We start from the raw sequence: 57,025 nt of genomic DNA, 5'->3' as shown, positions 1-57,025 counted from the left end.
GCCTGGTACTGGCCGCGGCCGCCCACGAGGCCCGTACCGCGGGTCCCGAGGAGCGCGAGCACGCCGAGAGCGACCTGTCGCGCGCCCTGCGCGCCGTCGTCGACCAGGAGCGCTTCCGCGACCGGCTGGCCGACACCCCCGCGGGGGCCGACCTGCTGGAGGAGCTGGACGCGGCCGTGGCCAAGGTCCTCTACTCCCGCAGGTTCTACAACAACGCGGTGGGCGTCACCCGGACGGCGCAGCGCCGCTGGCTGGCCCGCACGCTGCGGCTGGCCGGGCACACCGAGTATCCGGCCTTCTTCGAGATCGACGACGCGCCCCCGAAGGCACTGGCCGCTGAATAACGATGATTAAGGCGTGTATGAACCGGAGTATCTGACAAGTCGGACACCGGTAAGCTCTTGGCGATTCATGACTGGGTGGCCACGCGACCGAGTGGCCGACTTGAGGAGATGAGCCGTGCGGGTGTCCCGGATGATCGCCGTCACGCTGGCGGGAGTCGCGGTCCTGGCGCCCGCCGCCGCCTGCTCCTCCGACGATCCGGCCCCGGGCAGCCCCGCGGGCGCGGCCGGCGAGCCCAGCACGGCCCCGACGCCCACGCCCGAGCCGACGCACCCCTTCACCGGCCTGCCCGGCGCGGCCCGCAGGGCGGTGCTCGCGGTGAAGATCGAGAACACCTCGGCGGGCAAGCCGCAGCTCGGCCTGAAGAGCGCCGACGTCGTCTACGTCGAGCAGGTCGAGGCGGGCCTGACCCGCCTGATGGCGATCTTCTCCTCGAAGATCCCGGCCAAGGTCGGCCCGGTCCGCAGTGCCCGCATCTCCGACCTGCACATCGTCCCGCAGTTCGGCAGGCCCGCCTTCGCCTACTCGGGCGCGCAGACCAAGATGCTCCCCTTCATCGCCGAGGCGCCGCTCTTCGACGTCTCCGACAGCAGGCAGCCGGGCGCGTACTTCCGCCAGCCGGGACGCTTCGCCCCCTACAACCTGTTCGCCAACACCAAGCGGCTGCTGGCCGGGGCGCCCAAGGCGAGCAGGGCCAAGGACATCGGGTTCACCTTCGGCGACGCGCCCGAGGGCGGCGTGCCGCGCAAGACGTACAGCGTCAAGTACCCGGCGGCGAGCTTCACCTTCCGCTGGTCGGAGGCCGCGGGCAAGTGGCTGATCTGGCAGGACGGCAAGAAGGACATGGCGGCCGAGGGCGGCCAGCTCGGCGCGCCCACGATCGTCGTGCAGTACACCAAGACGGAGCGCTCGCAGTTCCACGACAAGAACCAGAGCTACACCCCGCTGGTGCACAGCACCGGCAAGGGCAGGGCGATCGTGCTCCGCGACGGCCAGGCGTTCAAGGCCCGCTGGTCGCGGCCCAAGGAGAAGGACGGCACCGTCTTCACCACGGAGGCGGGCCAGGCGATGAACTTCGCCCCGGGACAGGTCTGGGTGGTGCTCGCCTCCGCCAAACCCGTCATTCCCTGACGCGCGAGCCCTACATCCTGTCCAAGAAGATCCCCCGACAGCGACAAGACGTCATGTAAGGGGGCGGGCCGCCAGCGCCTACGATGGAAGCGTAGTGGCCGCCCCCGCGGGCGGCCCGTGATCCGCAGCCAGCCGTCGTGAGGTAGAGACCGTGTCCAGCAGCACGCCCGAAGTCAGCGAGACCACCGTCACCGGAACCGCCCGGGTCAAGCGCGGCATGGCAGAGATGCTCAAGGGCGGCGTCATCATGGACGTCGTCAACGCCGAGCAGGCCAAGATCGCCGAAGACGCCGGCGCCGTCGCCGTCATGGCGCTCGAGCGGGTGCCCGCCGACATCCGCGCCCAGGGCGGCGTCTCCCGGATGAGCGACCCCGACATGATCGACGGCATCATCGCCGCCGTCTCGATCCCGGTCATGGCCAAGGCCCGCATCGGCCACTTCGTCGAGGCCCAGGTGCTCCAGTCGCTCGGCGTCGACTACATCGACGAGTCCGAGGTGCTCACCCCGGCCGACTACGCCAACCACATCGACAAGTGGCAGTTCACGGTGCCCTTCGTCTGCGGCGCGACCAACCTGGGCGAGGCGCTGCGCCGCCTCACCGAGGGCGCGGCGATGATCCGCTCCAAGGGCGAGGCCGGCACCGGCGACGTCTCCAACGCCACCACCCACATGCGCAAGATCAGGGGCGAGATCAAGCGCCTGGGCTCGCTGCCCGAGGACGAGCTCTACGTCGCGGCCAAGGAGCTCCAGGCGCCGTACGAGCTGGTCGCCGAGGTCGCCAGGACCGGCAAGCTGCCGGTCGTGCTGTTCACCGCCGGCGGTATCGCCACCCCGGCCGACGCGGCGATGATGATGCAGCTCGGCGCCGAGGGCGTGTTCGTCGGCTCGGGCATCTTCAAGTCCGGCAACCCCGCCGAGCGCGCCTCCGCGATCGTCAAGGCCACCACCTTCTACGATGACCCCGACGTCATCGCGAAGGTCTCCCGCGGTCTGGGCGAGGCCATGGTCGGCATCAACGTCGACGACATCCCGGCCCCGCACCGGCTCGCCGAGCGCGGCTGGTAGAGCGGACGGGGACGCCAGGGGACCCCTGGGAACTCCGGAGAACCGGGAAAAGGCGATCTCCGTCATGGAGATCGTCTTTTTCCTGACAGAGGGAGTTAACTCCTCAGTCATGGTGCTCCGCGAGGCTGACGGGCGTTCGAGCCCGATCACCCGGGAGGTTTCCCTTGTCGAAGTTCACCCGCCGGTCCTTTCTCGTCACCGGTATCGCGGCCGGCGCGGCGGCGGGCATCCCCGCCGCCGCGCACGCCGATCCCGGACCCGCCCAGGAGGGCGCTGACTCTCTGGCGTCCCTGGCCTCCCGCGGCCTGCGCTCGGACCCGTTCACGCTCGGCGTCGCCTGCGGGGACCCCGACTCCGGCGGCTTCGTGATCTGGACCCGCCTGGCGCCCCAGCCGCTCGCCGAGGACGGCCTGGGCGGCATGCCCGCCCGGCCCTTCGCCGTCGAGTGGCACGTCTACGGCGACGAGAGGGCCCGCCGCCCGCTGCGCCGGGGCGTGACCACGGCCGCTCCCGAGTGGGGCCACAGCGTGCACGTCGAGCTGAACGGGCTGCCCTCCGACAGGGACTACTGGTACCGCTTCAAGGTCGGCCCGTACGTCTCGCCGATCGGCAGGGCCAGGACGGCCCCGCACGCCCTCTCCCACGGCTCGGCCCTGGCGATGGCCTTCGTCTCCTGCGCCCAGTACGAGCACGGCTACTTCACCGCCTACCGGCGCCTGGCGGAGGAGCGGCCCGACCTGATCCTGCACCTGGGCGACTACCAGTACGAGTACCGGCGCGACACCTACACCATCCCCGGCGGCAACATCCGCCACCACGAGGGGCCGGAGACCGAGAGCCTGGCGAACTACCGCCAGCGGCACGCCCAGTACAAGACCGACCCCGACCTGCAGGCCGCGCACGCCGCCGCCCCCTGGCTGGTCGTCTGGGACGACCACGAGCTGGACAACAACTGGGCCGACGAGGTGCCCGAGAAGCCCGAGGTGCCCCAGCCGAACTTCCTCGCCCGGCGCGAGGCGGCCTTCAGGGCGTACTACGAGAACATGCCGCTGCGGCGCGCCTCCATCCCCCGGGGCGTCGACATGCAGCTCTACCGGCGCGTCCGGTGGGGGAGGATGGCCACCTTCCACATGCTCGACACCCGCCAGTACCGCAGCGACCAGGGCTGCGGCGACGGCTACAAGGACTGCCCGGCGGCGGTCGACCCCGCCCGCTCGATCACCGGCGAGGAGCAGGAGCGCTGGCTGCTGGACGGCATGCGGCGCTCGGAGGCGCGCTGGGACGTCATCGGCCAGCAGGTCTTCTTCGCCCAGCGCGACAACAACGCCGGACCCGCCAAGATCACCAGCCAGGACGCCTGGGACGGCTACGTCGCCTCGCGGCAGCGCATCACCCAGGGCTGGGTGGACGCCGAGGTGCGCAACCCGGTGGTGCTCACCGGCGACGTGCACGCCCACTGGGCGAGCGACCTCAAGCTCGACTACGACGACCCCACCACCCGCACGGTCGGCTCCGAGCTGGTCGCCTCGTCCATCACCACGGGCGGCGACGGCCTCGACTCCGACCCGGCGACCCACCCGTACCTGACGATCAACCCGCACCTGAAGTTCTACAACAACCAGCGCGGCTACGTGATGACCCGGATCGAGCGCGACCGGCTCACCGCCGACTTCAAGGTGCTGCCGCAGGTGACGCAGCCGGGCTCGGCGGCGCACACCAAGGCGACCTTCGTGATCGAGGACCGGGTCCCCGGCGTGCAGCGGACCTACCTGCGCCCGGTCGACCCCTCGGCCGCCAGGACCCCCGGGATCGACTGGATCCAGGAGACCGTGGACCTGGAGACCAAGCGTCCCTGACCTCGTCGCGATCGCCGGAGATCACCTGACACCCATGGTCACGGGTGCCCCGCCGCACGTTCGGCGGGGCACCCGTGACGCGTTCCGGCCGGGGAACCGCGGCTTCCCCGGCCGGAGGAGGGGGGCGCGGCGGCCCCGGACTCCCGTGCCGGGCCGGAGCGCAAACCGGTTTGGGCCGGTACGAGGGGTGGCCATACGCTGAAGGGGCATCTCACCCGGACGGGAAGGACCACCGGTGACCATCGTCCCCACGATCGGCGTCTTCGCGCTGCAAGGAGACGTGCGCGAGCACGTGCGCTCCCTGGAGGCGGTGGGCGCCAGAGCGGTCACCGTACGGCGTCCCCGTGAGCTGGAGGCGGTCGACGGTCTCGTCATCCCCGGCGGCGAGTCCACCACGATGTGGAAGCTCGCCGAGACCTTCGACCTGCTCGAACCGCTCCGGATGCGGATCAAGGCGGGCATGCCCGCCTACGGCTCCTGCGCCGGAATGATCATGCTGGCCGACCGGATCGAGGGCGGGATCGAAGGTCAGCAGACGATCGGCGGCATCGACATGGTCGTCCGCCGCAACGCCTTCGGCCGCCAGGTCGACTCCTTCGAGGCCGACGTCGACTTCGCCGGCCGCGGCGGCATGCGGGCCGTCTTCATCCGCGCGCCCTGGGTGGAATCCGTGGGTTCGGGGGTCGAAGTGCTGGCGCTGGCCGAACCTGGGGATAGGATCGTCGCGGTCCGCCAAGGACCGCTGCTCGCCACGTCCTTCCACCCGGAACTTACCGGGGATGTCGGTGTGCATTCATATTTCGCTGAGATGGTGAGGGAGCTCTAGGCGATGTCCGGCCACTCCAAATGGGCGACGACGAAGCACAAGAAGGCCGCGCTCGACTCCAAGCGCGGCAAGCTGTTCGCCAAGCTCATCAAGAACATCGAGGTCGCGGCCCGGACCGGCGGACCCGATCCGGACGGCAACCCGACGCTGTACGACGCCATCACCAAGGCGCGCAAGAGCTCGGTCCCGATCGACAACATCGAGCGTGCCCGTAAGCGCGGCGGCGGCCTGGAGGCCGGCGGCGCCGACTGGCAGACCATCATGTACGAGGGTTACGCCCCCGGCGGCGTGGCGGTGCTGATCGAGTGCCTCACCGACAACCGCAACCGCGCCGCCTCCGAGGTCCGCGTCGCGCTGACCCGCAACGGCGGCTCGCTGGCCGACCCCGGCTCGGTGTCCTACATGTTCAACCGCAAGGGCGTCGTGCTCGTCCCCAAGGGTGAGCTGGCCGAGGACGACGTGCTGGTCGCGGTCCTCGACGCGGGCGCCGAGGAGGTCAACGACCTGGGCGACCAGTTCGAGGTCGTCTCCGAGGCCACCGACCTCGTGCCGGTCCGCAAGGCCCTGCAGGAGGCCGGGATCGACTACGACTCGGCCGAGTCCGGTTTCATGCCGACGATGAACGTCCCGCTGGACGAGGACGGCGCCCGCAAGGTCTTCAGGCTGATCGACGCCCTCGAGGACAGCGACGACGTGCAGAACGTCTGGGCCAACTTCGACGTCTCCGACGAGGTCATGGAGAAGCTCGACGCGTAACCCGGGCCATTCGGTGTGATCTCGTGTTGTCTGCGAGGTTTGTCCGCGTGGTCAAGGGCATATCACGCGGACAATGGGCAATCCTGACCTGATCTTTGCCGTGGCGGGCGTCGCCGCGCTGCTCGCGGCCACGCTGCCGCGGCTCCTCAACCGCCGTCCCTTCTCGCTCCCGCTCGCCTGCCTGCTGGGCGGCCTCCTCCTCTACCTGCTGCCCCTGGAGCTGCCCGATCCCGATCCGGTGGCTCACCGGGCGCTGGTCGAGCACGCCACCGAGATCTGCGTGCTGATCTCGCTCATGGGCGCGGGGCTGGCCATCAACCGGCCCTTCGGGCGGCGCGACTGGTCCTCGACCTGGCGCCTGCTGGGGTGGACGCTCCCGCTGACCGTCCTCGCCGTGGCCGCCGCGGCGTACGGCCTGCTCGGCTGGCCCCTCGCCGCGGCGCTGCTGCTGGGCGCGGTGCTCGCGCCGACCGACCCGGTGCTCGCCTCCGACGTGCAGGTCGGCGAGCCCGTCGACTCGGAGAAGGCCGACGACGAGGTCCGCTTCACCCTCACCTCCGAGGCGGGCCTCAACGACGGCCTGGCCTTCCCCCTGGTGTACGCCGCGATCGCGCTGGCCGTCAGCGGGGGTGTCGGCTGGGTCGCCGAGTGGACGCTGGTGGACCTGCTCTACCGGTGCGCCGCGGGCGTGGTGTGCGGCCTGCTGATCGGCAAGGGGCTGGGACGGCTCTTCTTCCGCGCCCAGAAGTCCGACCTGCGGCTGGCCGAGCACCGCGACGGCTTCGTGGCGCTGGCCGCGACGTTCCTGGCCTACGGCCTCACCGAGCTGGTGCACGGCTACGGCTTCATCGCGGTGTTCGTGACCGCCTGCACCATCAGGGCGGCCGAGCGCAGCCACGGCTACAACGGGGTGCTGCACGGCTTCATCGAGCAGCTCGAGCGGCTGTTCACCGCCTGGCTGATCATGCTGCTCGGCGGTTTCGTCGCGATGGGCGGCCTGTCCGCGCTCACCTGGCGGGGCGCCGCGGTCGGACTCCTGCTGCTGCTGGTCATCCGGCCGCTGACCGGCTGGCTCGCCGAGCTGGGCGGCAGGGCGGGACCGCGCGAGCGCGTCGCGACGGCGTTCTTCGGCATCCGCGGCATCGGCTCGCTGTTCTACCTCGCCTACGCCCTCGGCCAGGCCGACTTCGGCGTGCCCGCCGAGGAGCTCTGGGCCGTTGTCGCCTTCACCGTGCTGGCCTCCCTGGCCATCCACGGGATCTCGGCCTCGCCGGTGATGAACCGCCTGGACCGGCTGCGCGACAAGAAGAGCGACGAGGACGAGGAAGCAGAACCCGCCGCCCAGCACCTGTGAGCCCGGGACCCGCTCGCGGCCCCTCCGGCGGGCCGGGGAAGAGCCGTGCGCGGGCCGCTCCCACGCGGTAGAGTCTGCCACCGAACAGGTGTTCGGCGAGCGGAGGCGTGTCGGTGCGGTTGCCCGAGTTGCGGGTGATGGGGGTCGATCCCGGGCTTACCCGATGCGGGCTCGGCGCCGTCGAGGGGCGGCCCGGCGCGCCGCTGAGCCTGGTCAAGGTCGGGGTCGTCCGCACCCCCGCCGACGACGAGATCGGCGCCCGGCTGGTGGCGATCGAGGCGGGCATCGAGCGGTGGCTCGACGAGGTCCGGCCCGACGCGGTGGCCGTGGAGCGGGTCTTCGCCCAGCACAACCTCAGGACCGTGATGGGCACCGCGCAGGCCTCCGCCGTGGCGATCCTGTGCGCGTCCCGCAGGGGCCTGCCGGTCGCGCTGCACACGCCGTCCGAGGTCAAGGCCGCCATCACCGGCAGCGGCACGGCCGACAAGCAGCAGGTCGGCACGATGGTGACCCGCCTGCTGCGGCTGGACGCCATGCCCAAGCCCGCCGACGCCGCCGACGCGCTCGCCCTCGCGATCTGCCACGTGTGGCGGGGCGGGGCCCAGAGCAGGCTGGCCGAGGCCGCCGCGAAGGCGGCGAGCGCCACCACCACCCCCGCCGCCTACTTCCGAGGCCGTGGCAGGGCCGGACACCCGAGAGGAACCGCTAAGTGATCGCCTCGGTGCGAGGACAGGTGACCGCGATCGCCGCCGACGGGGCGGTCGTCGAGGTCGGCGGGGTGGGGGTCCTCGTGCACTGCACGCCGGGCACGCTGGCGACGCTCAGGACGGGCGAGGAGGCCAGGCTCGCCACCTCGCTGGTGGTCCGCGAGGAGTCGCTCACCCTGTTCGGCTTCGTCACCGACGACGAGCGCGCCATCTTCGAGATGCTGCAGACGGCGAGCGGGGTCGGCCCCAAGGTCGCCCTGGCGATGCTGGCCGTGCACACTCCCAACGCGCTCCGGGTGGCGGTGGCCTCCGCCGACGTCAAGGCGCTGACCAGGGTCCCCGGGGTGGGCCCGAAGGGCGCCCAGCGGATCATCGTCGACCTCAAGAACAAGCTCGGCACGCCGGAGGAGGCCGTCAGCGCCGCGCTCGACGGCCGTGCCGCCGCGCCCGCCTGGCGCGCCCAGGTCCACTCCGGGCTGGTCGGCCTGGGCTACTCGGGGCGAGACGCCGACGAGGCGGTCGCCACCGTCGAGCCGCAGGCCGACGCCGAGCTGGCCGAGGGCCGCACCCCGCAGGTGGCGGCCCTGCTCAAGGCCGCGCTCCGCGCGCTGAGCGTGCGATGAGGGACGGGCGCGCCGTACGAGACGTGTGCCGGGAGACGGTGGGCGGGGCCGCCGCGCGGTGCCATGAGGGGCTCCGGCGGTTCCGCCGCGCGGCGAGCAGGGGAGGGGCGGCGTGAGTTCCGACCGTGATCTGGTGTCGCCGGACGCCGAGGGCGACGAGAGATACATCGAGGCGGCGCTGCGGCCCAAGCGGCTGGAGGAGTTCATCGGCCAGCCGCGGGTGCGCGAGCAGCTGTCGCTGGTGCTGCAGAGCGCGCTGCGGCGCAACCGGCCGCCGGACCACGTGCTGATGAGCGGCGGACCCGGGCTGGGCAAGACGACTCTCTCCATGATCATCGCGACCGAGCTCTCCGTGCCCCTCCGGATCACCTCGGGGCCCGCGCTGGAGCGGGCCGGCGACCTCGCGGCGATCCTGTCGACCCTCTCCGAGGGCGAGGTCCTGTTCATCGACGAGATCCACCGGATGTCCAGGCCCGCCGAGGAGATGCTCTATCTCGCGATGGAGGACTTCCGCGTCGACATCGTGGTGGGCAAGGGTCCTGGGGCGACCGCGATCCCGCTGGAGATCGCCCCGTTCACCCTGGTCGGCGCCACCACCCGGGCCGGCATGCTTCCCGCGCCGCTGCGCGACCGCTTCGGTTTCGTCGCGCACATGGACTTCTACGGGGTCGCCGAGCTGGAGGAGGTGCTGCACCGCTCCTCGCGCCTGCTGGGCGTCACGCTCCCCGGCGACGCCGCCCGCGAGATCGCCGGCCGCTCCCGGGGCACCCCCCGCATCGCCAACCGGCTGCTGCGCCGGGTCCGCGACTTCGCCGAGGTGCGCGCCGAGGGCGTCGTCACCAGGGATGTCGCCTCCGCCGCGCTCAACCTCTACGAGGTCGACGCCGAGGGGCTCGACCGGCTCGACCGGGCGGTGCTCGGGGCGCTGCTGCGCAAGTTCGGCGGCGGGCCGGTGGGGCTGTCGACACTGGCGGTCGCGGTGGGGGAGGAGCCGGAGACGGTTGAGGTGGTCGCCGAGCCGTTCCTGGTGCGGCAGGGACTGCTGGCCCGCACCCCCCGTGGCCGGGTGGCGACCGCGGCGGCCTGGACCCATCTGGGATTGGTGCCCCCGCCGGACGCCTTCGGCGCCTCGTTTCTCATCGATCTTGAGGATGATCCCGGGGCCGTCTAACGTTGGGAGTCGGTAGGGAAGTCGTACAGGATTGATCACAGATCGATGACAACTGTATCGAAATGGGAACTTCCCTGCGCGCCAAAACGTGACTTCGTTGCCGCGCTCTTAACAGCTCGCCTAAACTCCGAGCCTTGGCTGGCTGTGTAGGCTGACGTGCTGAGCGGCGTGGCCGTATGTGACGTCCGGCTTCCGCCGGTCAATCTCAAGAGAGGGAGCGGCCCTGTGGGCGGCAACTATTCGAGCCTGATCATGATCGCTCTCATGGTCGTGGTGTTCTACTTCCTGCTCATCCGGCCGCAGCGCAAGCGGCAGCAGGAGCAGGTCAAGATGCAGAACAGTCTCACGCCGGGCACCGGTGTCATGACCACGACGGGTCTTTTCGCGACCGTGGTGGCCATCGACGCCGACGACGTGATCCTGGAGATCGCCCCCGGCGTGGAGACCCGCTGGGTCAAGGCGGCCATCGGCCGTGTCCTGGTTCCCGTTGACGACGCGGAGGAGGAGAATGTCAAGGCTGTCGACCACGGTGTCGTGGAGACGGCGGAACAGCAGGGTGCAGACCACGACACGACGAGCAAGAAGCCGTGAGTAGCCTCACCTCCAACCCCCTATAACCGAAAGAACTGACGACCAGTGGCCCGACCGACCAGCGGCCAGAGCAGACCGGGGCGCATGCTCCTGGTGCTTCTGGCGATCATTCTCGCCATGGGCGGGGCGATGCTCCTCAACAAGGCGTACACGCCGGAGTATGGCCTCGACCTCGCCGGCGGCACGACCGTGACGCTGCAGCCCGTCACGCCGAACGGGAGCGCTCCCTCGCAGGAGAGCCTCGACCTCGCCGTGAACATCATCCGCGAGCGGGTGAACGGCAGCGGCATCTCCGACGCCGAGGTCGCCAAATCCGGTGACAACATCGTCATCTCCGTTCCCGGAGCCGGCCAGGAGGAAGTCGTCAAGCTGGTCGGCACCACCGCGGAGCTGAGGTTCCGCCAAGTGCTGGCGATCGGGGCCGGGTCGCCTCCGCCCCCGGGCCAGCTCTCCACCCAGGCGCCGACGCCGACTCCCTCGCCCACCGCCTCCGGGCGCAAGGGCGACAAGGAGTCCAAGCCCGCCGAGTCGGGGACTCCGAAGCCCGGCGCGACCGCCGCGCCCGACACGGGAGCCTCCCCGGCCGGCCGCGCCCTGTCGTCGGCGCTGACCAACCCGAGCCCCGGCGCCACCCCCGCGCCCTCCGCCGAGCCGAGCGGCGACAAGGGTGACAAGTCGGCCAAGCCGGACAAGAGCGCGGCCCCGGACGCCAGCGCACCGCCGACGACCCCGCCGACGTCGCCCGACGACCCCATGGCGGGCGTCGACACCACCGGTATCGACCCCGCGGCGCTCAAGCGGTTCGAGACGCTCGACTGCGCCAAGGACGCGGGGGTGGGCGCCCAGGACGCGCCGGACAAGCAGTACGTCGGCTGCAGCCAGGACGGCAGCACCAAGTTCGTGCTGGACAAGGCGGCGGTGACCGGCACCTCGATCGACAGCGCGTCCTCCGGCGTCGACCAGACCACCGGTGAGTGGCTCGTCCAGCTCGCCTTCAAGGGCCAGGGCCCCGACCAGTGGTCGAAGGTCACCACCACCGCCTTCAACTCGCAGGCTCCCCGCAACCAGGTCGCCATGGTCCTCGACGGCGTGGTCATCTCCGCACCCGTCATCCAGGAACCCATCAACGGCGGCCGGGCGCAGATCTCCGGCAGCTTCACCCAGGTGACGGCCGACGAGCTGGCCAACCAGCTCAAGTACGGCGCGCTGCCGCTGAAGTTCGAGAAGAGCTCCATCGAGGAGGTCTCCTCCACGCTGGGCGCCGACCAGCTGCGCGGCGGTCTCATCGCCGGCGCGATCGGCCTCCTGCTGGTCGTGGTCTACTCGATGCTCTACTACCGGGGTCTGGGCATCGTGTCGGTGCTGAGCCTCCTGGTGGCCACGGTCGTGACCTACCAGTCCGTCGTGCTGCTCGGCACGTTCGCGGGCTTCCGCCTCTCGCTGCCGCACATCATCGGACTGATCGTCTCGATCGGTATCACCGCGGACTCGTTCATCGTCTACTTCGAACGGATCCGCGACGAGATGAAGGAGGGCCGGCGCTCGCTGCGCACGGCCATCGAGGTCGCCTGGGTCCGCGCCCGGCGGACGATCCTCATCGCCGACGCCGTCATGTTCATCGCCGCCGTGGTGCTCTACTTCCTGGCGGTCGGCGGTGTGGCCGGGTTCGCCTTCGCCATGGGCCTGACCACGCTCATCGACATCGCCGTGGTGTTCATGTTCACCAAGCCGTTCGTCGCGATGCTGGCCAAGCTGAAGTTCTTCGCCAAGGGGCACAAGCTCTCCGGGCTCGACGCCGAGCGCATGAGTGAGGCTCCCGTCGCTCCCAAGACCGTTCCGCAGGAGGCCTGATGTCCGGCATCGCGCGCCGGCTGTACCGGGGCGAGGTCGACGTCGACTTCGTCGGCCGCAAGAAGCTCTGGTACACCCTTTCCGCAATCCTGCTGGTGATCTCCATCGCCGGTCTGGTCTTCAACGGGCTCAACCTGGGCGTGGAGTTCAAGGGCGGGTCGGTCTTCTCCTTCAAGGCGCCGACCGCCAACATCGAGCAGGTGCGCGCCACGTTCACCGACGCCGGCGCGCACCAGGTCATCGCGCAGACGACCCAGAACGGCTGGCGGGTCACCACGGAGAGCCTCCCGGCCGACCAGGTCACCAAGATGCAGAAGGCCGTCTCCACCGCGTTCAAGCTGCCGGTGGACCAGGTGAACCTGCAGGTGATCGGTGCCTCGTGGGGTGGCCAGGTGGCCAACAAGGCCGTCATCGGACTGATCGTCTTCATGCTGGCGATCATCCTGTACCTGACGATGGCCTTCGAGTGGAAGATGGCGCTGGCCGCCGTCGTGGCGCTGCTGCACGACCTGGTCATCACCGCCGGCGTCTACGCCTGGTCCGGCTTCGAGGTCACCCCGGCGACCCTGCTGGGCTTCCTGACGATCCTCGGATACTCGCTGTACGACGCCGTCGTCGTCTTCGACATGATCAAGGAGGTCACCGCCAAGATCGGCAGGACCTCCAAGATCACCTACACCGAGGCCGCCAACAACGCGCTGAACCACACGCTGATCCGGTCGCTGAACACCACCCTGGTGGCGATCCTGCCGGTCGCGGCGATCCTCTTCATCGGCACCACGCTGTTCGGCGCGGGAACGCTGAAGGACCTGTCGCTGTCGCTGTTCGTCGGCATGATCGTCGGCACCTACTCCTCGCTGTGCGTCGCGACGCCGCTGCTGGTCACGCTGAAGGAGCGCGAGACGCTCTACACCGAGATCGCCAAGAGGCTCGCCGCGCACGGAGGCGGTTCCGGGGTCAAGACGGTGCGCCAGCCGGTCACCGCCGGAGCCTCCAACGGGGCCGGGGCCTCCAACGGTGCCGCCACGGTCGCCGGCCGGACCTCTCCGGCCGGTGACAAGCGGAGGAAGAAGTAAGCACGAGCACGTCCGCGCCTCCGCTCCCCGCACCGGGAGCGGAGGCGTTTTCCTTACCTGTCGCAGCCTTCCCCGCGCCACCGTTTCCCGGTGTCTCCCGTACCTTCCCGCCCTCTCCGGCGCCACCGGTTCCCCGGTTCCCCGGTTTCCCCGCGCTTTTCCCGTACCTCCCCGCCTTCTCCACCGCCCCCGGCACCACCGGCCCCCCGGTGTTTCCCCACCCCGAGATCTCCACAGGAGCGCCGACCATGACCGAGCTGAGCAGCCTGATCCTCGACCGCATCCGCGACGTGCCCGACTACCCGCAGCCCGGAGTGCTGTTCAAGGACATCACCCCCCTGCTCGCCGACCCGGTGGTGTTCACCGCGGTGACCGAGGAACTGGCCGGGCTGTACGAGGTGGACAAGATCGTCGGAATCGAGGCGCGGGGGTTCATCCTGGCCGCCCCGGTCGCCATCCGGGCGGGCGCGGGCTTCGTCCCGGTACGGAAGAAAGGCAAACTGCCCTCTGAGACGCTTGAGGCGTCCTACGATCTGGAGTACGGCTCCGCCACCATCGAGGTTCACCGGGACGCCTTCACCCCCGGGGAGCGCGTCCTCATCGTCGATGACGTGCTCGCCACCGGAGGCACGGCGCGCGCGGCGGTGGAGCTGGTCCGCAGGGCGGGCGCCGACGTCGTCGCGATCGCCGTGCTCATGGAGCTGGCCTTCCTCAAGGGCCGCGAGCGCCTGACCGACGTGGAGTTGCACCCCCTCGTCGTCGTCTGATCGACCCCGCGGACAAATGCACACAACCCCGTCTGGATACACTGAGGGATCTGGACTCGAACGTAAGGAGTCTGAGTGCCCCGTGATGTGGTCGTCCCCGACGCGACCGCCGGCGGTGGCGGTCCCGAGACGGCCGTCCCAGCAGGCGATGCCGGTTCCGCCATGTCCGGAGCCGCCGAGGAGAAGCCGGCGGTAAGGCGAAGGCTCGCACGTTTTGGGGGGCAGTGGGGTGGCGGCATGAATCCGGTCCTGGAGCCGCTGTTCCGGACGGTCCGCGCGACCCACCCGAAGGCGGACCTGCGGCTCATCGAGCGCTCCTACGACGTGGCCGCCTACCACCACCGCGACCAGAAGCGTAAGAGCGGCGACCCGTACATCACCCACCCGCTGGCGGTGGCCACGATCCTGGCCGAGCTCGGCACCGACGACGAGACGCTGTGCGCGGCGCTGCTGCACGACACCGTCGAGGACACCGCCTACGGTCTCGACGAGCTGCGCTCGGACTTCGGCGACAACATCGCGCTGCTGGTCGACGGCGTCACCAAGCTCGACAAGGTCAAGTTCGGCGCCGCGGCCGAGGCCGAGACCGTGCGCAAGATGGTCGTCGCGATGTCCCGCGACATCCGGGTGCTGGTGATCAAGCTCGCCGACCGGCTGCACAACATGCGCACCATGCGCTACCTGCCCGAGCACAAGCGGCACCAGAAGTCGCGGGAGACGCTGGAGATCTTCGCGCCGCTCGCCCACCGGCTGGGCATGAACACCATCAAGTGGGAGCTGGAGGACCTCGCGTTCGCCATGCTCTATCCCAAGCGGTACGACGAGATCGCCCGGATGGTGTCGGAGCGGGCCCCGCGCAGGGACCTGTTCCTGCAGGAGGTCATCGAGAAGGTCTCCGGAGACCTGCGCGACGCCAAGATCCGCGCGGCCGTCAAGGGCCGCCCCAAGCACTACTACTCCGTCTACCAGAAGATGATCGCCAGGGACGTCGCCTTCGACGACATCTACGACCTGGTCGGCATCCGGGTGCTGGTCGACTCGGTCCGCGACTGCTACGCGGCGCTCGGCACGATCCACGCGCGATGGAACCCGGTCCCCGGCCGGTTCAAGGACTACATCGCGATGCCCAAGTTCAACATGTACCAGTCGCTGCACACCACGGTCATCGGCCCCGAGGGCAAGCCGGTGGAGCTGCAGATCCGCACCCACGGCATGCACCACAGGGCCGAGTACGGCGTGGCGGCGCACTGGAAGTACAAGGAGGACATGACCGTCTCCGGTCCTCCCGGGACGAAGCTGAAGCCCGCCAGCGACATGGCGTGGCTGCGCCAGCTCCTCGACTGGCAGAAGGAGACCGCCGACCCGGGCGAGTTCCTGGAGTCGCTCAGGTTCGACCTGTCGGTCTCCGAGGTCTACGTCTTCACCCCCAGGGGCCAGGTCATCGCCCTGCCGGAGAACGCGACGCCCGTCGACTTCGCCTACGCCGTGCACACCGAGGTGGGCCACCGCTGCATCGGGGCCAGGGTCAACGGCCGCCTGGTGCCCCTGGAGTCGCGCCTGGGCAACGGCGACACGGTGGAGATCTTCACCTCCAAGTCGCCCGACGCGGGCCCCTCGCGCGACTGGCTGAAGTTCGTCAAGTCCGGCCGGGCCCGCAACAAGATCCGGCAGTGGTTCTCCAAGGAGCGCCGCGAGACCGCGATCGAGGCGGGCAAGGAGGCGATCGGCCGCGCCATGCGCAAGCAGGGCCTGCCGCTGCAGCGCCTGATGTCCGGAGAGTCCCTCCTGGCCCTCGCCAGGGACCTGCGCTACCCGGACGTCTCCGCGCTCTACGCGGCCGTCGGTGAGGGCCACGTGGCCGCGCAGACGGTCGTGCAGAAGCTCGTGACGTCCATCGGGGGAGTCGAGGGCGCCGAGGACGACATCGCCGAGACCTCCGTGCCGACCAAGCTGCGCGGGCGCCCCCGCGGCAGCGGCGGCGCGGGAGTGGTCGTCGCGGGCGACTCCGACGTCTGGGTACGCCTGTCGCGATGTTGCACCCCCGTGCCCGGCGACGAGATCGTGGGCTTCGTCACCCGCGGGCACGGCGTGTCGGTGCACCGCACCAACTGTCCCAACATGGACCAGCTCCAGTCCGAGCCCGACCGCCTGGTCGAGGTCGCCTGGTCCGCCGCCGACGACTCGGTGTTCCTGGTCGCGCTGCAGGTCGAGGCGCTCGACCGGCCCCGGCTGCTCTCCGACGTGACCCGCACCCTCTCCGACCAGCACGTCAACATCCTGTCGGCGTCGGTGACGACGTCCAGGGACAGGGTGGCGATCAGCAAGTTCACCTTCGAGATGGGCGATCCCAAGCACCTGGGCCACGTCCTGAAGGCCGTCCGCAACATCCAGGGCGTCTACGACGTCTACCGGGTCAGCGGCGCCGGTTCCTGAGGGCTACCGCCCGCTCCGTCCCGTACGGCCCCTTCGGCGACCCCGCCCGTATCGCGACCCGGCCCGGCCGTGCCCTGCCGTGCCCTTCCGTGGCCTTCCGCCCCGCCACAGGCGGCGGGGCCGCGGGGGGCACTCCCGTGGTGGAAGTGCCCCCCGCGGCCCCGGGGTCGCGTCGTCAGCCGGTGACGGCGCCGGGCGTCAGGAGAACTCGGCGAGCGTGCGCTCCGCCTCCTCCAGCCAGGAACGGCGGGCGGCCAGGGCCTCCTCGGAGTCCTTGACGTCCTTGTCCTTGCCCGCGTCCCTGGCCTTGGCCAGGCGGCTCTCCAGCTGTGCGATCGACTTGCGCAGCTGGTCGACCGTGTTCTGAGCGCGGGCGCGGGCCTCGGGGTTGGAGCGCTTCCACTCCGTCTCCTCGGCCTTGCGGACCGCCTCGTCGATCTTGCGCAGGCCACCCTCCAGGCGGTCGCGCTGCTCGCGAGGGACCGGGCCCGCGGCCTCCCAGCGCTCCAGGAGGTTGCGCAGGGCGCCCCTGGCGGCGCGGGCGTCGGTGACCGGAAGGATCTTCTCCGCCTCGACCAGGAGCTGCTCCTTGATCTCGGCGTTGGCCGCCAGCGAGGCGTCGCGCTCGGCGAAGACGGCCGACCGCGCCTGGAAGAACTGGTCCTGGGCGCCCTTGAAGCGGCCCCAGAGCTCGTCCTCGACCTCGCGGGAGGCCCTGCCCGCCGTCTTCCACTCCTGCATCAGCTCGCGGTAGGCGGACGCGGTGGCGCCCCAGTCGGTGGACGAGGCCAGCGTCTCGGCCTCGGCCACGATGCGCTCCTTGGTGGAACGCACGCCCTCACGCTGCTCGTCCAGCCCCGCGAAGTAGGCCTTGCGCCGCTTGGCGAAGGCCGTACGGGCCGCCGAGAGGCGCTTCCACAGCGCGGCCTCGGTCACCCGGTCGATGCGCTCGGCGGCCTTCCACTCCTCGATCAGCTGGCGCAGCCGCTCGCCACCGGTCTTCCAGTGGGTGGTGTCGTCGGCGATGCGCTCGGCCTCGGCGACGATCCGCTCCTTGACGCCCTTGGCCTCGGCCCTGGCCACGTCGCGAGCGGCCTTGACCTCCTCCCGGCGCTGGGCGACCAGCTCCGTGAGGGCGTTGAGGCGGTTCAGCAGCGCGTCGAGATCGCCGACCGCGTGCGCGTCGGTGATCGCCTCACGAAGCTTGACGATCGTCGCCTCGGCCTGGGCGGGTGGCAGGTCGGTGCCGCGGACCCGCTGTTCCAGCAGGGCGACCTGCCCGGCCAGCTCGTCGAACTTGCGATGGAAGTAGGCAAGCGCCTCCTCCGGTTCGCCGGCCTTCCAGGACCCGACGGCCCGCTCTCCCTCAGCCGTACGTACGTAGACGGTGCCGTCGTCGTCTACCCGGCCCCACGGGTCGGTGCTCACCGTGTCCTCCCGCACTTTCATCAGCCTTTCGGGACTTACCGCCCCTTGTATGTATTACGTCAGCTCTAACTGGACATTGTCACGTCTTTGATTTCGACGGTTTCCTTCGGCGCCCCGGTGCCGCCGTCCCCCGGGGGGAGGAAGCCCGCCTTGTTCACCTTGTCGAGGATCTCCAGGCCCTTGGTGACCGTACCGAACGGCGTGTATTGCGCCGGCAGCTGGGTGTCGCCGTAGACCATGAAGAACTGGCTGCCGTTGGTGTCGGGACCGCTGTTGGCCATGGCCACGACGCCGCGGGTGTACTTGGCGCCCTCCAGGTTCTCGTTCACGAAGCGGTAGCCGGGGCCGCCCTGGCCGTCGGTGGGGTTCTTGCCGTCGGCCTTGGCCAGCGGGTCGCCGCACTGCAGCATCGGGAACTGGTCGGAGCCCAGCCGGTGGCACTTGGAGCCGTTGAAGTACTTCTTCTGCGCCAGGAAGGCGAAGGAGTTGACCGTGCACGGGGTCTTGTCGGCCGACACCTTGATGACGATGTCGCCCAGGTTGGTCTTCAGAGTCATCTTCTTGGGCGTCAGGTCGACCTTCTCCGGGGGCAGGCCCACGTTCTTGGCCGGGCCGCCGCCCGCCTCCGCGACGTAGCCGCAGGTGCCGCTCGCCGGGTCGAAGGCCTTGGGCTGCGGGCCCGCGGCCTCCGAGGCGGCCGGGGAGGCGTTGTCCGACGGGGCCGGGTCGGTGGTCGCGGTCGCCGTCGTGTCGGAGCCCCCGAACATGGTCGTCGCGGCGATCACACCCGCCACCACGACCACACCGGCCACGGTGCTGCCGATGATCGCGTTGCGCTTGGCCCTGGCCTCACGTTCGACGCGTCGCTGCGTCTGCCGCTCGTAGTGCTCGCGCGCCAACTGCTTCTGGCGCTCCTTGCCGCTCACCGCTTCGCCCTCCCGAGTGCCGAGTAGTACTTAATGAGGTGGGCGAATCGTATCGGCCAATGGGTAATGGTTCGCAGCCCGCCGACCCGCACCGGTACCCTTCGGTTACATTCCCATCCGCATTCTTGACGAGATCAGCTGAGGCAGATGCTCATCGCCGGCTTTCCCGCAGGGTCCTTCCAGACCAACTGTTACGTCGTCGCTCCCGCCGCGGGCGAGGAGTGCGTGGTCGTCGACCCCGGTCAGAACGCCGTCGGCGACCTCGACGACCTGCTGCGCGAGCACCGGCTCAAGCCGGTCGCGGTGCTGGTCACCCACGGGCACATCGACCACATGTGGTCGGTCGCCCCGGTCTGCGGCGCGCGTGACGTTCCCGCGTGGATCCACCCGGAGGACCGCGACCTGCTGTCCGACCCGGGCAGGGGATTGTCGCTGTCGACGAAGCAGCAGATGTTCGGCGGGCTCACCTTCACCGAGCCCGACGACGTGCGCGAGCTCGCCGACGGCGAGGTGCTGCGGCTGGCCGGCCTGGAGCTCACCGTCGACCACGCCCCCGGCCATACCAGGGGGTCGGTGACCTTCAGGCTGCCCGGCACCGAGGAGATCCCGGACGTGCTGTTCTCGGGCGACCTGCTGTTCGCCGGCTCCATCGGCCGCACAGATCTTCCGGGCGGCGACTACCCGACCATCCTGCGCAGCCTGGCGGCCAAGTGCCTGCCGCTGCCGGAGGACACGGTGGTCCTGCCCGGCCACGGACCACAGACCACGATCGGTCACGAGCGTGCCACCAACCCGTACCTCGCGGAGGCGAAGGCGGCCGCGGGAGCGGATCCCGCGGACCCCGCGGGCGCCGGGCACGACCGCGGCCCCGGCAGGGGACTTTAGACAATGACTTTGCAGGCGCCCAAGGGCACCTTCGACTGGCTTCCGCCGCGCTCCGAGCGGGCGCTCGCCGTGCGCGAGGCGCTCACCGGGCCCGCCCGCCGGGCGGGCTACGGCTACATCGAGACCCCGGTCTTCGAGGACACCGCGCTGTTCGTCCGCGGTGTCGGCGAGTCGACCGACATCGTCTCCAAGGAGATGTACACCTTCGAGGACAAGGGCGGGCGCTCTCTCACGCTGCGCCCCGAGGGCACCGCGTCGGTGGTGCGGGCGGTCCTCCAGCACGGCCTGCACAACGGGCAGCTCCCGGTGAAGCTCTGGTACTCGGGCAGTCAGTTCCGCTACGAGCGGGCACAGAAGGGCCGCTACCGCCACTTCTGGCAGGTCGGCGCCGAGGCGCTGGGCTCGGAGGACCCGGCGCTCGACGCCGAGCTGATCCTGCTGGCCGTCGACGGCTACGCCGCCCTGGGGCTCACCGGGGTCCGGCTGCTGATCAACACGCTGGGCGACAAGGAGTGCCGCCCGGTCTACCGGGCCGCGCTCCAGGACTTCCTGCGCGGCCTCGACCTCGACGAGGCCACCCGCGCCCGAATCGAGATCAACCCGTTGCGCGTGCTCGACGACAAGCGCCCCGAGGTGCAGGCGCGGCTGGCCGGGGCGCCGCTGGTCGTCGACCACCTGTGCGAGGCGTGCAAGGCCTACCACGAGGAGGTCCGCGCGCTGCTGACCGCCTCCGGCGTGGCCTACACCGACGACCCCCGGCTGGTCCGCGGCCTCGACTACTACACGCGCACCACGTTCGAGTTCGTCCACGACGGGCTCGGCTCGCAGTCCGCGGTGGGGGGCGGCGGCCGCTACGACGGGCTGAGCGAGATGCTCGGCGGGCCCCCCCTGCCCAGCGTCGGCTGGGCGCTGGGCGTCGACCGCACGGTCCTGGCCATGGAGGCCGAGGGCCTGTTCGGGGACGAGAGCGCCGAGTCGCGCGTGCGGGTGTACGGTGTGCCGCTGGGCGAGGAGGCGCGCCGCCGGATGTTCCTGCTCGTCACCGAGCTGCGCCGGGCGGGCCTGGCCGCCGACATGTCGTTCGGCGGCAAGGGCGTCAAGGGCGCCATGAAGGGCGCCGACCGCTCGGGGGCCGGCTACGCGGTGATCCTCGGCGAGCGGGACATCGCCGCCGGGGTCGCCCAGGTCAAGGACCTGGCCGGCGGGGACCAGACCGCCGTACCGCTCGCCGAGATCGTCACGATGTTGAAGGAGAGACTGGACAAATGATCCGCACGCACGAAGCGGGATCACTGCGCGAGGAGCACACCGGGCAGCGGGTGACGCTCGCCGGGTGGGTGGCGCGGCGCCGCGACCACGGCGGCGTGGTCTTCATCGACCTGCGTGACGCCTCGGGCTCGGCCCAGGTGGTCTTCCGCGAGGAGGACGACGCCCACGGCCTGCGCGCCGAATACTGCGTCAAGGTCGTCGGAGAGGTGCGGGTCCGCCCCGAGGGCAACGAGAACCCCGAGCTGCCGACCGGCGCGATCGAGGTCGTCGCCTCCGAGGTCGAGGTGCTCAGCGAGTCCGCGCCGCTGCCGTTCCCCATCGAGGGCACCGCGGGCATCTCGGAGGAGGCGCGGCTGAAGTACCGCTACCTCGACATCCGCCGCCAGCAGGTCGCGCACGCCATGCGCATCCGCTCCCGGGCCACCTACCTCGCCCACCAGGTGATGGACGAGCAGGGGTTCACCTACGTCGAGACCCCGACGCTGACCCGCTCCACCCCGGAGGGCGCCCGCGACTTCCTCGTCCCGGTCCGGCTCCAGCCGGGCAGCTGGTACGCCCTGCCCCAGTCGCCCCAGCTGTTCAAGCAGCTCCTCCAGGTCGCCGGTCTCGAGCGCTACTACCAGCTCGCCAAGTGCTACCGCGACGAGGACCTGCGCGCCGACCGGCAGCCGGAGTTCACCCAGATCGACGTCGAGATGTCCTTCGTGGACCAGGACGACGTCATCGCGCTGGGGGAGAGGCTCATCGGCCGCATCTGGAAGGAGACGGTCGGCTACGAGCTGCCGGCGCCCCTGCCCCGGATGACCTACCGGGACGCCATGGCGCGCTACGGCTCCGACAAGCCCGACCTGCGCTTCGGCCAGGAGCTCGTCGAGATGACGGACTTCTTCGCCGACACCACCTTCCGGGTGTTCCAGGCGCCGTACGTGGGCGCCGTGGTCATGCCGGGCGGGGCCTCGCAGACCCGCAAGGAGCTGGACGGCTGGCAGGAGTGGGCCAAGTCGCGCGGCGCCAGGGGCCTGGCCTACGTGCTGGTGGGCGAGGACGGCACGCTCGGCGGGCCGGTCGCCAAGAACCTGTCGGAGACCGAGTCGGCCGGCCTGGCCGCCAAGGTCGGCGCGGCCCCCGGTGACGCGATCTTCTTCGCGGCCGGCGCCGCCTCCGCCTCCCGCGACCTGCTCGGCGCGGCCCGCCTGGAGATCGGCCGTCGCTGCGGCCTGATCGACGAGTCGGCCTGGAACTTCCTGTGGATCGTCGACGCCCCCATGTTCGAGGAGGACGGCGAGGGCGGCTGGACCGCGGTCCACCACCCCTTCACCGGCCCCAAGCCCGAGTGGGCCGACACCTTCCAGGACCACCCCGGCGAGGCCCTGGCCTACGCCTACGACATGGTCTGCAACGGCATGGAGATCGGCGGCGGCTCGATCCGTATCCACCGGGCCGAGATGCAGCAGCGCGTCTTCGACGTGCTGGGCATCTCCAAGGAGGACGCGGAGAGCAAGTTCGGCTTCCTGCTGGAGGCGTTCAAGTACGGCCCCCCGCCGCACGGCGGCATCGCCTACGGCTGGGACCGGATCTGCATGCTCCTGGCGGGCACCGACTCCATCCGCGACGTCATCGCCTTCCCGAAGACGGCCTCCGGTTTCGACCCGCTGACCGGCGCGCCCACCCCGATCACGGTGGAGCAGCGCAAGGAGGCGGGCGTCGACGGCAGGCCCAAGGCCGACGCCTGATCCGGGTCCTCCCCGGATGTGAGCCAGGTGTGAGCCAGGTGTGACGAGGGCCCCCGGACGGTGTTCCGGGGGCCCTCGCCATGTCCGGAGCATGAAGTCGCGGGAGATGAGCCGCGATGGTCCCCCTGCACCCCCCTGTACCCCTCTGTGCCCCTCACGTGCCTCCTGGGCGGCCTTTCAGGGGGCTCCGGTCCCAAAGGGCGGGGAGGCGTCGTGGCCCGCGCACGGCCACGCTGGGGTCTGCGCCGGCCGCGCGCCGTCCGGGGCGGGCGAGGCGCGACCTGTCCGGGATGTGCGGAGCCTCTGGGATGTGCGCGGCCGGGGGTCCGGCGTGAGTGGCGCGAGGGCGTGGAGGACGTGGGGGGCGGGCGTGTCCGGGGCGTGCGGGGCGCGGACGCGAAAACGCCCCGCCGGTCGTCCGACCGGCGGGGCGTCCTGTGGCGGCGGGCCGCCGCGGTTCCGGCTAGGAGAGCCGCACGTTCTTGATGATCACCGGGATCTTGGGGGCGGTGGAACCACCGTCACCGGTGATGTCCTCGGGATTGGTGATCCACCCGCCCTTGACGATCTCGTCAAGGATCTCCATGCCCTTGGAGACGACACCAAAAGGCGTGTAGGCCTTCTCCACCTGCTCGGTCTCGTTCCCGAGCGAGATCCAGAACTGGCTGCCGTTCTGGTTGACGGCGTCGACGGCCTGGGCCACCGCGACCGTGCCCTTGCTGTACGGGATCCCGCCGAGGTTCTCGCTGTCGTAGACGTAGCCCGAGCTGCCCTGGCCGTCGGTCCGGTTCTTCCCGTCGGCCTTGGCCTGGGGGTCGCCGCACTGCAGCAGGCTCAGGCCGGAGTTCTCGGGGGTGGCCAGGCGGTGGCACTTGGTGTTGTCGAAGAAGTTCTTCCTGGCCAGGAAGGCGAAGGAGTTGACCGTGCAGGGGGCCTGCGCGGTCGCCAGGTCGATCACGACGTCACCGTGGTTGGTGGTGATCGTCATGGTCTTCAGCTTCAGGTTGGGCTTGGTCGGCGGCATGCCCACGTTCTTGGCCGGGCTGCCGCTGGTGTCCTTGCGATAGGAGCACTTCGTGCCGATCGGATCGGCCGTGAAGGTCGGCTCCGGCGTCGCGGCCGCGGTCTCCGAGGGAACCGGTGAACTGGTGGCGGCGGCGTTCTTCGCGTCGTCACCGTCGTTTCCAAGGAGGGTGACGCCGGCGAACAGTCCCCCCGCGACGACGACCACCGCGGCGACGGCTCCGATGACGACGTTGCGCTTCGACGCGCTCGCCTGCTCGGCACGCTTCGCCTGCCGCTCTTTGTGCTCCCGAGCCAGCTGGCTCTGGCGGTCCTCGGCGCTCACCGCTATGTCCTCCAAGATTGATGTTCCATGGGTACGGGCTGGCGAAAAGAGTACCGGCCCCAACATGTGCTGTACGTAAGTGGCGGAATTCCTCAGATGGGGACAGAGGGGAGGAAGGGATCTCTTCACGCTCCCCATAACCCGTCCATGGTGGGATCCGTACTTGCTGATGATGAACCACGCACCACCGGAGCGCCCCCATGTTCGACGAGATCCTCGGCCTGCCCCTTCATCCCCTGATCGTTCACGCGGCCGTGGTCCTGACGCCGCTCCTGGCGGTGCTCGCCGCCGCGTACGCGCTGGCGCCGCGCACGCGGCCCGTGCTCACCTGGGCGGTGGTCGGGCTCGCCCCGGTCGTGCCGGTGAGCGTCTTCGCGGCGCGGCAGAGCGGGGAGGCGCTGGAGGAGGGCCGCTTCGCCTCCGTCGAGGGCCGGCTCGGCGAGCGCATCGCCGAGCACGCGGGCTTCGCCACCCCCTTGCTGCTCGTCACCCTCGCCCTCGGAGTGGTCTCGCTGGCCCTCGTCCACGTCACCCGCGGCGACAGGTTCGGCCGCCCGGCCGGGCTGGCGGTCTCGGCGCTGACCGTGGTCCTGGCCGTCGTGGCGCTCTACTACGTGGTGCGGAGCGGGCACAGCGGGGCCGTCGCGGTCTGGGGAAGCTGAGCCCGTACGGCCCCTGAACGCCACGGGCGTCCGATGCGCCGCCGTCCGGGAGGGCCGGGGCCCCGCCGGGCGGCGGTACTGTCTCAGGCGTGGACAGCCTGTTCGATTCGGCGGCGGAGGAGGCCCATCGCGGCCAGGAGCCCCTGGCGGTGCGGATGCGCCCCCGGAGCCTGGACGAGGTGATCGGCCAGCGGCACCTGCTGGGCCCCGGCACGCCGCTGCGCCGCCTCGTCGAGGCCGAGGCGCCGATGTCGCTGTTCCTCTGGGGCCCTCCGGGCACCGGTAAGACCACCCTCGCCTACGTGGTGGCGGGTGTCACCGAGCGCCGGTTCGTGGAGGTCTCCGCGGTGTCGGCGGGCGTCAAGGAGGTCCGCGCGGCCATCGAGCAGGCCCGGCGCGAGCTGGGCATGTCCGGCCGCCAGACCGTCCTGTTCGTCGACGAGGTGCACCGCTTCAACAAGGCGCAGCAGGACGCCCTGCTGCCCGCCGTGGAGAACCGCTGGGTCACCTTCATCGGCGCCACCACCGAGAACCCCTTCTTCTCCGTCATCTCGCCCCTGCTGTCGCGCTCGCTGCTGCTGACCCTGGAGTCGCTGTCGGAGGACGACATCCGGGTGGTGCTGGAGCGCGCCGTCACCGACCCGCGCGGCCTGGACGGGAGGGTGAGCCTGACGCCGGAGGCCGCCGAGCACCTGGTGCGGCTGGCCGGTGGCGACGCCCGCAGGTCGCTCACCTACCTGGAGGCCGCCGCGCTGATCGCCGACGGCGAGGTCACCGTCGAGGTGGTGGAGCGGGCGGTGGACAAGGCTGCCGTGCGCTACGACCGCCAGGGCGACCAGCACTACGACGTGATCAGCGGTTTCATCAAGAGCATGCGGGGCTCCGACGCCGACGCGGCGCTGCACTACCTCGCCCGGATGATCGAGGCGGGGGAGGACCCACGGTTCATCGCCCGCAGGATCGTCATCTTCGCCTCCGAGGACGTCGGCATGGCCGACCCCACCTGCCTGCAGGTCGCGGTGGCCGCCGCCCAGGCGGTGGAGTTCATCGGCCTTCCCGAGGGGCGGCTCAACCTGGCCCAGGCCGTCATCCACTGCGCGCTGGCCCCGAAGTCCAACGCGGTGATCAACGCCATCGGCGCGGCCGCCGAGGACGTGCGGCGCGGCAACATCGGCCACGTTCCCAACCATCTGCGCGACTCCCACTACGCCGGGGCCAAGCAGCTCGGCCACGGCAGGGGCTACAAGTACCCCCACGAGTTCGAGCACGGCCTGGTACGCCAGGAGTACGCCCCCGAGGAGCTCAGGGACCGGCGCTACTACCAGCCCACCAGACACGGCGCCGAGGCGGGCCTCGCCGACCGCTGGTCCAGGATCCGCGCGTTCCTGCGGGGGGAGTAGGCCCCGCGCCCTGGGGGCGCGCGGTAAACGGGGATGAGTGGTATCGGGCACGATAGGGTTTTGCAATCCGCCCGACCATGGCCGGGGTCACCTATGAACCTATGAGGGGAGCGGGTCCGCAGATGCTTACCGCAGGAGAGGTCGCGGGGCTGATCGCCGCGATGGCCTGGGCGATCCTGGTCTCCTTCATGGCCGTCGTCATGGTCAGGCTGGCCCGGCTGCTCACCGAGACCACCAAGATGGTCTCCCAGCTGGGCGACCGCGTCGTGCCGCTGCTGGAGGACGTCTCGGCCGCCGTCGGCGAGACCAACCGGCAGCTGGTCGCGATCGAGGCCATCACCAGGGACGTCAAGCAGGTCAGCGGGCACGTGGCCAAGGTCAGCGACGTCACCCAGAACCTGGTCACCGGACCGATGATCAAGGTCGCGGCCCTCACCCACGGCGTCCGCAGGGCCCTGGGCTCCCGCAGGCGGGCCAGGCCCGCCGCGGCGGAGCTGGAGAGGCGTCCGCGATGATCCGCAGGCTTTTCTACATGGGGCTGGGCGCGTTCGGCGCGGTGTGGGTGATGCGTAAGCTTCAGGCACTGCACCCGAACCACCTGGCCCGGCGGGCCGCGCACAACGCCGCCGGAGCCCTGGAGCAGGCACGCGACCTCGCCGCCGACGCCCTGCGGGGCGCCGCCGAGCGGGAAATCGAGTTGCGGTCCAGGTTCGGGCTCGACACCGTGGAAAACCCCTATCACTCCAACGTAAAGGATGGCCGCTGACATGGAGTCGGCAGAGATCGCCCGCCGCTTCCTGCGCTTCTTCGAGGAGCGTGGGCACACCGTTGTGCCCTCGGCCAGCCTCATCGCCGAGGACCCGACGCTGCTTCTGGTCAACGCGGGCATGGTGCCCTTCAAGCCCTACTTCCTGGGCCAGCAGAAGCCGCCCTACAAGCGGGCCGCCAGCGCGCAGAAGGTCGTCAGGACCCTCGACATCGACGAGGTCGGCAAGACGACCAGGCACGCCAGCTTCTTCCAGATGCTCGGCAACTTCTCCTTCGGCGACTACTTCAAGGAGCAGGCGATCCCGTTCGCCTGGGAGCTGCTGACCAGGCCCGAGTCCGAGGGCGGGTTCGGCTTCCCCGAGGACCGCCTCTGGGCCACCGTCTACCTCGACGACGACGAGGCCGCCGACATCTGGCGCAAGGTCGGGGTGCCGCAGGAGCGCATCCAGCGCCGCGACCTGGCCGACAACTACTGGCACATGGGCGTGCCGGGTCCCGGCGGCCCGTGCAGCGAGATCTACTACGACCGCGGCCCCGAGTACGGGCGCGAGGGCGGCCCGGTCGCCGACGAGAACCGCTACCTCGAGGTGTGGAACAACGTCTTCATGCAGTACCAGCTCAGCGCGGTACGCAGCAAGATCGACTTCGACATCGCCGGTGAGCTGCCCGCCAAGAGCGTCGACACGGGCATGGGCCTGGAGCGCATGGCGGCGATCCTGCAGGGCGTCGACAACATCTACGAGATCGACACCACGTACAAGATCCTCGACCGGGCCGCCGACCTCACCAAGACGCGCTACGGCCGCGACGAGCGCGCCGACGTGTCGCTGCGGGTGATCGCCGACCACGTCAGGACCGGTGTGATGCTCGTCGCCGACGGGGTGCTGCCCTCCAACGAGGGCCGGGGCTACGTGCTCCGCCGCATCCTGCGCCGCGCCATCCGCAACCTGCGCCTGCTCGGCGCGGGCGAGGAGCGCTACATGCACGAGCTCACCGCCGTGACCGTCGACGTCATGGGCGAGCAGTACGCCGAGCTCAGGGCCGACGCCCCGCAGATCCACGGTGTCATCGACGCGGAGGAGGCCTCCTTCCTCGGCACCCTCCGCACCGGCACCGCGATCTTCGACGTGGCGGCCGAGGAGACCAAGCGCAAGGGGCGGGCCACGCTCGCCGCCGACCAGGCCTTCCAGCTCCACGACACCTACGGCTTCCCGATCGACCTCACCCTGGAGATGGCCTCCGAGCAGGGGCTGCAGGTCGACGAGGAGGGCTTCCGCCGGCTGATGAAGGAGCAGCGCGACCGCGCCAAGGCCGACGCCGCCTCCAAGAAGACCGGCAACGCCGACATCTCGATCTTCGGCACGCTCCTGGAGAAGACCGGCAAGGTCGAGTTCCTCGGCTACGACCACGTGACGGCCGAGGCCGAGGTCGTCGGCCTCCTCGTCGACGGCGCCTCCGTGCCCGCCGCGGGCGCGGGCACGTCGGTCGAGGTCGTGCTGGGCCGTACCCCCTTCTACGCCGAGGGCGGCGGCCAGCTCTCCGACCAGGGCGTCATCCGCACCGGCGGGGCCGAGGTGGAGATCGTGGACGTGCAGTCCCCGGTCTCCGGCGTCGTCGTGCACCGGGGCAAGGTCCGCTCCGGGGAGATCAGGGTGGGCGACCAGGCCCAGGCCGAGATCGACGTCGAGCGGCGCCGGGCCATCTCCCGCAGCCACACCGCCACCCACCTGGTGCACCGGGGCTTCCGCAACGCGCTGGGCGAGACCGCGGCGCAGGCCGGTTCCGAGAACTCGCCGGGTCGCTTCCGCTTCGACTTCACCGCCGCGGGCGCCGTGCCGCCCAGCGTGCTGCGCGACGTCGAGGACGAGGTCAACGCGGTCCTCATCAACGACCTGCGGGTCAACGCCTTCCACACCTCCCAGGCGGAGGCCCGCGCGATGGGCGCGCTCGCCCTGTTCGGCGAGAAGTACGGCGACACCGTCCGCATCGTCGAGGTCGGCGAATACTCCCGCGAGCTCTGCGGCGGCACCCACGTCGCCAGCTCCGGGCAGCTCGGCCTGGTCAAGGTGCTGGGCGAGGCCTCGATCGGCGCGGGCGTGCGCCGCGTGGAGGCCCTGGTCGGCCTCGACGCGTTCCGCTTCCTGGCCAGGGAGAGCGTGCTCGTCGCCCAGCTGTCGGAGCAGCTCAAGGCCCGCAGGGAGGAGCTGCCCGAGCGCATCGAGGGCATCGTCACCCGGCTGCGCACCGCGGAGAAGGAACTGGGCGCGCTGCGCTCGGCCCAGGTGCTCGCCGGTGCGGGGCAGATGGCGGAAAGCGCCGTCGACCTGCACGGAGTGTCCGTCGTGACGCACCGCGCGCCTGATGGCACCTCTCCCGACGACCTGCGTAAGCTCGCGCTTGACGTGCGCGGCCGGTTCCCGGGCGATCGCGCCGCGGTGGTCGTCGTCGCCGGTGTCCCCGGTGACCGGCCGGTCGTGGTGGCCGCGGTCAACGAGGCGGGACGCGGCCGTGGCCTGAAGGCGGGCCGCCTGGTCGGTGTCGCCGCGAAGGCTCTCGGAGGTGGCGGTGGCGGCAAGGACGACGTCGCTCAGGGAGGCGGGGTGCGTCCCGAGGCGATCGGCGAGGCGCTCGCCGCCGTCGAGCAGGCGATCGCGCAGACGCTCACCTGACGAGCGCGGACGCTCACCTGACGAGGAACGACGCCCTCGCGCCGCGTCCGGCGCACGGGCGGAGACGGGAATGATGAGAAACGGCATTCGGCTGGGCGTCGATGTCGGCTCGGTCCGCATCGGCGTGGCCCGCAGCGACCCCTCGGGGTTGCTGGCCACGCCGGTGGAGACCGTCCGGCGCGGTAAGGGCGACCTCGACCGGCTCGCGGAGATCGCGGCCGAGTACGAGGTCGTCGAGGTGGTGGTCGGCCTGCCGACCTCGCTCTCCGGGCGCGAGGGGCAGGCGGCGGAGGCCGCCCGCGACTTCGCGAACCGGATCTCGCTGCGGCTGGCGCCCGTCCCGGTGCGGCTGTTCGACGAGCGGCTGACCACCGTCACCGCCCAGCAGGGCCTGCGGGCCAGCGGGGTGAAGGCGAAGAACCAGCGTGGCGTGGTGGACCAGGCGGCCGCCATCGTGCTGCTCCAGGCCGCGCTGGACGCCGAACGCGCCACCGGCAGGCCTCCCGGGGTCCCCGCCGAGCCTCCCCCTGGCGGGGGAAGCGCCGAGCGGCCGGGCGGCGGGACCGTTCGGTGAGCCGTCTGCGGCCGGTATGGCTGTGGGTGGCCGGGACGTCCGTGCTCGCAGCCGCCGCCGGGACGGCCGGGCTCCTCGTGATCCGCCCCTATCTCCTGCCCGCCGACTTCGAGGGGCCGGGTTCGGGCACGGTCGTCGTCGAGATCCCCCGGGGGGCGAGCGCGACCCGGATCGGGCTGGTGCTGGCCGACGCCGGAGTGGTGGCCAGCGCCGGGGCGTTCGTCACGGTGGCGATGGAGCAGGCCAGGGCGGGCACCCTGCCCCCCGGCCGTTTCAGGCTCCGCAGGGGCATGGACGCCCGGTCGGCGCTCGGCATGCTGGTGGCGCCCGAGTCGCGGGTGGTCCGCACGGTCACCATTCCCGAAGGGCTCCGCCTGCCCGAGCTGCTCGACCGGCTCGCCGAGGCGACCGGCATGCGCCGGGCCGACCTGGTCAGGGCCGCGGCCGACGAGCGGGCGCTGGGCCTGCCCCGGTACGCCGGGAGCGCCGAGGGCTTCCTGTTCCCCGCCACCTACGAGATCGAGCCGGACACGACCGCTCCGGTCCTGCTCGCCGCGATGGTGGAACGTTACAAGCAGATGGCGACCCAGCTAAACCTCAGGAAACGGGCCGCGAAGAAAGGCCTGTCGCCCCGGGAGGCCGTCACGGTGGCGAGCATCGTCCAGGCGGAGGGCGGGCGGGACCCGGACTACCCGAAGATCGCTAGAGTGATCTACAACCGGATCAGGGCCCGGACGCCGCTCCAGCTGGACACCACGGTGCTGTACGCGCAGGGGCGCAGGACCCTGGAGGTTTCGGAGAGGGACACAGAGGTGAGGTCTCCGTACAACACCTACCTCAAGCCCGGTCTGCCGCCCGGGCCCATCGCGAATCCCGGGGAGAAGGCGTTGATCGCGGCACTCCAGCCAGATCAAGGTGATTGGTTCTGGTTTGTCACTACTGATCCGGAGCATAGAATCACGAAATTCACTGACAAAGAGAGTGAGTTTGTGAGATACCGGGAAGAGCTGAACAGATACCTCGGGAAGCGTTGATGCCCGGCGGAATACCCCCGGTTCCGCCGCAGGCGGCGACCCGCACCCGCGGTTCGGACGACGGCTCCCGGAGCACCGGGACGTCCGGCCGGGTGCCCTCCTTCGGTTCGGCACACCCGCTTGACGCCAGGTCGTCTCTAGCGGGAGATTGGCCAGCGACGCTATGAACGATCTCGATATGGACTTCCTGGTCGGTTCCGACGACGAAGGTCGGTCGCGCCGAGGATCCAACACGTCTCCAGGCCGTGACTCCGGCCGGCGCGGCCGGCGCAGGAAGCGCCGCCGCAACCGGGGCGGCTTCGTCGCCCCCATGCTCGCGATCATCATCCTGCTCGGCGGCATCGGCGCCGCCGGCTACTACGGCTACACCTGGGTCCGCGACGTGATGACCCCCGACGACTACACCGGCCAGGGGTCGGGCGAGATCGTCGTGGAGATCAAGGACGGCCAGAGCGCCTCCGACATCGCGCAGACCCTGCAGGAGCAGGACGTGGTGAAGAGCGTCAAGGCCTTCGTCAACGCCGTCGGCGCGGCGGGCAAGAGCTCCTCCCTGCAGCCGGGCGAGTACACCATGCGCAAGCGGATGGCGGCCGCGGAGGCCGTCAAGCTCCTCGACCCGGACAAGCGGCTGCGGGAGAGGGTCACCCTCAAGGAGGGGCTGCGCGTGAGCGACACCCTTGAACAGCTCGCCAAGCAGACGGGCAAGCCGCTGCGGGAGTTCCAGCAGGCCGCCAGGAACACCGGAGAGCTCGGCCTGCCCTCCTACTCCAGGGGCAAGCTGGAGGGATATGCCTTCCCGGCCACCTACGAGATCACACCCAAGATGACCGCCTCGGAGATCCTGACCAAGATGGTCGACCGCTTCAACCAGACCGCCGACAAGGACGATTTGCGGGGCAAGGCGAAGGCGCTCGGGCACACCCCGCACGAGATCATGACGATCGCCAGCATCGTCCAGGCGGAGTCCGGCACCAAGGAGGACATGGGCAAGGTGGCCCGCGTCATCTACAACCGGCTCGACGGCAACCCGCCCCGCAAGCTGGAGATGGACAGCACGGTGATGTACGCGCTGAACAAGTACAACATCGAGGCCTCCAACAAGGACCTTGAGAGTGAATCGCGCTACAACACTTACAAGTACTTGGGCCTGCCCCCCGGTCCGATCGCCAACCCGGGCGACGACGCCATTCAGGCGGCGCTCAACCCCACCAAGGGTGACTGGGTCTGGTTCGTGACCACCTGCCCGGCCAAACGCCTCACCAAGTTCGCCTCGCTGGAGTCCGACTTCTTCGCGCTCAAGGCCGAGTACGAGCGGAACAAGGTGAACGGGTGCTGAGGGCGGCGGTCCTGGGATCGCCGATCGCCCACTCGCTCTCCCCGTACCTGCACCGCGCCGCCCACGAGGGCATGGGCCTGCACGACTGGCGCTACGAGGCGATCGAGTGCGACGAGGCCGGGCTCCCCGGCCTCCTGGCCGGACTGGACGGCGACTGGGCGGGGCTCTCGCTCACGATGCCGCTCAAGCGGGCGGTGATGCCGCTGCTCGACACCGTCTCCGAGCTCGCGGTCCAGGTGGGCGGGGCCAACACGGTGATCCTGCGCGACGGCGCCCGGCACGGGGACAACACCGACGTGTACGGCATCGTCCAGGCGCTCGCCGAGGCGGGCGTGGCCCCGCCGCGGGCGGCGACCGTCCTCGGCGGCGGCGCGACGGCGGCCTCCGCGCTGGCGGCCCTGCGCGAACTCGGCCTCGACGAGGCGATCCTCGTGGTCCGCGACCCCGCGAGGGCGTGGGAGACCGCGGAGGTCGCCGAGCGGCTGGGCATGGACCTGTCGGTGCGGACCCTCGACAAGCTCGACACCGCGCTGGAGGTCGACCTGGTCGTCTCGACCCTGCCCTCCGGCGTGGCCGACGGCTTCGCCGGGACGCTGGCGGGCGTGCCCGCCCTCCTCGACGTGGTCTACGCGCCCTGGCCCACCCGCCCGGCCGCGGCCGTGGCCGGGCGGGGCGGGATCGTCGTCGGCGGCTTCCCGATGCTCCTGCACCAGGCGGTCCGGCAGGTCGAGATGATGACCGGTCGCGCGGACGTGCCGGTGGAGGCGATGCGCGAGGCGGGAAAGGCCGAGATCGTCAGGCGTGCCGTCCCGGCGGGATGATTCTGCGTGAGTGGGCTGTTGTGGTAGAGTAACGACTCGATCGGTCCGGCGTGCCTGCTGGACGCGCAAGCGGAGGTCGTCCTCCCACCTCGTCGGCCGCAAGGCTGACAGGTCAGGATCACAACCGGGGTGAATCCCCGGAGAGCTTACGGCGTGAAGCCTTCGAGTTCATGTGGCCCCGCATGCGTGACGTGCGGGGCATCTTGCGTTCGAACGCCCTCAACAGGGTGTGCGTTCTACGACCTCCCGGCACGATCGAGCATGTTGCGGCCTCCTCCCGGATGGCCGCGGATCGCAACCTAGGAGGCCCCATCAGCGCCGAGCCCCGCATCAATGACCGCATTCGCGTGCCCGAGGTCCGCCTCGTCGGCCCGAACGGCGAGCAGGTGGGCATCGTCTCCATCGGCGATGCCTTGAAGCTGGCTCAAGAGTCCGACCTCGACCTGGTCGAGGTCGCGGCAACGGCCCGCCCGCCAGTGTGCAAGCTCATGGACTACGGCAAGTTCAAGTACGAGTCCGCGATGAAGGCACGTGAGGCGCGCCGTAACCAGGCGTACACCATCATCAAGGAGATCAAGCTTCGGCCGAAGATCGACCCGCACGACTACGAGACCAAGAAGGGTCACGTGGTGCGGTTCCTCAAGGCCGGCGACAAGGTCAAGGTCACCATCATGTTCCGCGGTCGGGAGCAGTCCCGTCCCGAGCTGGGCTTCCGGCTCCTGCAGCGGCTGGCGGAGGACGTGACGGAGCTCGGCTTCGTCGAGTCCCAGCCCAAGCAGGACGGCCGAAACATGATCATGGTGATCGGCCCGCACAAGAAGAAGGCCGAGGCCAAGGCCGAGAAGGCGGCGGCCAAGGCGCGGCATGACGAGAACCCTTCGGGTGAGGGGTCACCGGCCGCCGGCGAGACGCGCGTCAACGACGAGGTGTCCGTCAGTGGAGCGGTGGCGGCTCCGCAGGAGTAACTCGCATAGCCTGGATCGTCAGGTAGTCGCGAGATCAGTCCGAGACCGGGTCCGGTCTCGTAGTCAGGCACGCCCTTGACTTGGGTTACCGGCCCGGGACATCGGCACGATCGAGGGAGAGACGGCTGAGATGCCGAAGATGAAGACGCACAGCGGTGCGAAGAAGCGGTTCAGGCTCACGGGTTCCGGCAAGCTTGTGCGCCGTCGCGCCAACCGTGCGCACTACAACGAGCACAAGCCGTCCACCTTGACGCGTCGTCTCAAGCCCGAGGTCGTGCTCTCCGACGCCGATTCCAAGAAGATCAAGAAGCTGCTCGCTAAGTAACCGCCCCCGGGGAGATAGATACACATGGCACGCGTGAAGCGGGCGATCAACGCCAAGAAGAAGCGCAAGGTCGTTCTCGAGCGGGCGAAGGGCTACCGGGGTCAGCGATCCAGGCTGTACCGCAAGGCCAAGGAGCAGATGCTCCACTCGATGACGTACGCCTACCGCGACCGCAAGGACCGCAAGGGCACCTTCCGCCGTCTCTGGATCCAGCGCATCAACGCCGCTGCCCGCCAGAACGGCATCACCTACAACAGGCTCATCCAGGGCCTGCGGCTCGCCTCCATCGAGGTCGACCGCAAGATCCTCGCCGACCTCGCGGTCAACGACGCCGCCACGTTCGCGACGCTGGTGGAGGCCGCCAAGAAGGCGCTCCCGGCCGACGTGAACGCGCCGGTCGCCGGCTGAGCGAGGCACTGACGACCATGCGGCCCGCAGCGATCACGCTGTGGGCCGCATTCGCATTCTTGGGGGACGGGCATGGCCGGGTCTGAGCTGACCAACATCAAGTCGCCGCGGGTCAAGGCCGCGCGGAGGCTGACAAAGCGGGCCTTCAGGGACCGCGACCGTTCCTTCCTGGCAGAGGGGCCGCAGGCGGTCCGCGAGGCGCTGGCGCTGGACGGCGTCGTGGTGGAGCTGTTCGCCACGGCCGAGGCCGAGCTGCGTCACGCCGACGTCGTCACCGCCGCCACCGCCGCGGGAGTGCCCGTCCACCGGGCCAGCGGCGAGGTCATGGCCGAGCTGGCCCAGACCGTCACCCCCCAGGGGCTGCTGGCCGTGTGCCGCTTCGTGCACGTGCCCCTGGACGCCTCCGTCGTGTCCGGCTCCACGCTGGTGGCGGTGCTGGCCCACGTCCGCGACCCCGGCAACGCGGGCACCGTGCTGCGTACGGCCGACGCCGCCGGCGCCGACTCCGTCGTCTTCACCGACGCCTCGGTCGACCCCTACAACGGCAAGTGCGTGCGGGCCAGCGCGGGCAGCCTGTTCCACCTCCCGGTCAGCACGGGCGTCCCGGTGGCGCGGGCCGTGGAGCACCTGAAGGGGACCGGGCTCCGGGTGCTCGCCGCCGACGGCGCGGGCAGGCAGACCCTGGACGACGTGGACCTGTCGGGGCCGACGGCCTGGATCTTCGGCAACGAGGCGTGGGGGCTTCCCGAGGAGATCCTGAAGCTGGCCGACGAGGTCGTCAGGGTTCCCATCTACGGACGGGCCGAGAGCCTGAACCTCGCGACCGCCGCCGCGGTCTGTCTGTACGCATCTGCCCGATCTCAGCGCACCGGTGCCGGCTCCAGGTGAGGCTCCCCGCCCGGCGAGGCTGCCGTACGGTGCGGGAAACCCGCTATTGTCGGCCATGTAGCGTCGAGGAGGCGGGGTCGTGCACGGCGAACACACCGGCGAGCGGAGCACCGATGCCGCTTCTGTGATCGACGTCGACGAGCTTCCCGACGGCCTCGTGGTCACCGACGGTGACGGCCATGTGCTGACCGTCAACCGGGCCGCGGCCCTGCTGACCGGCGTCACCCGCGAGCGGGCCACCGGGCGGCACCTGCGCGACGTGTTCTCCTTCCGCGACCACGACGGCCGCGACTGGTGGAAGTGGCTCGACACCTACGGCGGGCTTTCCAGCCGCGCCCGCCATCCCGAGCTGCCGCTGCGCACCCCCGGCGGCCAGGAGCTGCTGGTGGCCGCCCGGCTGGTGCGCGAGCCGCGGCGGGGTGGAGAGGTCGTCCGGGTGGTCATCACGTTGCGCGACGCCGGGGCCCGCGCCCGCCTGGAGCGCAGCCGCGCCGACCTGGTCTCCACCGTCGCCCATGAGCTCCGCTCCCCGCTGACCAGCGTCAAGGGATTCACCGCGACCCTGCTGGCCAAGTGGACCCGCTTCACCGACGACCAGAAGCTCGTCATGCTGGAGACCGTCAACGCCGACGCCGACCGGGTGACCCGGCTGATCACCGAGCTGCTCGACGTCTCGCGCATCGAGTCGGGGCGGCTGGAGATCCACCGCCAGGTGGTCGACGTCCCGGCCAGGATCTCCAGGATCATCGCGGGACGGGTGGCGGCGGGCGAGCCGGAGGACCGTTTCGTGCTCCAGGTTCGCGGCGAACTGCCCGAGACCTGGCTCGACCAGGACAAGATCGACCAGGTGCTCGCCAACCTGATGGAAAACGCGGTGCGTCACGGGCGCGGTACGGTGACAATAGTCGTCGAGCCGAGCGAATGGGGAGTGACCGTGTCCGTCCGCGACCAGGGGGAGGGCATCCCGCCCGAGCTGGTCACGCGCGTCTTCCGGCAGTTCTGGCGGGGCAACGCCCGCCGCCGCGGCGGCACCGGGCTCGGCCTGTTCATCGTCAAGGGGCTGATCGAGGCGCACGGCGGCACCATCTCCGTGCAGCGCGGGCCCGAGGGCGGCGCCGAGTTTCGATTTATGGTGCCCACCGGCACCCCTGACTTCGTCTGATCGCGAATGTCGGCCCGGTGGGCTCATCCGACTAGACTCATGGCCGCTCAAGCCCTGGATTCGGAGCTCTCTCTTGTCAAACTACGACCCGGTCGAGGTGACCCCGCTGCACGCCGACGAGATGGCGCGCATGCAGGCCGAAGCGCTCGACGCCGTCAAGGCGGCGCGCGACCTCGAAGAACTCAAGCAGGTGCGCCTCGCGCACGCCGGTGACCGCTCACCGATCGCCCTGGCCAACCGCGAGATCGGGGCTCTGCCCCCGGCGGCCCGCTCCGAGGCGGGCAAGCGCATCGGCGGCGCCCGCAAGGCGGTCGCCGACGCCCTCGCCGAGCGGCAGGCGCAGCTGGAGGCCGAGCGCGACGAGCGGGTCCTCGTCGAGGAGACCGTCGACGTCACGCTGCCCTCCGCCCGCGCCCCCCGCGGCGCCAGGCATCCGCTGACCACCCTTCAGGAGCGCATCGCCGACGCCTTCGTCGCGATGGGCTACGAGGTGGCGGAGGGCCCCGAGCTGGAGGGGGAGTGGTTCAACTTCGACGCGCTGAACATCTCCGCCGACCACCCGGCGCGCTCGGAGCACGACACCTTCTTCGTGGAGTCCGTCGACTCCGGCAAGGTGCTGCGCACCCAGACCTCTCCGGTCCAGATCCGGGCGCTGCTCAGCAGGGAGCTCCCGGTCTACGTGATCTCGCCGGGCAAGGTGTTCCGCACCGACGAGCTCGACGCCACCCACACCCCCGTCTTCCACCAGGTCGAGGGGCTGGCGATCGACGAGGGCCTGACCATGGCCCACCTCAAGGGCACCCTCGACCGGTTCGCCGAGGTCATGTTCGGCGAGGGCATCACCACCCGGTTCCGGCCCAACTACTTCCCGTTCACCGAGCCCTCCGCCGAGATGGACCTGAAGTGCTTCGTCTGCCGCGGCGCCTCCGCGGTGCCCGGCAACCCGCCCTGCCGCACCTGCAAGTCGGAGGGCTGGATCGAGTGGGGCGGCTGCGGCATGGTCAACCCGCGGGTGCTCATCGCCTGCGGCGTCGACCCCGCCCGCTACAGCGGCTTCGCCTTCGGCATGGGCGTCGAGCGCACCCTGATGTTCCGTCACAACGCCGAGGACATGCGCGACATGGTCGAGGGAGACGTCCGCTTCACCCTTCCCTTCGGAATGGAGGTCTGATGAAGGTCCCGCTTTCATGGCTGCGGGAGTACGTCGATCTCCCCGCCGTCACGGCGCACGAGATCGCCGAGAAGCTCACCGCCGCCGGGCTCAAGCTCGAGTCCGTCACCTCCTACGGCCACGACATCAAGAACGTCGTAGTGGGCGAGGTGATCTCCATCGAGACGCTGGAGGGGTTCAAGAAGCCCATCCGCCACTGCCAGGTCGAGGTGGGGGAGGCCGCGCCGCGCGAGATCGTCTGCGGCGCGACCAACTTCGAGGCCGGCGACCGTGTCCCGGTCGCGCTGCCCGGCGCCGTGCTGCCCGGCGGGTTCGAGATCGCCTCGCGCAAGACATACGGGCGGCTGTCCGACGGCATGATCTGCTCGGAGGCGGAGCTCGGCGTGGCCGAGTCGTCGCCCGGCATCCTCGTGCTGCCCGTCGGCACCCCGATCGGCGCGGACGTGGTCGAGCTGCTCGGCCTGCGTGACGACGTGATCGAGCTGGAGATCACCCCGGACATCGGCTACGCCCTCTCCATCCGGGGGGTGGCCCGCGAGGCCGCCACCGCCTTCGACTCGGCGTTCGTCGACCCCGCCGACGTCTCCCCGCCCGCCGCGGCGGGCCCGTCCTACCCGGCCTCGATCGCCGACCCGTCGGCCTGCGACCGCTTCGTGCTCCGCGAGATCCGCGGGTTCGACCCGTCGGCGCCGAGCCCGCTGTGGATGCGCGCGCGGCTCTCCCGCGCCGGCATGCGCCCGGTCTCGCTCGCCGTCGACGTCACCAACTACGTCATGCTGGAGCTCGGCCAGCCGCTGCACGCCTTCGACGCGGCCAAGCTGACCGGCGAGATCGTGGTGCGCAGGGCCGAGCCGGGCGAGACGCTGGAGACGCTGGACCACGTGGTCCGCAAGCTCCACCCGGACGACATCCTGATCACCGACGGGTCGGGCGCGATCTCGATGGCCGGCACCATGGGCGGCCTGCACACCGAGATCTCCGACGCCTCCGCCGACATCGTGATCGAGGCGGCCCACTTCTCCGCCAGCGGCACCGCGCGCATGTCGCGCCGGCACAACCTGGTCAGCGAGGCCTCCAAGCGCTTCGAGCGGGGCGTCGACAGGGAGCTGCCGCTGTACGCCTCCTGGCGCGCGGCCCGGTTGCTGGCCGAGCTCGGCGGCGGCACGATCCAGCCGGGCGTCACCCACGCCGAGGTGGAGGTCGAGCCGGTCAGCGTCGCCATCCCGAGCGGCTACCCCGGCAGGGTCGCGGGCACCGCCTACGACCGCGAGACGGTGATCCGCCGCCTGGAGCAGGTCGGCTGCGTGGTCGAGAGCACCACCGCCGCGACCGGCCCGGTGACGGGCGGTACGACCGGCGGCACCGTGGCCGGCACTGTGATCGGCACTGTGGCCGGCACTGCGGCCACCGGTGACCCGGCCTCCGCCGGGATCGCCGCGAGGCTCACGGTCACCGGTGACGACATGCTGGCGGTCACCCCGCCCTCGTGGCGGCCCGACCTGACCGACCCGAACGACCTCGCCGAGGAGGTCATCAGGCTGGAGGGCTACGAGAACCTGCCCTCGATCCTGCCGGCCGCCCCCGCGGGCGCCGGTCTCACCGAGAGCCAGCGCCTGCGCCGCCGGGTCGGCCGCGCCCTGGCCGCCGCGGGCTACGTCGAGATCCTCGCCTACCCGTTCAACGGGGAGCGCGACTTCGACAACCTGCAGCTGCCCGCCGACGACGCGCGCCGCCTGGCCGTACGGCTGGCCAACCCGCTCAGCGAGGACGAGCCGCTGATGCGGACGACCCTGCTGCCCGGCCTGCTCAAGACGCTGGTCCGCAACGTGGGCCGGGGCTTCGGCGACGTGGCGCTGTTCGAGGCGGGCCTGGTCTACCGGCCCTCGGCCGACGCGCCCGCCGTCGCCCCCGTGCTGGGCGTCGACCGCAGGCCGAGCCCGGAGGAACTCGCCTCGATCGAGTCCGCGCTGCCCGCCCAGCCGCTCCGGGTCGGGGCGGTGCTGGCCGGGGAGTTCGAGCCGTCCGGCTGGTGGGGCAAGGGCCGGCCGGCCGGCTGGGCGGACGCCGTCGAGGCGGCCCGGGTGGTGGCCGCCGAGGCCGGGGTCACCCTCGACGTCCGCGCGGACCGGCACGAGCCCTGGCACCCGGGCCGCTGCGCCGCGCTGTACGCCGGTGACGTGCTCGTCGGTCACGCCGGTGAGCTGCACCCGCGCGTCGTCGAGGCCTACGGCCTGCCCCCGCGCACCTGCGCGATGGAGCTGGAGCTGACCCGGCTGGAGCCGCTGACCGCGGGTCCGCCACAGGCCCCGGCGATCTCCGCGTACCCCGTCGCGGGTCAGGACGTCGCGCTCATCGTCGACGCGGCGACCCCGGTGGCCACCGTGGAGGCGGCGCTGCGCGAGGGCGCGGGCCCGCTGCTGGAGTCGATCCGGCTGTTCGACGTCTACACCGGCGCCCAGGTCCGCGAGGGCGGGAAGTCCCTCGCCTACTCGCTGCGCTTCCGGGCGCCCGACCGGACGCTCACCGTGGAGGAGACCACCGCGGCCCGCGACGCGGCCGTGGCCCTGGCCGGGGAGCGCACCGGGGCGCGGCTGCGCGGCGTCTGACCGGTTCACGAGGGGCCCGGGGCGTGTCCCGGGCCCCTTTCGCCGTACCGGGCCGAAATTATTCGCGTTCCGGGTGGATTCTCCTTCAGGAGGCGACGATGACGTACCCGCCGGTCGCTCTGGGCGGATCGCTCGCCCGGAGCGGGGAAAAGCCCTTCCCCGGGAGGGGGCGATGAGGCATCTGCTGGTGTTCGCCGAGCGCGACGCCGCCGAGGAGGTCGCCGAGACCGTGGCCGGGGAGTTTCCGGCGATCGGCATGCCCGCGGTGGTGAGGGAGACCCTCGCGGGGGAGGACGACGCCGAGGACGCCCAGTGGCTGGTGGTGGTCGAGGACTCCTCCGGGGCGCTGCCGCCGGAGGGCGTGGCCCGCCTGGAGGCGCTGGCCGAGGAGTATGACGGCTGGCGCGAGAACGGGTGAGGCGTGGCCTCGTCCGGCGGACTCCCGCGGAAGGCGAAGTCCGCGACAGGCGGAGGATGCCGGGACGGTGTGGACGTAGCCTGCCCCGGGCGGTCGTGAGTGCTGCCCCGGGGCCGGAGCCTAGAGCCGGTCGATCCTCGTCAGGTCGATGTCGACGTCGAAGGGGGCCGAGACCTTGAGCCGGTCGCGATGGATGCCGGTGAGCGCGTAGGAGTGGGTGACCGGGTCGAGCTCGTAGACGTAGATCGTGGGCCTTCCCGACTGGTTCTCGACCAGCCAGAAGTGCTCGATGCCCGCCTCGGCGTACAGCAGGGGCTTGCGGTCGCGGCTCGTGGATTCGGGGGAGACGACCTCCACCACCAGCACGACGTCTTCCGCCCGGTAGAAGGTCTGCTCCGGGCTGTGCTCGGCGGAGGCATGGATGATGCTTATGTCGGGCTCGGGCCGCTGGCGCTCGCCCAGTATGACGCTCATCTCCCGGCGCGCTCGAAGATCGGTGGGTGTGGCACGGCGGAGAGCGTCAACCAGTAGATCCACCGCTCGCGTGTGAAAAGAAGCCTGAGGACTCACGAAGACCAGGCTTCCATCGATCAACTCTGTGTGTGCGGGCAGTTGCGGAATGCGATCGAGATCCTCCGCGACGAACCCCTCCGGCGGGGGGAACACCCAGTCGGGCAGCGAGGAATCCGTCATCTCGGGGCTCCGTACGTCGACCGTCACAATCTCACAGTAGCAATGGGATTCCGTTCCGTGAGGGCACTTGCCTGTGCCCGTGTCAGGCGCGGGCGGCCTCCTCGCGGCGGGCGCGCTCCCTGATCGCGTGCTCGTCGGTGCGGGCGTCGTAGGTGCGGAACCTCGGCAGCAGCGCGGCCATCGCGGCCACGGCGCCGACGCACAGCAGGCCACCGGCGCCCAGGGAGAAGCGGGTGCCGCCGAAGCCGGCCATCAGGCCCGCTCTGGCGTTGCCGAGCATCGGGCCGCTGGTGTAGGAGAGCAGCTCGATGCCCGCCAGGCGGCCGCGGAACTCGTCGGGGATGGTCTGGTTCCAGATGGTCGAGCGGAAGACACCGCTGATCATGTCGGCGGCCCCGGCCACGGCGAGGAAGGCGAAGATGCCCCAGACGTTGGGCATCAGCGCCGCCAGCGCCACCGCGACGCCCCACACGGCCGCCGCGACGATCACGCCGAGGCCGTGCCGGTGCACGTGCGCGGTCCAGCCGGAGGTGGCCGAGGCGATCAGCGAGCCGATGGCCGAGGCGGAGAAGAAGAGTCCCAGGGCCTCGGGGGCGCCCAGCTCGTCGGCGAGGAACGGATACAGCGCGGTGGAGAACGCGAAGATCATCGCGGCGACGTCGACCAGGTAGGTGCCCATCAGGTCGGGACGGCCCACGGCGTAGCGGACCCCCTCGACCAGGGATCCGATCGAGGCCGAGGGGGTGTCCTCCGAGCGCGGCTGGGACCGGACCATCCACAGCAGGACCAGGGACGCCAGGAAGGTCACGACGTTGATGCCGTACGCGACGGCGACGCCGAACGAGGCCGCGATCAGGCCGCTGAGGCCCGGGGCGACGATGGCGCCCAGGTTCCACCGGAAGGCGCCGAGTGCGGCGGCCGCGGTCAGCTGGTCGTGCCTGACCACGCGCGGCATCATCGACTCCAGGCTGGGCCGCTGCAGGCTGCCCAGCCCGGCCGAGAGCGCGCCGATCACGTACAGCACCCAGACCTGAGGCTCCGGCAGCAGCGCGTTGACGGTCAGGATCGTGACCGTGAGGCAGAGGCCCACCTCGGTGAGAAGAATGATCTTGCGCCGGTCGAGGGCGTCGGCGATCGCCCCGCCCCAGAGCCCGCACACCACCATCGGGACGAACTCGGCCACACTGACCAGGCCGACCGCCAGGTAGGAGCCGGTGAGCTCCTTCATCTGCAGCGGCACCGCGACCAGTGTCAGGAAGGTGCCGAACATCGTGATGACGCCGGAGCCGAAGAGCAGCCGGAAGTCGCGCGAGTCGCGGAGAGGACTGAGGTCCATCGCCAGGCGGCGGAGCAGGGTCTTCTTGATCGGGCGATCGGCGTTTTCCGGCACGAACAGCTAGTTTCGGTGGTGATCTACACGATGGCAAGTCATTTTCCGGCAGGTCGCGGCCGGGCCGGGCGCGGGAAAGCCGGCCCGGCGCCGGGCGCCCGTGGGGGGGTGACAGGGCGCCGGCGGGGCGGGGCGATGGCGACAGCGACGGTGACGACGATGAAAGGGCGGCCGGACGGGGTGACGGCGACGGGGCGTCGTCCGGCGGACGTCAGGAGCCCAGGACCTCCTGGCGCAGCCGGGTCTTGAGGATCTTGCCGCCGGGGTTGCGGGGGAGTTCCGTCTCGCGTGTCCAGAACCTGACCGGCACCTTGAAGAGGGCGATCCGCTCGCGCAGGAAGGCCTGCAGTTCCTCGTCGGTGACCGGGGACGACAGCCGGAGCACCGCGCCGACCTCCTCGCCCAGCTCGTCGTGGGGGATCCCGATCACCGCGGCGTCCTCGACCGCCGGATGTTCGAACAGGGCGGCCTCGACCTCGGCGCAGTAGACGTTCTCGCCGCCCCGGATGACCATGTCCTTGGCCCGGTCCACGATGAACACGAACCCCTCCTCGTCCACCCTGGCCAGGTCGCCGGTGTGCAGCCAGCCGTCGACGAAGGTCTCCGCGGTGGCCTCCGGCCGGTTCCAGTAGCCCAGGATGACGTTCGGGCCGCGCAGGCAGAGCTCGCCGACCGTGCCGGCCGGCAGCTCGCCGCCGAGGGGATCGGCGATCTTCACCTCGACCACGGCCATCGGCAGGCCGATGCTGTCGGGTTTGGCCAGGTAGTCGGCTCCGGCGTTGCTGATGGCGAGCGCGGTGGTCTCGGTCATGCCGTACCCGTTGGAGGGGGCGCGGTTGGGCAGCTGCTCGGTGATGCGCTCCAGCAGTTTCGGCGGGGCGGGGGCGCCGCCGTACCCGAGGCCGCTGAGGCTAGAGATGTCGTACTTGTCCAGGTCCGGGTGGGACAGGAGCTGCCACACGTTGGTCGGCACGCCGCTGAGCCCGGTGATCCTCTCGCGCTCGATCAGCTCCAGCGCGCGGCCCGGGTCCCACTTGTACATGAGCACCAGGCCGCCCCCGGTGAACATGGTGGTGGTCATCACCGCGAAGCAGCCGGTGACGTGGAAGAGCGGCACGGTGAGCAGGGTGACGCGCCGCTGCCCGGCCGCGTCGCCCGGGTCCTTACCCGCCTTGATCACGCTGCGGTACAGGCTGTAGGCGACGGTCATCGGCGACTGCCCGAGGTTGCGGTGGCTGCCGAGCGCGCCCTTGGGGCGGCCCGTGGTGCCGGAGGTGTAGAAGATCGTCGCGGGGTCCTCGGGGGAGAGGTCGACCGGCGGCAGCGTCACGCCCGCCTCCACCTCGCCCATCACGTCGTCGAAGGAGCGGGCGCCCGCGGGTGTCGTACCGCGGGTCACGATCAGCGCCGGGGCCAGGCCGGCGAGCCCGGCCGCCCGCTCGCCGTCGGCGATCAGCACCTTGGCCCCCGAGTCCGACAGGCCGTACTCCAGCTCCTGCGGCGTCCACCACGCGTTGAGCGGCACGGCTATCGCCCCGGCGGCCAGCGCGGCCGAGAAGGCGATCACCCACTCGGGGTAGTTGCGCATGGCGATGGCCACCCGGTCGCCCTTGACCACGCCGTACTCGTCCACCAGGCGCCGCGCGAGCGTGGCGGCCCGCCGGAAGTGCTCCTCGTAGGTGATGTGCTCGTCCTCGTACGTCAGGAAGACCTTGTCGCCGTGGAACCTGCTCGTCTCCAGAAGGGCCCGGAAGTCGCGGGGCGCGTGCTTCCAGGTTCTGACGGTCCCGCCGTGGCTGAGGACCTCTTCCGTCTCGAAAAGCTGCCCGGGGCAGGTGAGCTGGGCCTGGACCTGGTCGTGGGTGACAGTCATGCGTTCGTACTCCCGGAGGTGGAGGGGCCGGAAACGTCACGATACCGACCGGTAGGTACGTGCAACAGTGCCGAAACACGGCCGATGGCTTCGTGCCCGCGTTCACAAGCCGGTAAAGCATGGACTTCGCGGTTTTTCCGGCCCGTGGCGTACCTCCGGACGGCCGGGGCCACGTGTTACCGGCTTGCATGGCAATCCTCCAAGATGCATAATCTTTCTAGTAAGTCCATAAGTAGCAATGCATAAGCATGCAGACCTTGGGGGGACGGATGAGAGCGGCGATCGCGGGTGCAAGCGGCTACGCCGGAGGTGAGCTCCTGCGCCTGCTGCTGTCCCACCCCGGCATCGAGATCGGCGCGCTGACCGCGGCCTCGAGCGCGGGCACCGCCCTCGGCGCCCACCAGCCACACCTGGCCCCGCTGGCCGGCCGGATCCTGCTGGAGACCACGCCCGAGACCCTCGGTGGCCATGACCTCGTCTTCCTCGCCCTGCCGCACGGCCAGTCGGCCGCCGTCGCCGAGCAGCTCGGCGACGGCACCCTCGTGGTCGACTGCGGCGCCGACTTCCGGCTCACCGACCCCGCCGCGTGGCAGCACTTCTACGGCGGCGTCCACGCGGGCACCTGGCCGTACGGGCTGCCCGAGCTGCCGGGACGGCGCGAGGAGCTGCGCGCCACCCGGAGGATCGCCGTGCCGGGGTGCTACCCGACGGCCGTCACCCTGGCCATGTTCCCCGCCTTCGCCGCCGGTCTCGTCGAGCCCGACGTGGTGGTGGTCGCCGCCAGCGGCACCAGCGGGGCGGGCAGGGCGCCCAAGCCGAACCTCCTGGGCAGCGAGGTGATGGGCTCCGCCGGCGCGTACGGCGTCGGCGGCGTCCACCGGCACACCCCGGAGATGGAGCAGAACCTCTCCCCGCTGGCGGGCGAACCGGTCACCGTCTCCTTCACCCCCGTGCTGGCACCGATGAGCCGGGGCATCCTCGCCACCTGCACCGCCCCCGCCAGGCCCGGCCTCACCCCGGCGGTCCTGCGCGAGGCCTACGAGGTCGCCACCAAGGACGAGCCGTTCCTGCGGCTGCTCCCCGAGGGCCAGTGGCCCGCGACCTCGATGACCCTCGGCGCCAACACCGCCGCCCTCCAGGTCGTCCTGGACGAGCGCGCGGGCCGCGTCGTCGCCGTCGTCGCCATCGACAACCTCACCAAGGGCACGGCCGGCGGCGCGATCCAGAGTGCCAACCTCGCCCTCGGCCTGCCGGAAGAGCTCGGCCTTCCTCTCAACGGAGTCGCCCCATGAGCGTGACCGCCCCTCTCGGCTTCCGTGCGTCGGGTGTCGACGCCGGGATCAAGTCCGGTGTCGACCGCGACCTGGCACTGGTCGTCAACGACGGACCCTCGCGCGCCGCCGCCGGGGTCTTCACCGCCAACCGGGTGAAGGCCGCGCCCGTCCTGTGGTCCGCGCAGGTGCTGGCCGGGGGCCGGGTCCACGCCGTCGTCCTCAACTCCGGCGGCGCCAACGCCTGCACCGGGCCGCTCGGCTTCCAGGACACCCACGCCACCGCGGAGAAGGTCGCCGCAGCCCTGGGAGACTCGGCAGGGGAGGTCGCGGTCTGCTCCACCGGCCTGATCGGCGAGCGGCTGCCGATGGAGCCGCTGCTGGCCGGGGTCGACCTCGCGGTCTCCCAGCTCGCCAGGGACGGCGGCCTGGCCGCCGCCGACGCCATCCGCACCACCGACAGCGTCTCGAAGATCTCCTTCAGGAAGGGCGCGGGCGGCTACATGGTCGGCGGCATGGCCAAGGGCGCGGGCATGCTCGCCCCCGGTCTCGCCACCATGCTGTCGGTGATCACCACCGACGCCGACCTGCCCTCCGAGCAGCTCGACGCGGTGCTCCGCAAGGTGACGCGGGTCACCTTCGACCGGCTAGACGCCGACGGCTGCATGTCCACCAACGACACCGTGCTGCTCCTGGCCAGCGGCGCCTCCGGAGTCGTCCCCGACCTCGCCGAGTTCGAGCAGGCCCTCCTCGCCGTCTGCGCCGACCTCGCCCGCCAGCTGCTGATGGACGCCGAGGGCGCCTCCAAGGCGATCGCCATCGAGGTCGTCGGCGCCGCCTCCGAGGACGACGCGGTAACCGTCGGCCGAGCCGTTGCCCGTTCCAACCTCTTCAAGTGCGCCATGTTCGGCGAGGACCCCAACTGGGGCCGGGTGCTGTCGGCCGTCGGCACCACCGACGCCGTCTTCGAGCCCGGCCGGCTCAACGTGGCCATGAACGGCATCTGGATCTGCAGGGGCGGTGCGGCGGGCGACGACCGCTCCAAGGTCGACCTCACCCCGCGCGAAGTGACGATCACCATCGACCTGTCGGCGGGACCGCACTCGGCGACGATCCACACCACCGACCTCACCACGGCGTACGTCCACGAGAACTCGGCGTACTCCACATGAGACGCGCCGAGGCCCTGAAGAAGGCCGCCACGCTGATCGAGGCACTGCCCTGGCTCGCGAGCTTCCACGGCGCGACCGTCGTCATCAAGTACGGCGGCAACGCGATGACCGAGGAGCACCTGCGCGAGAAGTTCGCCGCCGACGTCGTCTTCCTCCGCTACGCCGGGCTCAGGCCGGTGATCGTGCACGGGGGAGGGCCGCAGATCAACGCCCAGCTCGACCTGCTCGGCATCGAGTCCACCTTCACCGCCGGGCTCAGGGTCACCACCCCCGAGGCCATGCAGGTCGTCAGGATGGTCCTCGTCGGCCAGGTCAACCGCGACGTGGTCGGCCTGATCAACCGGCACGGGCCGTTCGCGATCGGCATGTCCGGCGAGGACGCCCACCTGTTCACCGCCGTACGCAAGCACGCCGTCGTCGACGGCGTCGGCGTCGACATCGGCCAGGTCGGCGACATCGTCAACGTCGAGGCCGGAGCCGTGCGGGCGCTGCTGGACGACGGCCGGATCCCGGTGATCTCCTCCATCGCGCGCAGTGACGACGGCACCGTCTACAACGTCAACGCCGACACCGCCGCCGCCGCGCTCGCCGTGGCCCTCCAGGCGGCCAAGCTGATCATCCTGACCGACGTCGAGGGCCTGTACCGCGACTGGCGCCCCGACGCCGACGAGAACGAGATCATCGAACAGCTGTCCGCCACCGAGCTGGAGAAACTCCTGCCGGGACTGTCCAGCGGCATGATCCCCAAGATGGAGGCGTGCCTGACCGCCGTCCAGGGCGGCGTGCCACGAGCCCACGTGCTCGACGGCAGGGTGCCCCACTCGGTGCTGCTGGAGATCTTCACCGACGAGGGCATAGGAACCATGGTGCTGCCGGACGCCTCCGAGGCGGCGGCCGTGCCGGAGCCGGTCAGGCGGCGGCCCGCGGCCTCCGCCCAGCTGAAGGGGAACGACCAGTGAGCCCGCAGGAAAGACCCGCAGGAGAGGCGCTCGCCAGGCGCTTCGAGGCCGCCTTCATGCCCAACTACGGCGTGCCCCCGGTGGCGCTGGCCCGAGGCGAGGGCGCGAGGGTCTGGGACGTCGACGGCCACGAGTATCTCGACCTGATCGGCGGCATCGCGGTCAGCTCGCTCGGCCACGCCCACCCCGCGCTGGTCGAGGCCGTCTCCCGGCAGGTCGCCACGCTCGCCCACACCAGCAACCTCTTCCTGCACGAGCCCGAGGTGCTGCTCGCCGAGCGCCTGCTCGGCCTCCTCGGCGCCCCGGCCAAGGTGTTCCTCACCAACTCCGGGACCGAGGCCAACGAGGCCGCGCTGAAGCTCTCCCTCAAGTACGGCAAGGCCAACGGCCGCACCTACTTCGTGGCCGCGGAGAACGCCTTCCACGGCCGTACCCTCGGCGCGCTCTCCCTCACCGGCAAGCCCGCTATCCGTGACCAGTTCGGGCCGTTTTCGATTGATGTTCGCTTCGTCCCGTACGGTGACGCCGACGCGCTCAAGAACGCGGTCACCGCCGAGTGCGCCGCGGTCTTCCTCGAACCCACCCAGGGCGAGGCGGGGGTCGTGCCCCCGCCCGAGGGCTACTTCACGGCCGCCAGGGAGATCTGCGACGCCACCGGCGCGCTGCTGGTCGCCGACGAGATCCAGTCGGCGATCGGCCGTACCGGGCACTGGTTCGCCCACCAGCACGAGGGCGTCCTGCCCGACGTGCTCACCCTGGCCAAGGGCCTCGGCGGCGGCATGCCGATCGGCGCCTGCGTCGGCTTCGGCGAGGCGGCCACCGTCTTCGCCCAGGGAGACCACGGGTCCACCTTCGGCGGGAACCCCGTCTCGGCCGCCGCCGCGCTCGCCGTGCTCGACACCATCGACAGGGACGGCCTGCTGGAGCACGTCCACACCGTCGGCACCGAACTCGCCGAGGGCGTCGCCGCGATCGGCCACCCGCTGCTCGCCGGCGTCCGCGGCCGCGGCCTGTGGCGGGCCGTCGTGCTGACCGCCGACCGCTCCGCCCAGGTCCAGGCGGCCGCCCAGCGCGCGGGTTTCCTGGTCAACGCCCTCCAGCCCGACGCGGTACGGCTCGCGCCCCCGCTGGTGATCACCTCCGCCCAGGTCGCGGCCTTCGTGGCCGCGCTTCCCGCCATTCTCGACGAGGCCGCAGATGCCCAGTAACCTCGCCGGACAGGCGCACGTCAGGCACTTCCTGAAGGACGACGACCTCTCGCCCGCGGAGCAGGCCCAGGTGCTCGACCTGGCCGAGGCCGTGAAGAAGGACCGCTACGGCTACCGTCCCTTCGAGGGGCCGCAGAGCGTCGCCGTCCTCTTCGACAAGCACTCCACCCGCACCCGCGTCTCCTTCGCGGTCGGCATCGGCGAGCTCGGCGGCCTGCCGCTGATCCTCGACGCGGGATCCTCCCAGATGGGCCGGGGCGAGTCGATCGAGGACACCGCCCGGGTCCTGGAACGCCAGGTGGGCGCCATCGTGTGGCGTACCTCGGGCCAGGAGAGGATCGAGGCCATGGCCTCGGCGTCCTCGGTGCCGGTGGTCAACGCCCTCACCGACGAGTTCCACCCCTGCCAGATCCTCGCCGACCTGCAGACCGTCAGGGAGCACTTCGGCAGGACCGCCGGGATCACGCTGGCCTACTTCGGCGACGGGGCCAACAACATGGCCCACTCCTACCTGCTCGGCGGGGCCGTCGCCGGCATGCACGTGCGGGTCGCGGCCCCCGACGGATACCTGCCCGACCCGGAGATCCTCCGGCGGGCCGGCGAGGTCGCCGCGCAGACCGGAGGTTCGGTCACGGTCCTCGCCGACCCGGCCGAGGCCGCCGCGGGCGCGGACGTGCTCGCCACCGACACCTGGGTCTCCATGGGGCAGGAGGGCAAGGAGCAGCGGATCGCCGACCTCATGCCGTACCAGGTCAACGCCGCGCTGGTGAGCCGGGCGGCCCCCGGCGCCGTCGTCCTGCACTGCCTGCCCGCCTACCGCGACCTGGAGATCTCCGCCGAGGTCCTGGACGGCCCGCGGAGCCTGGTGTGGGACCAGGCGGAGAACCGGCTGCACGCCCAGAAGGCCCTGCTGTACTGGCTGGTCGCGGTGGCGGGCCAGGACGATTCCCCGGATGACGGCTCCTCGGACGGCGGTTCCGCGGGTGGTCCCGCGAGCGGCGACGCGTCCGGAGGCGGGGAGTCCACATGACGATCCCGATGACCAAGGTCGCCCGTCAGGCACGGATCACCGACCTCCTGCAGCGGCAGCCGGTCCGGTCCCAGCCCGAGCTGGCCAAACTCCTGCTGGAGAGCGGTGTCGAGGTCACCCAGGCCACCCTCTCCCGCGACCTGGACGAGCTCGGCGCGCTCAAGCTGCGCGCCGAGGACGGCTCCCTGGTCTACGCCCTGCCGGGGGAGGGCGGCGGCCGGATAAGGCTCGCCAGGCTCGGCACCGGCGAGTCCCCGGCCGCCAGGCTCGGCAGGCTCGCGGAGGAGCTCCTCGTCTCCGCCGAGGCCTCCGCCAACCTGGTCATCGTCCGCACGCCGCCGGGCGCCGCGCAGTTCCTCGCCTCAGCCATCGACCACGCCGACTGGGAGTCCATCCTCGGCACGGTCGCGGGAGACGACACGATTCTCGTCATCAGCCGCGACCCGCTGGGCGGGGCGGCGGTCGCAGAGGGACTGCTCCGGCACGCCGATCGACGTATTTAGCCTGCTCAGGCGGGCTACAACCGGCAGCACCCGACACCTGTGACCAATAAAGATCTTGGAGATATCCATCATGACCGATCGGGTCGTACTCGCGTTCTCCGGAGGACTGGACACCTCCGTCGCCATTCCCTTCCTCGCCGAGAAAACCGGCGCCGAGGTCATCGCGGTCGCCGTCGACGTCGGCCAGGGCGGTGAGGACATGGAGGCCATCCGCAAGCGCGCCATCGACTGCGGTGCCGTGGAGTCCGTCGTCGTGGACGCCCGCGAGGAGTTCGCCACCGACTTCTGCGTGCCCGCACTGCAGGCCAACGCCCTCTACATGGACCGCTACCCGCTGGTCTCCGCCCTGTCGCGGCCGCTGATCGTCAAGCACCTGGCCGCGGCGGCCAAGGAGTTCGGCGGCACCCACGTATCGCACGGCTGCACCGGCAAGGGCAACGACCAGGTCCGGTTCGAGGCCGGTCTGGCCGCCCTGTACCCCGAGCTCAAGGTCATCGCCCCGGCCCGCGACTACGCGTGGACCCGGGACAAGGCGATCGCCTACGCCGAGGAGAAGAGCCTGCCGATCGAGACGACCAAGAAGAACCCGTACTCCATCGACCAGAACATCTGGGGCAGGGCCGTCGAGACCGGCTTCCTGGAGGACATCTGGAACGGCCCGATCGAGGACGTCTACGCCTACACCGCCGACCCGGCGCAGCCGCGCGAAGCGGACGAGGTCATCGTCAGCTTCGTCAAGGGCGTGCCCGTCGCGCTGGACGGACGGCACCTCACCCCGTTCCAGATCATCGAGGAGCTCAACCGCCGCGCGGGCGCCCAGGGCGTCGGCCGCCTCGACATGGTCGAGGACCGGCTCGTCGGCATCAAGTCCCGTGAGGTCTACGAGGCGCCCGGCGCCATCGCGCTGATCACCGCTCACATGGAGCTGGAGAACGTCACCGTCGAGCGCGACCTCGCCCGTTTCAAGCGGTCGGTGGACCAGCGCTGGGGCGAGCTCGTCTACGACGGCCTCTGGTTCTCCCCGCTCAAGAAGGCCCTCGACACCTTCATCGCCGAGGCCCAGGAGCACGTCACCGGCGAGATCCGGATGACCCTGCACGGCGGCCGGGCCACCGTCACCGGGCGCCGCTCAGAGGCGTCGCTGTACGACTTCAACCTCGCCACCTACGACACCGGCGACACCTTCGACCAGTCCCTGGCCAAGGGCTTCGTCGAGCTGTGGAGCCTGCCCTCCAAGATTGCCTCCGCCCGGGACGCCCGGCTGGGCCGATTGGGCTAAGGTCGCGGATTGAATGGGGAGGGAGAACAACGGTGACTGATGGTGGAAAGCCCATGCGGCTGTGGGGCGGCCGGTTCGAGGGAGGTCCGGCCGACGCGCTGACCAGGCTCTCGGTGAGCGTCCACTTCGACTGGCGGTTGGTGCCGTACGACCTGCTGGCCTCGCGCGCGCACGCCAGGGTGCTGCACCGCGCGAACCTGCTGAGCGACGACGAGCTGGCGCGCATGATCGGCGCCCTGGACGACCTGGAGCGCGCCTGCAAGGCGGGCGAGTTCCGGCCGACCGTCGCCGACGAGGACGTCCACACCGCGCTGGAGCGCGGCCTGCTGGAACGCCTCGGCACGCTCGGCGGCAAGCTCCGAGCCGGTCGCAGCCGCAACGACCAGGTCGCCACCGATCTGCGGCTCTACCTGCGCGACCATGTCAGGCACATCGTGTCCCGGCTGGTGGAGCTGGAGACCGCGCTGATGAGCCAGGCCGAGGAGCACGCCGAGACGGCGGCCCCCGGCATGACCCACCTGCAGCACGCCCAGCCGGTCTCCTTCGGCCACCAGCTCCTGGCGCACGTGCACGCCTTCGCCCGCGACATCGACCGCCTGCGCGACTGGGACAGGCGCGCGGCCGTATCCCCGCTGGGCGCCGGGGCACTGGCCGGATCCTCCCTGCCGCTCGACCCGCAGGCCGTGGCGAGGGAGCTCGGCTTCGACTCCGCCGCGCCCAACTCGATGGACGCCGTCGCCGACCGCGACTTCGCCGCCGAGTTCCTGTTCGACGCGGCGATGATCGGCGTGCACCTGTCGAGGCTGGGCGAGGAGATCGTCCTGTGGGCCTCGCAGGAGTTCCGCTGGATCGAGATGGACGACGCCTACTCCACCGGCTCGTCGATCATGCCGCAGAAGAAGAACCCCGACGTGGCCGAGCTCGCCCGGGGCAAGAGCGGCCGTCTCATCGGCAACCTCATGGCGCTGCTGACGACGCTCAAGGGCCTGCCGCTGACCTACAACCGCGACCTGCAGGAGGACAAGGAGCCGGTGTTCGACTCCGTCGACAGCCTGCTGCTCGTCCTTCCCGCCATGGCCGGGCTGGTCGCGACCATGCGTGTCAACACCGCGAAACTGGAGGCCTCGGCCCCCGACGGGTTCGCCCTCGCCACGGACCTGGCGGAGCTGCTGGTCCGCCGGGGCGTCGCCTTCCGCGAGGCCCACGAGGCGGTCGGGCACCTGGTCGTCTGGTGCCAGGTCAACGACAAGGACTTCGGTGAGCTCACCGACGAGGAGCTGGCCAAGGTCTCGCCGCACTTCACGCCCGACTCCCGCGAGGTCCTCTCGGTGCCCGGCGCGCTGGCCGCCCGCAAGGCGCACGGCGGCACGGCACCCGACCGGGTCCGCGACCAGCTCATCGCGCTGCGTGAGATCGTCGACGCCCAGGCCGCCTGGGCGAGCGGAAGCTGATGTCCGGCGACGGCCGCCTTGAGGTCGCCGAGGTGCCGGGTGACGCTCGTCGGTTAGTCCGGTTAGTCCGGTTAGTCCGGGGCTTGGGCGATTTTCGCCTGGTCGTCGGGGGTCTGGGGGATGGCCGTCCGGTCACCGGGAGCCCGGGCGATGGCCGTTGACGAGAACGGCGGGCGACCGCCCGCCGCGTCCACGCCCCTGGCACGCGACTTCTTCGACCGGCCGGCCCACGAGGTCGCCCCCGACCTGCTGGGACGGGTGCTCGCGCACGGGCCGGTCGCGTTGCGGATCACGGAGGTCGAGGCGTACGGGGTGCCGGGCGAGGATCCCGCGTCGCACACCTACCGGGGCCGGACGCCGCGCAACGCGGTGATGTTCGGCCCGCCGGGCCACCTGTACGTCTACTTCACGTACGGCATGCATTTCTGCGCCAACCTCACCTGCCTTCCCGAGGGAGTCGGCTCCGGGGTGCTGCTGCGGGCCGGAGAGGTGGTCTCCGGCGCCGAGACCGCCCTGGCCCGCCGGAGCGCGGGAAGCGCCCGTCCCGTCAGGGAAGCCGATCTCGCCAAAGGGCCGGCCCGACTGGCGGTGGCGCTCGGCCTCACCCGCGAGCACAACGGGCTCGACGCCTGCGGCCCCGGATCACTCTCCGTGGTCGAGGGCGAGCCGGCCAAGGTGTCGTCCATCCTGTCGGGACCACGCACCGGGGTCTCGTCGGGGAAGGAGACGCCCTGGCGCTTCTGGATCGACGGTGAGCCCACGGTCTCTCCGCACCGCCCGCACGTCCCGCGCCGCCGGTAGGTCGCGCGCCGCCGGTGGGTCGCGTGCACTCTCCTCGCCTCTTCCCCGTCCGTCCTTGTGCGCGAGAAGGGTTTCGAGTGGCGCGACGGTGCCGTGATCGGGCAGGGTGTACGAGAGCGCTAAATGTCCCTTCGAGCATTGGAAAGCAAGGATCGTGACCGACATTCTGGATGACCTCGCCTGGCGCGGCCTGATCGCGCAGTCCACCGACATCGACGCCCTGCGCGCGGCGATGGCCGAGGGTCCGATCACGGTCTATTGCGGCTTCGATCCGACCGCCCCCTCCCTGCACGTCGGCAACCTGGTCCCGTTGCTGACTCTCACCCGCCTCCAGCGGGCGGGTCACCGGGCCATCGGCCTGGTGGGCGGCGCGACGGGTCTGATCGGCGATCCCAGCGGCCGGAGTACCGAGCGCTCGCTCAACTCCTCCGACGTCGTGGCCGAATGGGTGGCGCGGATCCGCGTCCAGGTGGAGAAGTTCCTCGACTTCTCGGACGAGAAGACCGGGATCCTCGTCAGCAACCTCGACTGGACGGAGGGCATGTCCGCGATCGACTTCCTGCGCGACGTCGGAAAGCACTTCCCGGTCAACCGCATGCTCGCCCGCGAGTCGGTCTCGGCCAGGCTGGGCGGCGAGGGGCTCAGCTACACCGAGTTCAGCTACCAGATCCTGCAGGCCAACGACTACCTGGAGCTGAACAGGCGCCACGGCTGCACGCTCCAGATCGGCGGCAGCGACCAGTGGGGCAACATCACCGCGGGAACCGATCTCATCCGCCGGGTGACGGGCGGCCACGTGCACGCCCTCACCGTGCCGTTGATCACCAAGGCCGACGGGACCAAGTTCGGCAAGACGGCCGGCGGCGCGGTCTGGCTCAACCCGGAGATGACCTCCCCGTACGCGTTCTACCAGTTCTGGCTGAACGCGGACGACCGTGACGTGGTGAAGTTCCTCAAGATCTACAGCTTCCGGTCTCGTGAGGAGATCGAGGGGCTGGAGAAGGCGGCCGCCGAGCGGCCCGCCGGGCGCGAGGCGCAGCGGGCGCTCGCCGAGGAGTTCACCACGCTGCTGCACGGCGCCGACGAGTGCGCCGCGGTGATCGCCGCCTCTGCGGCCCTGTTCGGCCAGGGGTCCCTGGAGGAGCTGCCCGCGCGCACGCTGGGGGAGGCCCTCGCCGAGGTGCCGCGTGCGGAGGTGCCCGCTCTGGGGGCGTCCTTCGTCGACCTGCTCGCCGAGAGTGGCCTGGTGAAGTCGAAGTCGGAGGCGCGCCGCGCGGTGAAGGAGGGCGGCGCCTACCTCAACAATGTCAAGGTCACCGATGAGGCGTACGTGCCGGCTGCCGATGATCTGCTTCACGGACGCTTCCTGGTGTTGCGCCGTGGCAAGCGTTCCGTCGGCGGTGTCGAGATCGTCGCTCCCTGATCCTTCCTTCGCCTGTTGCTTCCTGGTTCCTGGTGGTTCCCGGAGTCGTTCCGGTCTTCCGGCTCTTTCGGCTCTTCCGGCAGGTCAGCTGGACGCTCCCGGGCGGCTGGACGCCCCGGCTCGGGCCGGGGCGTCAACCGTCCCACCACGTAACATTCCGGTAGCGAACGTTCCTGGTTTCCTTAAGGAACTGCTCTGACCTGCGGTTTTGCCAAGCGTGGCTGATTTGACGATGCCCCGAGGGGCGCATAATCTTTCCAATGCCCCGGAGCGAGCCGGACGCCGATCGGCGGACGGGCCCAGGGCCACTCCACCTGAAACGAACCTGAGCGTTCGGACTCCGCGTAGATCACCGGAAAATCGGTTGATTCGCTGTGGCCTGGATGACACGGTAGGTTCAGGGAGCCGCCTCGGAAGCGAGACGGTGGGAATCCTAGCAAGTTTGCAGGTTTTGTGACAAACGGCTGATAGCTAGCAATTTGACACAATCTTGACAGGCCTGTACGATTTAAATACGAAATGGAACGCCCCGGAGTTCTGCCGGACCGGTTGGTCGGGTCAGGGTGATGGTGTACGCGTCCGTTTCTTGAGAACTCAACAGTGTGTTAAAAGCCAGTGCATGAAGC

Annotated in this window: 51 protein-coding genes (1 of these 51 cut by a window edge); 45 read left to right on the top strand and 6 right to left on the bottom strand. The window is 70.7% G+C overall.

The features are described 5' to 3' along the window. From ACTOQ1_RS22115 to ACTOQ1_RS22045, 15 genes are all read left to right on the top strand, one after another. On the top strand, positions 1-344 hold the 3' portion of the coding sequence (locus ACTOQ1_RS22115; protein WP_440069858.1) for a hypothetical protein. Its footprint begins 196 nt before the window's first position; the window shows 344 of its 540 coding nt (coding positions 197-540); its start codon lies off the left edge, out of view; the stop codon is at positions 342-344. Between the two features lie 115 nt (positions 345-459). Further along, entirely contained in the window at positions 460-1,473 is a 1,014-nt protein-coding gene (locus ACTOQ1_RS22110) for a DUF3048 domain-containing protein (RefSeq protein ID WP_440069856.1), read from the top strand. Between the two features lie 151 nt (positions 1,474-1,624). Then, on the top strand, positions 1,625-2,539 hold the full coding sequence (gene pdxS / locus ACTOQ1_RS22105; protein WP_344749964.1) for a pyridoxal 5'-phosphate synthase lyase subunit PdxS: 915 nt from the start codon (positions 1,625-1,627) through the stop codon (positions 2,537-2,539). Between the two features lie 164 nt (positions 2,540-2,703). Beyond that, a complete protein-coding gene (locus tag ACTOQ1_RS22100; RefSeq protein ID WP_440069855.1) occupies positions 2,704-4,395 on the top strand; it encodes an alkaline phosphatase D family protein in 1,692 nt (563 codons plus the stop codon). 235 nt (positions 4,396-4,630) lie between these two features. Beyond that, positions 4,631-5,221 (top strand): pyridoxal 5'-phosphate synthase glutaminase subunit PdxT, encoded by a 591-nt coding sequence (pdxT, locus tag ACTOQ1_RS22095; protein WP_440069853.1) that lies wholly within the window; start codon positions 4,631-4,633, stop codon positions 5,219-5,221. 3 nt (positions 5,222-5,224) lie between these two features. Next, the gene (locus ACTOQ1_RS22090) at positions 5,225-5,977 is read left to right on the top strand and encodes a YebC/PmpR family DNA-binding transcriptional regulator (RefSeq protein ID WP_362675604.1); all 753 of its coding nucleotides are present in this window, start codon (positions 5,225-5,227) and stop codon (positions 5,975-5,977) included. Between the two features lie 73 nt (positions 5,978-6,050). Further along, positions 6,051-7,331: a cation:proton antiporter gene (locus ACTOQ1_RS22085; RefSeq protein WP_440069851.1), complete on the top strand. Its 1,281-nt coding sequence runs from the start codon at positions 6,051-6,053 to the stop codon at positions 7,329-7,331. A 128-nt stretch (positions 7,332-7,459) separates the two neighbouring features. After that, positions 7,460-8,044, top strand: a complete 585-nt coding sequence (gene ruvC / locus ACTOQ1_RS22080; RefSeq protein ID WP_362677873.1) for a crossover junction endodeoxyribonuclease RuvC — start codon at positions 7,460-7,462, stop codon at positions 8,042-8,044. Beyond that, positions 8,041-8,661, top strand: coding sequence for a Holliday junction branch migration protein RuvA (gene ruvA, locus ACTOQ1_RS22075; protein ID WP_440069849.1), 621 nt, complete (start codon positions 8,041-8,043; stop codon positions 8,659-8,661). The genes ruvC and ruvA overlap by 4 nt, the downstream gene beginning before the upstream one ends. A 112-nt stretch (positions 8,662-8,773) precedes the next feature. Next, positions 8,774-9,832: a Holliday junction branch migration DNA helicase RuvB gene (gene ruvB, locus ACTOQ1_RS22070; protein ID WP_440069847.1), complete on the top strand. Its 1,059-nt coding sequence runs from the start codon at positions 8,774-8,776 to the stop codon at positions 9,830-9,832. Positions 9,833-10,057: 225 nt separating this feature from the next. Then, complete coding sequence (yajC, locus tag ACTOQ1_RS22065; RefSeq protein ID WP_362846673.1) at positions 10,058-10,423, top strand: preprotein translocase subunit YajC; 366 nt, start codon at positions 10,058-10,060, stop codon at positions 10,421-10,423. Positions 10,424-10,507: 84 nt separating this feature from the next. Further along, positions 10,508-12,274, top strand: a complete 1,767-nt coding sequence (gene secD, locus ACTOQ1_RS22060) for a protein translocase subunit SecD (RefSeq protein WP_440069845.1) — start codon at positions 10,508-10,510, stop codon at positions 12,272-12,274. Beyond that, a complete protein-coding gene (gene secF, locus ACTOQ1_RS22055) occupies positions 12,274-13,350 on the top strand; it encodes a protein translocase subunit SecF (protein ID WP_440069844.1) in 1,077 nt (358 codons plus the stop codon). Before secD ends, secF begins: the two co-directional genes overlap by 1 nt. Before the next feature lie 248 nt (positions 13,351-13,598). Beyond that, positions 13,599-14,117: an adenine phosphoribosyltransferase gene (locus ACTOQ1_RS22050; RefSeq protein WP_440069842.1), complete on the top strand. Its 519-nt coding sequence runs from the start codon at positions 13,599-13,601 to the stop codon at positions 14,115-14,117. A 237-nt stretch (positions 14,118-14,354) separates the two neighbouring features. After that, the gene (locus ACTOQ1_RS22045) at positions 14,355-16,550 is read left to right on the top strand and encodes a RelA/SpoT family protein (protein ID WP_362675580.1); all 2,196 of its coding nucleotides are present in this window, start codon (positions 14,355-14,357) and stop codon (positions 16,548-16,550) included. 198 nt (positions 16,551-16,748) lie between these two features. Here ACTOQ1_RS22045 and ACTOQ1_RS22040 read toward each other — a convergent pair whose 3' ends face one another. Together ACTOQ1_RS22040 and ACTOQ1_RS22035 are read right to left on the bottom strand one after the other, a co-directional pair. After that, complete coding sequence (locus tag ACTOQ1_RS22040) at positions 16,749-17,999, bottom strand: DUF349 domain-containing protein (RefSeq protein ID WP_440069841.1); 1,251 nt, start codon at positions 17,997-17,999, stop codon at positions 16,749-16,751. Positions 18,000-18,043: 44 nt separating this feature from the next. Further along, complete coding sequence (locus ACTOQ1_RS22035) at positions 18,044-18,904, bottom strand: peptidylprolyl isomerase (protein WP_440069839.1); 861 nt, start codon at positions 18,902-18,904, stop codon at positions 18,044-18,046. Positions 18,905-19,051: 147 nt separating this feature from the next. Between ACTOQ1_RS22035 and ACTOQ1_RS22030 the strand changes: the two genes are divergently transcribed. From ACTOQ1_RS22030 to aspS, 3 genes are read left to right on the top strand one after another with little or no spacing between them, the layout of a single operon-like run. After that, positions 19,052-19,789: an MBL fold metallo-hydrolase gene (locus ACTOQ1_RS22030; protein WP_440069837.1), complete on the top strand. Its 738-nt coding sequence runs from the start codon at positions 19,052-19,054 to the stop codon at positions 19,787-19,789. A 3-nt stretch (positions 19,790-19,792) separates the two neighbouring features. Beyond that, positions 19,793-21,058: a histidine--tRNA ligase gene (gene hisS, locus ACTOQ1_RS22025; RefSeq protein ID WP_440069835.1), complete on the top strand. Its 1,266-nt coding sequence runs from the start codon at positions 19,793-19,795 to the stop codon at positions 21,056-21,058. Continuing rightward, positions 21,055-22,791 carry an aspartate--tRNA ligase gene (gene aspS, locus ACTOQ1_RS22020; protein WP_440069833.1) on the top strand — a complete coding sequence of 579 codons (1,737 nt, stop codon included), beginning with the start codon at positions 21,055-21,057 and terminating at the stop codon, positions 22,789-22,791. Before hisS ends, aspS begins: the two co-directional genes overlap by 4 nt. A gap of 463 nt (positions 22,792-23,254) precedes the next feature. Here the strand turns inward: aspS and ACTOQ1_RS22015 are convergent, their stop codons facing one another. After that, positions 23,255-24,154: a peptidylprolyl isomerase gene (locus ACTOQ1_RS22015; protein ID WP_440069831.1), complete on the bottom strand. Its 900-nt coding sequence runs from the start codon at positions 24,152-24,154 to the stop codon at positions 23,255-23,257. A gap of 185 nt (positions 24,155-24,339) precedes the next feature. Here ACTOQ1_RS22015 and ACTOQ1_RS22010 point away from each other — a divergent pair, with 185 nt between their 5' ends. From ACTOQ1_RS22010 to ACTOQ1_RS21930, 17 genes are all read left to right on the top strand, one after another. Further along, positions 24,340-24,801 (top strand): hypothetical protein, encoded by a 462-nt coding sequence (locus tag ACTOQ1_RS22010; RefSeq protein WP_440069829.1) that lies wholly within the window; start codon positions 24,340-24,342, stop codon positions 24,799-24,801. An 89-nt stretch (positions 24,802-24,890) separates the two neighbouring features. Continuing rightward, the gene (locus ACTOQ1_RS22005; RefSeq protein ID WP_440069827.1) at positions 24,891-26,201 is read left to right on the top strand and encodes a replication-associated recombination protein A; all 1,311 of its coding nucleotides are present in this window, start codon (positions 24,891-24,893) and stop codon (positions 26,199-26,201) included. 122 nt (positions 26,202-26,323) lie between these two features. Further along, positions 26,324-26,716, top strand: coding sequence for a DUF948 domain-containing protein (locus tag ACTOQ1_RS22000; RefSeq protein WP_440069825.1), 393 nt, complete (start codon positions 26,324-26,326; stop codon positions 26,714-26,716). Further along, the gene (locus ACTOQ1_RS21995) at positions 26,713-26,967 is read left to right on the top strand and encodes a hypothetical protein (protein ID WP_362846695.1); all 255 of its coding nucleotides are present in this window, start codon (positions 26,713-26,715) and stop codon (positions 26,965-26,967) included. The genes ACTOQ1_RS22000 and ACTOQ1_RS21995 overlap by 4 nt, the downstream gene beginning before the upstream one ends. A 1-nt stretch (position 26,968) precedes the next feature. Continuing rightward, positions 26,969-29,638: an alanine--tRNA ligase gene (gene alaS / locus ACTOQ1_RS21990; RefSeq protein WP_440069823.1), complete on the top strand. Its 2,670-nt coding sequence runs from the start codon at positions 26,969-26,971 to the stop codon at positions 29,636-29,638. 73 nt (positions 29,639-29,711) lie between these two features. After that, positions 29,712-30,212: a Holliday junction resolvase RuvX gene (gene ruvX, locus ACTOQ1_RS21985; RefSeq protein ID WP_440069822.1), complete on the top strand. Its 501-nt coding sequence runs from the start codon at positions 29,712-29,714 to the stop codon at positions 30,210-30,212. Further along, positions 30,209-31,246, top strand: coding sequence for an endolytic transglycosylase MltG (gene mltG / locus ACTOQ1_RS21980; RefSeq protein WP_440069820.1), 1,038 nt, complete (start codon positions 30,209-30,211; stop codon positions 31,244-31,246). Before ruvX ends, mltG (ACTOQ1_RS21980) begins: the two co-directional genes overlap by 4 nt. Positions 31,247-31,409: 163 nt before the next feature. Then, positions 31,410-32,582, top strand: coding sequence for an endolytic transglycosylase MltG (gene mltG / locus ACTOQ1_RS21975; protein ID WP_440069819.1), 1,173 nt, complete (start codon positions 31,410-31,412; stop codon positions 32,580-32,582). Then, positions 32,579-33,403, top strand: coding sequence for a shikimate dehydrogenase (locus tag ACTOQ1_RS21970; RefSeq protein ID WP_440070051.1), 825 nt, complete (start codon positions 32,579-32,581; stop codon positions 33,401-33,403). Before mltG (ACTOQ1_RS21975) ends, ACTOQ1_RS21970 begins: the two co-directional genes overlap by 4 nt. Before the next feature lie 347 nt (positions 33,404-33,750). After that, positions 33,751-34,368: a translation initiation factor IF-3 gene (gene infC, locus ACTOQ1_RS21965; protein ID WP_440069818.1), complete on the top strand. Its 618-nt coding sequence runs from the start codon at positions 33,751-33,753 to the stop codon at positions 34,366-34,368. A gap of 130 nt (positions 34,369-34,498) precedes the next feature. Continuing rightward, positions 34,499-34,693 carry a 50S ribosomal protein L35 gene (gene rpmI, locus ACTOQ1_RS21960; protein WP_030920046.1) on the top strand — a complete coding sequence of 65 codons (195 nt, stop codon included), beginning with the start codon at positions 34,499-34,501 and terminating at the stop codon, positions 34,691-34,693. Between the two features lie 24 nt (positions 34,694-34,717). Further along, positions 34,718-35,101 (top strand): 50S ribosomal protein L20, encoded by a 384-nt coding sequence (gene rplT, locus ACTOQ1_RS21955; protein WP_012892552.1) that lies wholly within the window; start codon positions 34,718-34,720, stop codon positions 35,099-35,101. A gap of 72 nt (positions 35,102-35,173) precedes the next feature. After that, entirely contained in the window at positions 35,174-35,989 is an 816-nt protein-coding gene (locus tag ACTOQ1_RS21950; protein WP_440069816.1) for a TrmH family RNA methyltransferase, read from the top strand. Between the two features lie 79 nt (positions 35,990-36,068). Beyond that, on the top strand, positions 36,069-37,151 hold the full coding sequence (locus tag ACTOQ1_RS21945) for an ATP-binding protein (protein ID WP_440069814.1): 1,083 nt from the start codon (positions 36,069-36,071) through the stop codon (positions 37,149-37,151). 121 nt (positions 37,152-37,272) lie between these two features. Then, positions 37,273-38,322 (top strand): phenylalanine--tRNA ligase subunit alpha, encoded by a 1,050-nt coding sequence (gene pheS, locus ACTOQ1_RS21940; RefSeq protein WP_440070050.1) that lies wholly within the window; start codon positions 37,273-37,275, stop codon positions 38,320-38,322. Further along, on the top strand, positions 38,322-40,928 hold the full coding sequence (locus ACTOQ1_RS21935) for a phenylalanine--tRNA ligase subunit beta (RefSeq protein ID WP_440069812.1): 2,607 nt from the start codon (positions 38,322-38,324) through the stop codon (positions 40,926-40,928). Before pheS ends, ACTOQ1_RS21935 begins: the two co-directional genes overlap by 1 nt. Positions 40,929-41,100: 172 nt before the next feature. Further along, positions 41,101-41,346, top strand: a complete 246-nt coding sequence (locus ACTOQ1_RS21930) for a hypothetical protein (RefSeq protein ID WP_440069810.1) — start codon at positions 41,101-41,103, stop codon at positions 41,344-41,346. Positions 41,347-41,466: 120 nt separating this feature from the next. Here the strand turns inward: ACTOQ1_RS21930 and ACTOQ1_RS21925 are convergent, their stop codons facing one another. The 3 genes from ACTOQ1_RS21925 to ACTOQ1_RS21915 form a co-directional block, all read right to left on the bottom strand. Continuing rightward, the gene (locus ACTOQ1_RS21925) at positions 41,467-42,039 is read right to left on the bottom strand and encodes a Uma2 family endonuclease (RefSeq protein WP_440069809.1); all 573 of its coding nucleotides are present in this window, start codon (positions 42,037-42,039) and stop codon (positions 41,467-41,469) included. A gap of 82 nt (positions 42,040-42,121) precedes the next feature. After that, positions 42,122-43,429 (bottom strand): MFS transporter, encoded by a 1,308-nt coding sequence (locus ACTOQ1_RS21920; RefSeq protein WP_440069807.1) that lies wholly within the window; start codon positions 43,427-43,429, stop codon positions 42,122-42,124. A 211-nt stretch (positions 43,430-43,640) separates the two neighbouring features. Continuing rightward, positions 43,641-45,302, bottom strand: a complete 1,662-nt coding sequence (locus ACTOQ1_RS21915; protein WP_440069805.1) for a class I adenylate-forming enzyme family protein — start codon at positions 45,300-45,302, stop codon at positions 43,641-43,643. Between the two features lie 269 nt (positions 45,303-45,571). Between ACTOQ1_RS21915 and argC the strand changes: the two genes are divergently transcribed. The 10 genes from argC (at position 45,572) to tyrS (ending at position 56,399) form a co-directional block, all read left to right on the top strand. Further along, positions 45,572-46,594 carry an N-acetyl-gamma-glutamyl-phosphate reductase gene (gene argC, locus ACTOQ1_RS21910; RefSeq protein ID WP_440069803.1) on the top strand — a complete coding sequence of 341 codons (1,023 nt, stop codon included), beginning with the start codon at positions 45,572-45,574 and terminating at the stop codon, positions 46,592-46,594. Beyond that, positions 46,591-47,745 carry a bifunctional glutamate N-acetyltransferase/amino-acid acetyltransferase ArgJ gene (argJ, locus tag ACTOQ1_RS21905; protein WP_440069801.1) on the top strand — a complete coding sequence of 385 codons (1,155 nt, stop codon included), beginning with the start codon at positions 46,591-46,593 and terminating at the stop codon, positions 47,743-47,745. The genes argC and argJ overlap by 4 nt, the downstream gene beginning before the upstream one ends. Next, on the top strand, positions 47,742-48,704 hold the full coding sequence (gene argB, locus ACTOQ1_RS21900; RefSeq protein ID WP_440069799.1) for an acetylglutamate kinase: 963 nt from the start codon (positions 47,742-47,744) through the stop codon (positions 48,702-48,704). The genes argJ and argB overlap by 4 nt, the downstream gene beginning before the upstream one ends. 56 nt (positions 48,705-48,760) lie before the next feature. Continuing rightward, positions 48,761-49,912 (top strand): acetylornithine transaminase, encoded by a 1,152-nt coding sequence (locus ACTOQ1_RS21895; RefSeq protein ID WP_440070049.1) that lies wholly within the window; start codon positions 48,761-48,763, stop codon positions 49,910-49,912. Then, on the top strand, positions 49,902-50,942 hold the full coding sequence (gene argF, locus ACTOQ1_RS21890) for an ornithine carbamoyltransferase (RefSeq protein WP_440069797.1): 1,041 nt from the start codon (positions 49,902-49,904) through the stop codon (positions 50,940-50,942). Before ACTOQ1_RS21895 ends, argF begins: the two co-directional genes overlap by 11 nt. Continuing rightward, positions 50,939-51,445 (top strand): arginine repressor, encoded by a 507-nt coding sequence (locus tag ACTOQ1_RS21885; RefSeq protein WP_350967519.1) that lies wholly within the window; start codon positions 50,939-50,941, stop codon positions 51,443-51,445. The genes argF and ACTOQ1_RS21885 overlap by 4 nt, the downstream gene beginning before the upstream one ends. Before the next feature lie 70 nt (positions 51,446-51,515). Then, positions 51,516-52,724, top strand: a complete 1,209-nt coding sequence (locus tag ACTOQ1_RS21880) for an argininosuccinate synthase (RefSeq protein ID WP_440069795.1) — start codon at positions 51,516-51,518, stop codon at positions 52,722-52,724. Positions 52,725-52,777: 53 nt separating this feature from the next. Then, positions 52,778-54,175: an argininosuccinate lyase gene (gene argH / locus ACTOQ1_RS21875; RefSeq protein ID WP_440070048.1), complete on the top strand. Its 1,398-nt coding sequence runs from the start codon at positions 52,778-52,780 to the stop codon at positions 54,173-54,175. A 150-nt stretch (positions 54,176-54,325) separates the two neighbouring features. Continuing rightward, entirely contained in the window at positions 54,326-54,976 is a 651-nt protein-coding gene (locus tag ACTOQ1_RS21870) for a DNA-3-methyladenine glycosylase (RefSeq protein WP_440069793.1), read from the top strand. A 154-nt stretch (positions 54,977-55,130) separates the two neighbouring features. Further along, positions 55,131-56,399: a tyrosine--tRNA ligase gene (gene tyrS, locus ACTOQ1_RS21865; RefSeq protein ID WP_440069791.1), complete on the top strand. Its 1,269-nt coding sequence runs from the start codon at positions 55,131-55,133 to the stop codon at positions 56,397-56,399. The last annotated feature ends 626 nt before the right edge of the window (positions 56,400-57,025 follow it).

Source organism: Streptosporangium sp. OZ121, assembly GCF_051918885.1.
In the GTDB taxonomy this organism is placed as follows: domain Bacteria; phylum Actinomycetota; class Actinomycetes; order Streptosporangiales; family Streptosporangiaceae; genus Streptosporangium.
This window is presented reverse-complemented; position numbering and strand designations above follow the sequence as displayed.

Bases quoted from the DNA above. Each gene is read 5' to 3' on its own strand.
- ACTOQ1_RS21935 (WP_440069812.1), top strand. From the start codon at position 38,322: ATGAAGGTCCCGCTTTCATGGCTGCGGGAGTACGTCGATCTCCCCGCC.
- argF (WP_440069797.1), top strand. From the start codon at position 49,902: ATGCCCAGTAACCTCGCCGGACAGGCGCACGTCAGGCACTTCCTGAAG.
- pheS (WP_440070050.1), top strand. From the start codon at position 37,273: ATGGCGCGCATGCAGGCCGAAGCGCTCGACGCCGTCAAGGCGGCGCGC.
- ACTOQ1_RS21950 (WP_440069816.1), top strand. From the start codon at position 35,174: ATGGCCGGGTCTGAGCTGACCAACATCAAGTCGCCGCGGGTCAAGGCC.
- ACTOQ1_RS21870 (WP_440069793.1), top strand. From the start codon at position 54,326: ATGGCCGTTGACGAGAACGGCGGGCGACCGCCCGCCGCGTCCACGCCC.
- ACTOQ1_RS21995 (WP_362846695.1), top strand. From the start codon at position 26,713: ATGATCCGCAGGCTTTTCTACATGGGGCTGGGCGCGTTCGGCGCGGTG.
- ACTOQ1_RS21880 (WP_440069795.1), top strand. From the start codon at position 51,516: ATGACCGATCGGGTCGTACTCGCGTTCTCCGGAGGACTGGACACCTCC.
- alaS (WP_440069823.1), top strand. From the start codon at position 26,969: ATGGAGTCGGCAGAGATCGCCCGCCGCTTCCTGCGCTTCTTCGAGGAG.
- ACTOQ1_RS22045 (WP_362675580.1), top strand. From the start codon at position 14,355: ATGAATCCGGTCCTGGAGCCGCTGTTCCGGACGGTCCGCGCGACCCAC.
- argH (WP_440070048.1), top strand. From the start codon at position 52,778: ATGCGGCTGTGGGGCGGCCGGTTCGAGGGAGGTCCGGCCGACGCGCTG.
- ACTOQ1_RS21885 (WP_350967519.1), top strand. From the start codon at position 50,939: ATGACGATCCCGATGACCAAGGTCGCCCGTCAGGCACGGATCACCGAC.
- aspS (WP_440069833.1), top strand. From the start codon at position 21,055: ATGATCCGCACGCACGAAGCGGGATCACTGCGCGAGGAGCACACCGGG.
- ACTOQ1_RS22010 (WP_440069829.1), top strand. From the start codon at position 24,340: ATGTTCGACGAGATCCTCGGCCTGCCCCTTCATCCCCTGATCGTTCAC.
- ACTOQ1_RS21925 (WP_440069809.1), bottom strand. From the start codon at position 42,039: ATGACGGATTCCTCGCTGCCCGACTGGGTGTTCCCCCCGCCGGAGGGG.
- secF (WP_440069844.1), top strand. From the start codon at position 12,274: ATGTCCGGCATCGCGCGCCGGCTGTACCGGGGCGAGGTCGACGTCGAC.
- mltG (WP_440069819.1), top strand. From the start codon at position 31,410: ATGAACGATCTCGATATGGACTTCCTGGTCGGTTCCGACGACGAAGGT.
- ACTOQ1_RS22030 (WP_440069837.1), top strand. From the start codon at position 19,052: ATGCTCATCGCCGGCTTTCCCGCAGGGTCCTTCCAGACCAACTGTTAC.
- hisS (WP_440069835.1), top strand. From the start codon at position 19,793: ATGACTTTGCAGGCGCCCAAGGGCACCTTCGACTGGCTTCCGCCGCGC.
- argJ (WP_440069801.1), top strand. From the start codon at position 46,591: ATGAGCGTGACCGCCCCTCTCGGCTTCCGTGCGTCGGGTGTCGACGCC.
- argB (WP_440069799.1), top strand. From the start codon at position 47,742: ATGAGACGCGCCGAGGCCCTGAAGAAGGCCGCCACGCTGATCGAGGCA.
- ACTOQ1_RS21915 (WP_440069805.1), bottom strand. From the start codon at position 45,302: ATGACTGTCACCCACGACCAGGTCCAGGCCCAGCTCACCTGCCCCGGG.
- ACTOQ1_RS22050 (WP_440069842.1), top strand. From the start codon at position 13,599: ATGACCGAGCTGAGCAGCCTGATCCTCGACCGCATCCGCGACGTGCCC.
- ACTOQ1_RS22040 (WP_440069841.1), bottom strand. From the start codon at position 17,999: ATGAAAGTGCGGGAGGACACGGTGAGCACCGACCCGTGGGGCCGGGTA.
- ACTOQ1_RS22090 (WP_362675604.1), top strand. From the start codon at position 5,225: ATGTCCGGCCACTCCAAATGGGCGACGACGAAGCACAAGAAGGCCGCG.
- secD (WP_440069845.1), top strand. From the start codon at position 10,508: ATGCTCCTGGTGCTTCTGGCGATCATTCTCGCCATGGGCGGGGCGATG.
- argC (WP_440069803.1), top strand. From the start codon at position 45,572: ATGAGAGCGGCGATCGCGGGTGCAAGCGGCTACGCCGGAGGTGAGCTC.
- ACTOQ1_RS22000 (WP_440069825.1), top strand. From the start codon at position 26,324: ATGCTTACCGCAGGAGAGGTCGCGGGGCTGATCGCCGCGATGGCCTGG.
- ACTOQ1_RS21930 (WP_440069810.1), top strand. From the start codon at position 41,101: ATGAGGCATCTGCTGGTGTTCGCCGAGCGCGACGCCGCCGAGGAGGTC.
- ruvX (WP_440069822.1), top strand. From the start codon at position 29,712: ATGAGAAACGGCATTCGGCTGGGCGTCGATGTCGGCTCGGTCCGCATC.
- rpmI (WP_030920046.1), top strand. From the start codon at position 34,499: ATGCCGAAGATGAAGACGCACAGCGGTGCGAAGAAGCGGTTCAGGCTC.
- ACTOQ1_RS21895 (WP_440070049.1), top strand. From the start codon at position 48,761: ATGCCCAACTACGGCGTGCCCCCGGTGGCGCTGGCCCGAGGCGAGGGC.
- ACTOQ1_RS22085 (WP_440069851.1), top strand. From the start codon at position 6,051: ATGGGCAATCCTGACCTGATCTTTGCCGTGGCGGGCGTCGCCGCGCTG.
- rplT (WP_012892552.1), top strand. From the start codon at position 34,718: ATGGCACGCGTGAAGCGGGCGATCAACGCCAAGAAGAAGCGCAAGGTC.